Annotated in this window: 37 protein-coding genes (2 of these 37 cut by a window edge); 8 read left to right on the top strand and 29 right to left on the bottom strand. The window is 39.0% G+C overall.

The features are described 5' to 3' along the window. The 11 genes from ACTJKN_RS05935 to ACTJKN_RS05885 form a co-directional block, all read right to left on the bottom strand. Window positions 1-1157, bottom strand: partial view of a glycogen synthase gene (locus ACTJKN_RS05935; protein ID WP_440823441.1) — the 5' portion only. It extends 256 nt beyond the left edge of the window; only the first 1157 of its 1413 coding nucleotides appear in the window; it begins with the start codon at window positions 1155-1157; its stop codon lies off the left edge, out of view. 818 nt (window positions 1158-1975) lie between these two features. Continuing rightward, the gene (gene cobA, locus ACTJKN_RS05930) at window positions 1976-2770 is read right to left on the bottom strand and encodes a uroporphyrinogen-III C-methyltransferase (RefSeq protein ID WP_440823440.1); all 795 of its coding nucleotides are present in this window, start codon (window positions 2768-2770) and stop codon (window positions 1976-1978) included. A 574-nt stretch (window positions 2771-3344) separates the two neighbouring features. After that, complete coding sequence (locus ACTJKN_RS05925) at window positions 3345-3815, bottom strand: hypothetical protein (RefSeq protein ID WP_440823439.1); 471 nt, start codon at window positions 3813-3815, stop codon at window positions 3345-3347. A 75-nt stretch (window positions 3816-3890) separates the two neighbouring features. Continuing rightward, window positions 3891-4901: a bestrophin family protein gene (locus tag ACTJKN_RS05920; RefSeq protein WP_440823438.1), complete on the bottom strand. Its 1011-nt coding sequence runs from the start codon at window positions 4899-4901 to the stop codon at window positions 3891-3893. A gap of 381 nt (window positions 4902-5282) precedes the next feature. Then, on the bottom strand, window positions 5283-6533 hold the full coding sequence (locus tag ACTJKN_RS05915) for a sulfate adenylyltransferase subunit 1 (RefSeq protein WP_440823437.1): 1251 nt from the start codon (window positions 6531-6533) through the stop codon (window positions 5283-5285). A gap of 185 nt (window positions 6534-6718) precedes the next feature. Further along, complete coding sequence (cysD, locus tag ACTJKN_RS05910; protein WP_440823436.1) at window positions 6719-7624, bottom strand: sulfate adenylyltransferase subunit CysD; 906 nt, start codon at window positions 7622-7624, stop codon at window positions 6719-6721. A gap of 239 nt (window positions 7625-7863) precedes the next feature. Further along, complete coding sequence (locus tag ACTJKN_RS05905) at window positions 7864-8565, bottom strand: phosphoadenylyl-sulfate reductase (protein ID WP_440823435.1); 702 nt, start codon at window positions 8563-8565, stop codon at window positions 7864-7866. A gap of 2 nt (window positions 8566-8567) precedes the next feature. Further along, entirely contained in the window at window positions 8568-10079 is a 1512-nt protein-coding gene (locus ACTJKN_RS05900; RefSeq protein WP_440823434.1) for a TSUP family transporter, read from the bottom strand. Further along, complete coding sequence (cobA, locus tag ACTJKN_RS05895) at window positions 10063-10833, bottom strand: uroporphyrinogen-III C-methyltransferase (protein WP_440823433.1); 771 nt, start codon at window positions 10831-10833, stop codon at window positions 10063-10065. The genes ACTJKN_RS05900 and cobA (ACTJKN_RS05895) overlap by 17 nt, the downstream gene beginning before the upstream one ends. Window positions 10834-10937: 104 nt before the next feature. Beyond that, window positions 10938-13028, bottom strand: a complete 2091-nt coding sequence (locus ACTJKN_RS05890) for a HEPN domain-containing protein (RefSeq protein WP_440823432.1) — start codon at window positions 13026-13028, stop codon at window positions 10938-10940. 737 nt (window positions 13029-13765) lie between these two features. Continuing rightward, window positions 13766-14212 carry an RrF2 family transcriptional regulator gene (locus tag ACTJKN_RS05885; RefSeq protein WP_029275042.1) on the bottom strand — a complete coding sequence of 149 codons (447 nt, stop codon included), beginning with the start codon at window positions 14210-14212 and terminating at the stop codon, window positions 13766-13768. 214 nt (window positions 14213-14426) lie between these two features. Here ACTJKN_RS05885 and ACTJKN_RS05880 point away from each other — a divergent pair, with 214 nt between their 5' ends. Next, window positions 14427-15647: a metallophosphoesterase gene (locus ACTJKN_RS05880; RefSeq protein WP_440823431.1), complete on the top strand. Its 1221-nt coding sequence runs from the start codon at window positions 14427-14429 to the stop codon at window positions 15645-15647. A gap of 135 nt (window positions 15648-15782) precedes the next feature. Here ACTJKN_RS05880 and ACTJKN_RS05875 read toward each other — a convergent pair whose 3' ends face one another. Beyond that, window positions 15783-18218, bottom strand: coding sequence for a TonB-dependent receptor (locus ACTJKN_RS05875; protein WP_440823430.1), 2436 nt, complete (start codon window positions 18216-18218; stop codon window positions 15783-15785). Between the two features lie 402 nt (window positions 18219-18620). Between ACTJKN_RS05875 and ACTJKN_RS05870 the strand changes: the two genes are divergently transcribed. The 6 genes from ACTJKN_RS05870 to ACTJKN_RS05845 all read left to right on the top strand — a co-directional run bounded on the left by ACTJKN_RS05870 (window position 18621) and on the right by ACTJKN_RS05845 (window position 27684). Next, window positions 18621-20162 (top strand): pyridoxal phosphate-dependent decarboxylase family protein, encoded by a 1542-nt coding sequence (locus ACTJKN_RS05870; RefSeq protein ID WP_440823429.1) that lies wholly within the window; start codon window positions 18621-18623, stop codon window positions 20160-20162. Next, the gene (locus tag ACTJKN_RS05865) at window positions 20107-22566 is read left to right on the top strand and encodes a GNAT family N-acetyltransferase (protein WP_440823428.1); all 2460 of its coding nucleotides are present in this window, start codon (window positions 20107-20109) and stop codon (window positions 22564-22566) included. The genes ACTJKN_RS05870 and ACTJKN_RS05865 overlap by 56 nt, the downstream gene beginning before the upstream one ends. Then, the gene (locus tag ACTJKN_RS05860) at window positions 22567-23907 is read left to right on the top strand and encodes a lysine N(6)-hydroxylase/L-ornithine N(5)-oxygenase family protein (RefSeq protein ID WP_440823427.1); all 1341 of its coding nucleotides are present in this window, start codon (window positions 22567-22569) and stop codon (window positions 23905-23907) included. Between the two features lie 115 nt (window positions 23908-24022). Beyond that, a complete protein-coding gene (locus ACTJKN_RS05855) occupies window positions 24023-25834 on the top strand; it encodes an IucA/IucC family protein (RefSeq protein ID WP_440823426.1) in 1812 nt (603 codons plus the stop codon). Window positions 25835-25996: 162 nt separating this feature from the next. Further along, window positions 25997-26623 carry a M23 family metallopeptidase gene (locus ACTJKN_RS05850; RefSeq protein ID WP_440823425.1) on the top strand — a complete coding sequence of 209 codons (627 nt, stop codon included), beginning with the start codon at window positions 25997-25999 and terminating at the stop codon, window positions 26621-26623. Between the two features lie 194 nt (window positions 26624-26817). Continuing rightward, window positions 26818-27684 carry an NmrA family NAD(P)-binding protein gene (locus ACTJKN_RS05845; RefSeq protein ID WP_440823424.1) on the top strand — a complete coding sequence of 289 codons (867 nt, stop codon included), beginning with the start codon at window positions 26818-26820 and terminating at the stop codon, window positions 27682-27684. 61 nt (window positions 27685-27745) lie between these two features. Here the strand turns inward: ACTJKN_RS05845 and ACTJKN_RS05840 are convergent, their stop codons facing one another. The 16 genes from ACTJKN_RS05840 to ACTJKN_RS05765 all read right to left on the bottom strand — a co-directional run bounded on the left by ACTJKN_RS05840 (window position 27746) and on the right by ACTJKN_RS05765 (window position 55985). Next, window positions 27746-28138, bottom strand: a complete 393-nt coding sequence (locus ACTJKN_RS05840) for a hypothetical protein (RefSeq protein ID WP_440823423.1) — start codon at window positions 28136-28138, stop codon at window positions 27746-27748. A 116-nt stretch (window positions 28139-28254) separates the two neighbouring features. Further along, window positions 28255-29763: a M60 family metallopeptidase gene (locus ACTJKN_RS05835; protein ID WP_440823422.1), complete on the bottom strand. Its 1509-nt coding sequence runs from the start codon at window positions 29761-29763 to the stop codon at window positions 28255-28257. A gap of 28 nt (window positions 29764-29791) precedes the next feature. Then, on the bottom strand, window positions 29792-30994 hold the full coding sequence (locus ACTJKN_RS05830) for a glycoside hydrolase family 27 protein (RefSeq protein WP_440823421.1): 1203 nt from the start codon (window positions 30992-30994) through the stop codon (window positions 29792-29794). A 96-nt stretch (window positions 30995-31090) separates the two neighbouring features. After that, window positions 31091-34255, bottom strand: a complete 3165-nt coding sequence (locus ACTJKN_RS05825) for a glycoside hydrolase family 2 TIM barrel-domain containing protein (RefSeq protein WP_440823420.1) — start codon at window positions 34253-34255, stop codon at window positions 31091-31093. A 219-nt stretch (window positions 34256-34474) separates the two neighbouring features. Then, complete coding sequence (locus ACTJKN_RS05820) at window positions 34475-36178, bottom strand: LamG-like jellyroll fold domain-containing protein (RefSeq protein WP_440823419.1); 1704 nt, start codon at window positions 36176-36178, stop codon at window positions 34475-34477. Between the two features lie 11 nt (window positions 36179-36189). Then, window positions 36190-38148: a M60 family metallopeptidase gene (locus ACTJKN_RS05815; protein ID WP_440823418.1), complete on the bottom strand. Its 1959-nt coding sequence runs from the start codon at window positions 38146-38148 to the stop codon at window positions 36190-36192. Window positions 38149-38165: 17 nt separating this feature from the next. Next, the gene (locus ACTJKN_RS05810; RefSeq protein ID WP_440823417.1) at window positions 38166-39899 is read right to left on the bottom strand and encodes a DUF4983 domain-containing protein; all 1734 of its coding nucleotides are present in this window, start codon (window positions 39897-39899) and stop codon (window positions 38166-38168) included. Between the two features lie 26 nt (window positions 39900-39925). Further along, on the bottom strand, window positions 39926-41611 hold the full coding sequence (locus ACTJKN_RS05805; RefSeq protein WP_440823416.1) for a DUF5008 domain-containing protein: 1686 nt from the start codon (window positions 41609-41611) through the stop codon (window positions 39926-39928). A 30-nt stretch (window positions 41612-41641) separates the two neighbouring features. Further along, the gene (locus ACTJKN_RS05800; RefSeq protein ID WP_440823415.1) at window positions 41642-42385 is read right to left on the bottom strand and encodes a fasciclin domain-containing protein; all 744 of its coding nucleotides are present in this window, start codon (window positions 42383-42385) and stop codon (window positions 41642-41644) included. A 5-nt stretch (window positions 42386-42390) separates the two neighbouring features. Next, on the bottom strand, window positions 42391-43932 hold the full coding sequence (locus ACTJKN_RS05795) for a RagB/SusD family nutrient uptake outer membrane protein (RefSeq protein ID WP_440823414.1): 1542 nt from the start codon (window positions 43930-43932) through the stop codon (window positions 42391-42393). A gap of 11 nt (window positions 43933-43943) precedes the next feature. Then, window positions 43944-47102 (bottom strand): SusC/RagA family TonB-linked outer membrane protein, encoded by a 3159-nt coding sequence (locus ACTJKN_RS05790; protein ID WP_440823413.1) that lies wholly within the window; start codon window positions 47100-47102, stop codon window positions 43944-43946. Window positions 47103-47137: 35 nt separating this feature from the next. Further along, window positions 47138-48184 carry a DUF5007 domain-containing protein gene (locus tag ACTJKN_RS05785; protein ID WP_440823412.1) on the bottom strand — a complete coding sequence of 349 codons (1047 nt, stop codon included), beginning with the start codon at window positions 48182-48184 and terminating at the stop codon, window positions 47138-47140. Between the two features lie 4 nt (window positions 48185-48188). Beyond that, entirely contained in the window at window positions 48189-48863 is a 675-nt protein-coding gene (locus tag ACTJKN_RS05780; RefSeq protein ID WP_440823411.1) for a hypothetical protein, read from the bottom strand. Between the two features lie 14 nt (window positions 48864-48877). Continuing rightward, window positions 48878-50476 (bottom strand): RagB/SusD family nutrient uptake outer membrane protein, encoded by a 1599-nt coding sequence (locus tag ACTJKN_RS05775; RefSeq protein WP_440823410.1) that lies wholly within the window; start codon window positions 50474-50476, stop codon window positions 48878-48880. A gap of 17 nt (window positions 50477-50493) precedes the next feature. After that, complete coding sequence (locus ACTJKN_RS05770) at window positions 50494-53487, bottom strand: SusC/RagA family TonB-linked outer membrane protein (protein WP_440823409.1); 2994 nt, start codon at window positions 53485-53487, stop codon at window positions 50494-50496. Between the two features lie 779 nt (window positions 53488-54266). Continuing rightward, entirely contained in the window at window positions 54267-55985 is a 1719-nt protein-coding gene (locus ACTJKN_RS05765; RefSeq protein ID WP_440823408.1) for an FAD/NAD(P)-binding protein, read from the bottom strand. Between the two features lie 376 nt (window positions 55986-56361). Here ACTJKN_RS05765 and ACTJKN_RS05760 point away from each other — a divergent pair, with 376 nt between their 5' ends. Continuing rightward, complete coding sequence (locus ACTJKN_RS05760) at window positions 56362-56970, top strand: DUF1543 domain-containing protein (RefSeq protein ID WP_440823407.1); 609 nt, start codon at window positions 56362-56364, stop codon at window positions 56968-56970. 5 nt (window positions 56971-56975) lie between these two features. Here ACTJKN_RS05760 and ACTJKN_RS05755 read toward each other — a convergent pair whose 3' ends face one another. Continuing rightward, window positions 56976-57671, bottom strand: the 3' portion of a protein-coding gene (locus ACTJKN_RS05755; protein WP_440823406.1) for a lacto-N-biose phosphorylase central domain-containing protein. Its footprint extends 96 nt past the window's final position; the window shows 696 of its 792 coding nt (coding positions 97-792); its start codon lies beyond the right edge, outside the window — the gene reads right to left on this strand; the stop codon is at window positions 56976-56978.

The following is a 57671-nucleotide window of genomic DNA, read 5'->3' as shown; positions in this document are numbered from 1 at the left end:
AACGCATAAAGCTGATTTAAACCACAAGGTTCCACTTTCGATGGCATGATCAGAAAATCTGCACCAGCATACATTTCGTGCGAAACCTTCTCATTATAACCGATATAGACATTATACTTACCAGTAAAAATATCTTTCAGCTGATTTAACCGCCCTTCAACCCAGTTATCACCTGATCCTAAAACAAGGATATTGATGTTATCACCATGCTGTTGTAAAGCGGTGTAAAAAATATCGGGCAATAAATCTGCACCTTTTTCATCAACCAATCTACCGATAAAAGTAAATAGTGGTTTAGACGGATCTAATTGAAAAACATCACAGAGGGCTGTTTTGTTTGCCAGTTTACCAGTTTCAACTGTTTTTAAATTATAACATTTGCTCAGCATCGGGTCTGTTTCAGGATTCCAAACCTCACTATCGATTCCATTTAATATTCCTACCGATTTCCAACGCTCTTGTCTTAACAAACTTTCTAATCCACGGGCATTATTCATCATCTCGTCCAGGTAACTTGGCGAAACCGTAGTTACTTTCCAGGCACATTTAATGGCCGATGCTAAAGGGTTAATGGCATCTTCCCAACCGAGTAAACCACCTTTCCACAGATCGAATGCTGGTATATAATATAATTTATCCCACCCAAACTGACCTTGGTATTGCGCATTATGAATGGTTAAAACTGTTGGGACACCGCTAATTTCTTTATATTTTACGCAATTTGAAACCATAAAAGGAATTAAACCGGTATGGTGATCGTGGCAATGAAGTACATCCGGGCGGTGCTGCCATTGTACAATCCAATCAAGCGTAGCAATCTGGAAAGCCACAAATCTTTCTGTATCGTCGCTATAACCATATACATTTGGGCGGTCAGTTAAGCCCTGAATATGGATCACGTATAAATCAAAGCCTAACTTATTGGTTTTTTCTTTTAAAATGCGGTACTGAAAGTGGTGATTACCGTAGTTTGCCCATGCATCGTAAGTTACTTCAAATTCACTTTCGCGAATAAATTTAGTATCGTACGCAGGAACAACCACCTTGGCAATGTGGCCTAATTTATTTTGATATTTTGGTAAGGCCCCTACTACATCGGCTAAACCACCAACCTTTGCAACTGGGTAACACTCGGCGCTTATATGTATAATTTCCATCAAATATTTGGTGTAGATAACCTAAGTAAGTTACTAATTGTTTTGAGTTTTGCAAATAATGAAAATTATATTTTTAGTTGATTATTTTAAAGAAAAAATCGTCATCTCGACTAGAGCAAAGCGGAATGTTCCAAAGGAACTCCTTCGGAGGAGAGATCTAATTCATATAAATTTACTTAAGCTTTTTTATTAGAAAGTGAATGGTTTGGTACCTAGTGGCGGGCTATAACCTGCTTCCCGTTATAAATCCTCATTTCAGCGGTAATCATCTTTAAATCTGCGGAGAATTATGCCTATGGTTTCCCGCTGATTTCGCAGATACACGCAGAGGTTTTTATGAGAAAGTGAATGTTCAGTTCTTTGTGGCAGCCTGCAGTCCTGCTTTCCACTACAAGTCCTCACTACGTTCCGGGCTTTCGCTTCAATCAGGCTTAAAAACAAAGTTGGTTCCAATCAACATCTCAAATTCCATCAGCGGCAGTCATCTTAGATCTGCGGGAGAATTATGCCTATGTTTTTCCGCTGATTTCGCAGATATACGCAGCACTTTTTTTATATCACCTAATTCTATAGATACTTATTTGTAATGGCTCTTTTTAGCACAGTTTTCCAATGCGATCGTCATGCTGAATTTATTTTAAAAGGAGAAACAGTGTTTTCAATTGTCTTGAGCTACTTCGTGGTCAGCATCTTTCCTGCATTATAGACCCTGAAATAAATTCAGGGTGACGGCTCTAGGAACTTAAACGCAAAAAAACCGCTTAAATCCTTAAGCGGTTTTTAACAACAAAACAAATATATTTTTGGTTTAAAAATATCTAGTACTCTTCAGCGATAATTTCGTAAAAATCGCGGATCGGCTGAAACTGTGGATGTAATGAAACCACATCTCCAAAAACCAATAAGGCAGGGGCAGCTATTCTTTTATCTTCAACAATTTCAGCAATCGTATCAACAATACCCACCGCAATTTTTTCTTCTGGTGTAGAACCATTTTGAATGACCGCTACTGGCAAAAGGTTTTTATTTTCTGCCTGGAAAATAGCAGCAATTTCTTTTACTTTTTCAATTCCGTTTAAAACAACAATAGTTGCTTTCGTTTTTGCGGCGATATATAAATCTTCAGAAATTTCGCCCTTTGAGTTTGTTCCTGTTACTGCCCAAAAACTTTCACTCAAATCTTTATAAATCATTGGGATCTTTTGCAAACTTGGCGCACCGGTTGCACTCGAAATACCCGGAATAATTTCGGTAGGGATACTGTACGATTCTGCAGCATCTATTTCTTCGTATCCTTTTGCAAAGAAAAACGGATCGCCACTCTTTAAACGTACCACGTGCCCGTAGTTTAAAGCGTAATCAACAATCAGCTTGTTTACCGCATCCTGAGAAAACGATTCATCATCTGAACGTTTGCCCACGTAAACTTTCGGAATACCATCTGGCGCATGACACAATAAAGCCTCGTTCACATTTGCATCATATAAAACAACATCAGCCGTTTTTAATGCTTTAACACCTTTTAAACTAAATAAATCCGGATCGCCAGGACCTGCACCTATTAAAGTAATTCTTGGTTCAATGTTCGCTTTTTCTACTTTATTCAAAATCATAACAGATAATTTAAGCTCGTTATACGTTTGTTAATAATACAAATATATAAAGTCTATGGGAATTGTAGTAATTTATTTTAAAATATTTTTATTTAGCTTTTTGGCGGGTGTTGATTTAGGGATTTTAACTGTTAATGAGAGACTTATCTTGGAGGAAATGCACATGTTTTTGGATACCGAAATGGAATTGGCTGTCATTCTGAACGCAGTGAAGAATCTTTACGGTGAAACGTATATCTATATTAAAAGATTCTTCAACTCCGCTACCATTGATAGACTCCAATAGAATGGTCGTCATCTCGACTGTAGCGTAGCGAAATGGAGAGATCTTTGTACCAAGTTATTGAGTCAAATTTAAAAGATTTCTCCACTACGGTCGAAATGACGATACTTCGAGAGGTTTATTCCTTAAAATCACCTGTTATTTATATTGATCTTTATGAAATAAATTATTCCTCAAGATGACCAACTGATTGGGAATCCTGTACTTTCTGTGCCCCCACTGCAAAAAACGAATAAGGGTCTTAGCGAGACGCTAAGGCTAGTAATTTTCATTTTATCACAGCATCAGGTTTTACTTACAATCCACCCCTTGAAAAACAAACTTCCCAGCCTCGAAATTAATGGGTTTATCTTTAACAAAATAAGATCTGCCAAGTGTGGTTTCTATTTGTCCCACTCCCATAATTAGTTTTCCATCTTTCTTTAAAAATGCCAATGGGTTGGTGTAAACTTTTACGGTGTCCTCGCCAGTTTTAAAGCGGTAATCTACCAGTAAGGTATCGCCGTTAAATTTTCCGTTTATGGTACCATTATTATGCGGCTTCTCGGCATAATTAACCAATAATGAACCTGTAACTTTACCAGAGGCCAGTATTTTCACGTTCATGGCTGCACTGTCTTTCTCAAAACCTGCTACATAACAGTTCTCATTAACCAAAGAATCGGTTTTAGTTTTAGCGCCAGTAGCTGTTTTATTGTTTTGGGTACAGGCATAAGCAAAAGGTATTGCTGCCAAAGCAAGGTACAGGATATTTCTTTTCATGGTAACTGTGATTTATTGTCTTCTAATCAATATACAAATACGATGATTATTTTCCATCATTTCCATAACGGAAATTTACATCAGTATACTATTTTCGGGTGTTAATACAGGTGGCAGATCAGTTTCATCAAGCATATCCCTCATGTCGATTTCTATTGTACGCGAGATATTGGTAATCGGCACATCATTGGCACTTCCTTCAAAAGGATTTGTAGAACTTTCGCCTACAATATCCAAAGAGTTAAAAACCCAGGTGAGTAAAATCGCAAATGGAACATTTAACCAAATGGAATAACCCTCAATCAAAGTGCCATTGCCCAATTTGTTAAATTCGTTTAAAAGGCCATAGGGCACCAAAAACACAAACAGGTTTAACATAATGGTGGCTATTGATGAAAAATGGCGTGGATAAGGAAAGTTTTTAATTCTTTCGGCTTTACCCTGATTATCGTAAAAACTGGTAATAGAATTTTGCAACGACTGTAATTGTAAATCGGACAAGTTTCCGGCAGTTGCCAATTTATTAATGTGACGCGATTGCAAAGCCATTAATTGGGTGGCCTTATTCTTCTTACTTAAAACGTAGCTCAATTCTTCTACTGAAAGATATTTTGATAAACTATCTTCTAACTTATCAGTTTTTTCAGAAACATGATACAATCTGGCGTACTCAATATTACGGGGATCGTTAGCGTTTTCCCAGGCTCTCGGCTCTCTTAACTGAAACCGTAATGCTGTTAACCAGGCAAAATGACGGTAAAAAATGATTTGAACATCTGCTTGTTTATCTTCTGATGCCAAGTAATCGCGCACCATCACACCAAAAGCACGGCTTGCATTGATAATCCCGCCGTAAATCTGCCTGGCTTCCCAAAGACGCGAATAACTGGCATTGTTTTTAAAACTGATGATAAAGGAAACAGCGGTACCTAAAAGTGCTACCGGAACCCATGAAATGGAGAGAAAGGTGAATTTACAAAAATGATAAAGTACGGTAGGGATAATGGCAAGAATGGTTAAACGGTAAATATCCCGTCGGGTCCATACAATAAATTCGAAAAAGGTATATTTCTTTCCAGCGTGCATAGTTTTTGGTTTATTCGGAAAATTATCTGAGTGATTTGAACTAAGGTATAAAAAATTTAAAGCGCCTATATTTAAAAACGTTTAAAAAAAATCGTCAAACGAAAAACGGGGCTCTCCTATCTGGCGCCCCGCTGAAATTGCTTTCACTCTAGATTAAAACCTAAAGTCTTCATTATTATATTTGGTTGTGGTTCTCTACTGTAAGATTTTCAGGATTGTATGATTTCAGGATCAATAAGCTAAAATAAAGATCTCATCGTTTCACAATTTTCATCATCCATTTTTCCTCCATTAAGGAATTAAGAAGATTAAGATTTTATCTATATTCCTTCAAGCTTTCGCTATTGGTCATTGATCAATTTCCATCCTCCATTATCCATTTTATTCTACTGCTGCCCTGAACATTAAAGCGCCTACGGTTAAATTCGTACGTGCATCGACCAAAATGGCTGAACCGTTTGCCCGGTTATCATCGTATAAATCGAATGCCAACGCATCAGCGGTTTTAATAATCACCCGACCGATATCGTTCAATTTAAATTCGTCAGCAGCATGTTTTTCAAGTGTATTGATGTCAACTTTGTGCAGAATCTCACTGATTTTACAACGCGTAATTTTACTATTGTGCTGAATATTGTACATGATGGAAGTATCTAACGCACGGCCATCCATCCAGCAAAGGTCCGCTTCAATCAGCTTCGATTCTTGTGGTAATGCCGAAGCATTTACAATGGTATCGCCACGGCTAATATCTACATCATCTTTCAAGTGAATAATAACTGACTGGCCAGCGTGAGCTGCATCGGGTGTTTGATCAAAAAATTCAATCTTCTCGACAGTAGAACTCGCACCACTAGGCAATACAGTAACTTTATCATTTAAATTAAAGGTGCCACTTAGTACCCTGCCGGCATAACCACGGTAATCGTGCAATTCTTCAGTTTGTGGACGTATTACCCACTGCACAGGCATACGGGCCAATTGCGATTTATCTAAATTGTCGGTATCAACCTTCTCTAAGAAATGTAACAAGCTCTCTCCTTCATACCAATCCATATTACCTGAATTTTGCACAATATTATCGCCTTTTAAGGCACTAACCGGAATATAGGTTACATCAGCAAGCTTTAATTGCTGAGCCAAAACCTTGTATTTTTCTATAATTGCACTATAAACGGTTTCGCTATAATCAACCATATCCATTTTATTGATGCAAACCACTACGTGTTTAATGCCCAATAAGGAAACGATATACGAGTGCCTAATGGTCTGTTCTACCACGCCGTTACGGGCATCGATTAAGATGATGGCCAGGTTGGCTGTAGAAGCGCCTGTTACCATGTTTCTTGTATATTGAATATGGCCAGGTGTATCGGCGATAATAAATTTGCGTTTTTCGGTCTGAAAGTATTTGTAGGCTACATCAATGGTAATACCTTGCTCGCGCTCTGCTCTTAAACCATCTGTTAAAATAGCTAAATCTATTGTTCCGTCATCATTTTTGCGGTTAGAGCTCTGTAAAGCTTCTAATTGATCGGCCAAAATAGAATCTGTATCGTATAACAAACGGCCGATTAGGGTACTTTTACCATCATCTACACTGCCTGCTGTGAAAAATTTTAATATGTTCATTTTTTTAGATATGAGATAATAGATTTGAGATATTAGACAGATGCAAGGTTCTTAAATCTTACATCCCAAAGCTCAAATCGCTCTTAAAATTTTAATATGTTTATTTTTTGATTTGAGATAATAAATTTGAGACGTTAGACGGTTGCAAAATTCTCAAATCTCACATCTCAATACTCAAATCTCCCTTAAAAATATCCTCCCTTTTTTCTGTCTTCCATTGCGGCTTCAGAAACTTTATCATCCATACGGGCACCACGCTCTGAAATTTTAGAAGCGCTGATTTCAGAAATAATATCATCAATCAAAGTCGCATCCGATTCTACAGCAGCAGTGCAAGACATATCGCCCACGGTACGGAAACGAACCTGTTTGCGTTCTACAATATCCTCACTATCCATATTTAAAAACGGGGAAGCTGCCATCAGCTGTCCATTTCTGGTGATGCAATCGCGTTCATGCGAGAAATAAATACTTGGCAGATCTATTTTCTCTCTGCGGATATAATTCCAAACATCTAATTCCGTCCAGTTACTGATTGGGAATACACGGATATTTTCTCCTTTGTGGATTTTACCGTTGTAAATGTTCCAAAGTTCAGGACGCTGGCGCTTTGGATCCCATTGGCCAAATTCATCACGAACAGAGAAAATACGTTCTTTAGCCCTTGCTTTTTCTTCATCTCTACGCGCACCACCGATGCAGGCATCAAACTGGTATTTTGCAATGGTATCAAGCAAGGTTACGGTCTGCAAAGCATTTCTACTGGCATTTTTACCTGTTTGCTCTACAACTTTGCCCTGATCTATTGATTCCTGCACAGAACCGATGATTAATTTCTCGCCAATCCGCTCTACCATCTGATCGCGGTAAGTGATGGTTTCTTCAAAATTATGGCCTGTATCAATATGGACTAAAGGAAAAGGAAATTTTCCCGGACGGAAAGCTTTTTCTGCCAAACGAACTAAAGTAATTGAATCTTTTCCACCCGAAAATAATAAGGCTGGTTTTTCAAACTGACCTGCTACTTCACGTAAAATGTGAATGGCCTCGGCCTCTAGTTCATCTAAATAATCAAAATTATATGTACTCATTATCAAATGTTGAATGATTGAATGTTGAATGATTGAATGTTAAATCGCTCAATTTATTCAACTTATTATATTTGTTGTTGTTACTGTTGTATATTTCACTGTAGTCATTGCGAGGGGGCTTTTTCAGCCGACGTGGCAATCTATCTTGCTACTCGAAATGACATTTGTTTTTATTCTATTTCTCTAAAAGATTGCTTCGGCTCGCGCTTATCCGGCCTCGGAATGACGATTTGTGCGCATCAAGATGCCGCGTGCAAACCGCATTCTTTTTTACTCTGATCTTCCCACCACCATCTTCCGGCCCTAAAATCTTCGCCTGGCTGTACTGCTCTGGTACATGGGGCGCAGCCTATACTCGGGAAACCCTTATCGTGCAAGGTATTGTAAACAATGTTGTTTTCTTTAATGTATGTTTTCACATCTTCTAAAGTCCAATCGAATATGGGATGAAATTTAATCAATTGGTTACCTTCGTCCCATTCTAAATCATGCATATCTTCACGGTTGGCACTTTGATCGGCCCTGATTCCTGTTACCCAGATTTCGTTTCCTTTTAATGCTCTTTTTAAAGGTTCGATTTTACGGATGTAACAACACTCTTTCCTATTCTCTACCGACTCGTAAAAGCTGCTAGGGCCTTTTGTATTCACCATATCCTGCAACAGCTCATTTTGTGGATAATAAGCATGAATGGGTTTGTTATAAATTTCTAAGGTGCGGTTCCAAACGTAATAGGTTTCGGGGAACAAACGCCCGGTTTCTAGAGTAAAAACCTTGATTGGAATATTATTTGAAAAAATTAAATGCGTAATCGCCTGATCTTCCCAGCCAAAACTGGTCGAAAATATAATACGGTCGGCATATTTATCTGCCAAAAATTTCAGTTTATCAATTGTACTTAAACCTGCCAGTGCTGCTTTTATCTCCTCTAGGTTCTCCATCACTATATTAATTTTAAAATAAACATAATTACACTGCGCAAACTCACAATCATTACAATAATCCCCACGGCAACCATAATGGTTTTTGCAGAAATTTTGTTCGATACTTTTGCGGCTATTGGTGATGCGATTGCACTACCAATAATCAAGCCTAAAACGGCTTCCCAGTGTTTGCCACCTAACATGGTAAAAAAGGTAAGCGAACTTAAGGTGGCGATAAAAAAGCGGCTGATTTTTACCGTACCCAAAGAGAACAATGGATGCCTGCCACCTGCAATTAAGCTTGATAATACGATTGAACCCCAGCCACCACCAAAGGCAGCATCGATAAAACCACCAACAAAGCCTAACAAGCCAATTTTTTTAATTTTTTGATCGGCTTTTTTTCTTTTCACATTGAAAGCTTTCATTAAAATGATTCCGCCTAAAAACAAGGTATAAACCGCCACAACAGGCTTCACATAAGCACTATAATGTTCTAATGAAGAAAGGATATAGGCACCTAAAACTGCTCCGATTATGGCCGGAAGGATTAAAATTCTGAATAATTTCCAGTTTACGTTACCCATACGGTAATGCATCCAGCCCGCAATTCCATTGCTCATTACCTCCGAAATGTGAATGGCCATACTTGCCGATGCAGGCGGTAAACCCATTGCCAATGAAAACGATGCAGTGGTAACCCCATACGACATGCCAATTGCACCATCAATTAATGCGAATAAAAATCCAGCCCCTAAAAACCAATAGAATAAAGGATCAATATTGATCAGGAAAGCCTGAAATTCTGGTTCGGTATTCCACAAAGAAAACCCGATAGCACCAATTAGTAAAACTGAGGCGGCCCAGATTAACCACTTGATATTTCGCTCAGCAAAACTTTTTTTAGGGTTAATTAAACTTTGGGTAACCTTATTCAGTTTTTTAACCTTTGCCGAAAAATCGCCATTTAAAGTTTGACGCAAAGCACTCATATTCTGTAGCGTTTCATCAAGCTCAGCAGGCAAGCCTTCATTTAAAATCTGTTTTAAACGTTTGGCAATAGTTGGCGATTTGCCGTTTGTAGAAATGGCAATCTTTAAATCGCCTTTTTGAACAATTGATCCCAGATAGAAATCGCACAGTTCAGGCTTATCTGCCACGTTGATCAACAGGCCACGCTCATGCGTCACCTTTCTGATCTCTTCATTTAAAATATTGTTATTGGTTGCCGCGAAAACGATGTCAATGTTATTCAGATCATCTACATCGAAACTTTTCTGTTTAACTTTTATCAGCGGATAATTTGCGATAAGCGCATAAACTTCTGGTGATATCAGCTCTGCAACAATCGTAATGGTAGCACTATGGCTATTATTTACGATCGCAGTTAATTTCTCGAGCCCAATATTTCCTGCACCAATTAATAATGTACGCAGCTTGTTCAGCTTTACAAAAACTGGAAAGAGCTGGTTACCTTTTTCTTCTTCAGAAAAAGATGCTGCATTATCAGGTTGGTTAGGCAATACTTGCATATTGTTTAATTAGTTTCTTAAATGATGGATGTAATGATACAACTTCTCCAAAAATTAATAAAGCAGGTGCTTTAATATTTTCTTGCTGTACTAAACCTTCTATGGTTTCAACCACGCCAACAACCAATCTTTCATCTTCTGCCGATCCGTTCTGAACCACTGCGGTTGGTAAATGGTGTTTACCTGCGGCTTTAAAAATCTCCAAAATTTTAGGTAATTTTTTAAGTCCCATAAGCACCACAACAGTCGCATTAGATTGTGCAGCCTGGTAAATATCTGCCGAAACTTCTCCAGAAGTGGTTGTTCCGGTAATTACCCAAAAGCTTTCGCTCATGCCACGGTGCGTAACCGGAATCTGCTGCAAGCCTGGTACACCGATAGAACTCGAAATACCTGGAATTACACTTACCGGAATGCTATAAGATGCGGCATAATCCAACTCTTCATATCCTCTGCCAAAAACAAATGGATCGCCACCTTTTAAACGCACTACGTGACCGTAGTTTAAAGCATAATCGATCATTAATTTATTAATGGTATCCTGAGGATAAGAATGCTCACCTGAACGTTTTCCTACATAAACTTTAATGGCTTCTGCCGGGGCATGCTCCAATAAAGCTTCGTTGGTTAAGGCATCGTACAAAACCACATCAGCAGTTTGCAACGCTTTAACCCCTTTCAATGTCAATAAATCAGGATCTCCAGGACCAGCGCCTAAAAGGGTTATTTTTGATTCTTTATTTTGATTAACCATGTTTCTTTTTAATTATTGAATTTTGAATGACTGGATGAAGAGTTGTTTGGCACATGGCGTTTAGTGTCTGCAGTGCTCAAATCTCGTATCTATCGTCTCAAATCTCATTTCGCTAATACCGCCCTTTTTTCCTTAATCTGATTTAAAAATTGATTTGCTTCTTCGAAATATTTTTGAGCAAACTCAGCAGTTGGTTCATTTTTATTAATCTGTAACACCAGATCTGAAAAATTGGTCGATAAATTAAATTCTCCAGTTTCTACATAGTGGTTATCAAATTCGCGGATCACACCGACCTGCGTGCTGCTATTTACGCCTTTATCTAACAGTAAAGATTTTGCAGCGCTTACAAAAGTGCTGTAAGTGTGGTAAATTGCATCGGCATAAGCACCTTTATCTAAGTTTTGCTTTGCCCAATCAAATTTTTCATCAGCTTCTAACAATAAAGTAGCCACTAAATCAATCACTACGCCGGCACACTCGCCTACACCAATTGCCGTAACAAACTCTTCTACGTGTCCCCAATCTACAAATTCTTCTGTTTTAAGGTTGGTTAAATCGGCCAATGGTTTTAACAACTGATAAAAATGATCTTTACCTTTTCTATCATAATATTGGTGAAAGTTCTCATCCTCCAGGTTATTGGCTTTAAAATCATTTAAAATGAAGTGTAAAACACTTGTAGCCCTTTTAGAAGGCACTTTAATTACGCGTTCTGCTACTCTACCTACTCCGTTTCCAACTGTACCACCACCCAACATCACTTGAACTGCCGGAACAACTTTTCCTTCAGCCTTTACCGAACTTCCGTGGAAACCGATCTCAGCTAAGCCATGCTGACCGCAAGAGTTCATACATCCACTGATTTTAATCTTGATGTTTTTCTCGTAGATAAACTCAGGGAAATCGGTATAAATTACCTCTTCTAAAACTTCGGCCAAGGTCATCGAGTTGGATATACCCAAATTACAGGTATCGGTACCAGGACAAGTGGTAATATCGGCTAAACTATCAAAACCTGCTGTTGTAAAACCAATTTTATTTAAAGCCGCATATAAAGAAGGTAATGCTTCTTTGCGTACAAACTTTAACAGCAAGCCCTGGTTTTGGGTAATCCTGATTTCATCAGCCACATATAACCTGATGGCATCAACAAAAGCTCTTGCTTTATCTGTTTTGATATCGCCTACCTGAACTTTTACATAAACGCCATAAAATCCGGCTTGTTTCTGCTCAATTACGTTAGTGGCTAACCAATGCTTGTAATGGGCTTCGTTTAATATTTCTACCGCAGGATATTCTTGCGCTAAAGGCAAAGTTGGCTGAGGTACAGTATTGATATCTATTTTAAAGGTTTTTACTTTGTTGGCAATACGCTCTTCGGCAACCAAACGTAAAACTTCTTCTAAACCTAATTTTTGAACCAGGTATTTTAAACGGGCTTTGTTGCGGTTGGTACGTTCGCCATAACGGTCGAACACACGGAGAACAGATTCTGTAAACGGAATCAATTGATCTTCAGGTAAAAATTCGTGTACCGCATTGGCCAAAAATGGCTGTGCACCTAAACCACCTGCAAACAAAACTTTAAATCCGCGCTCGCCATTTTCGTTAATTTTAGGAATAAAACCTAAATCGTGAATGTAGCTAAAGGCAGTATCTCTATCGCTCGACGAAAATGAAATTTTAATCTTTCTTCCCATTTCCTGACAGATCGGGTTACGCAAAAAGTAAGCAAATACCGCTTGCGCATAAGGCGAAACATCAAAAGGTTCTTCAGCATCTATTCCAGAATTTGGAGATGCCGTTACATTACGTACCGTATTTCCACAGGCCTCGCGAAGCGTAATATCATCCTGCTCTAATTTAGCCCAAAGCTCTGGAGTACGGTCTAAACTCACATAGTGAATCTGAATATCCTGACGGGTGGTTAAGTGTAAATTTCCACTTCCATACTCATCAGCAATATCTGCAATACGCAACAACTGCTTAAAAGTTACCTTACCAAAAGGCAATTTAATACGCACCATTTGTACGCCAGGTTGTCTTTGACCGTAAACACCGCGTGCTAAACGGAGGCTTCTAAACTTTTCGTCATGGATCGTTCCATCTCTAAAAGCTTTAATCTTATTCTCTAAATCGATAATGTCCTGCTCGACAATCGGATTTTCGAGTTCTGTTCTGAAACTTTGCATATGTGTTGTTAGCTTTATTCAAAAAATGCTTCCCTATTACCGAGAAGCATTCCATATTTTATACTTAAAATTATCTGTAGGCTCCTATTACTGCGTTTTACAACAACACATTATTTGCATAGCGATTAATTTGTTAGGTATAAAATTGAAATTCATATGCCAAATATATAAAGTATATAGGAATAGTCGTAATTTATTATGAAAAAATTTACATAAATAAAACGTCATTTCGACTGGAGCATAGTCCCGATGTTAAATCGGGAGAGAAATCTATAAGTTAAATTCTTTAATTATTAGCTGAAAACTGCTAACTGAAAATTGAAAACTGCTAACTACTAACTGATTCGGGCGTTCCCCAAGCTACGCAAGGGTCGGGCTTTGCCGGGCTGCGCTTCGCTCCGGTACCGATGAAGGATCGGTACTGAACCCTTACAATCCCTAACGCGGAAGCAAGACCTCGTAGGTTTCGAAAACCTGCGAGGTCTGCCCCCCGATTGTGCTACTCTCTCTGTTAAATAAACTCGATTGAAGTGAACATTCCGATCCTTTATCGGAATAAAAACGGAGCGGGACTGAAAACCACTATGAAAAACTAAACTTTCATTTCCAAAAAAAAATCCCAAACTCAATAAATGAATTTTGGGATTAATATTTTAAAATCTGCCACATCTAAGACATATCGTAATAGATGCTGAAACAAGCTCAGCATGACGGATTGGGCCGTGCGAAAATGAGTATTATAAATTAACGATACCGATTTTCAGATTATCCTCTCTCCCGATTACGTCAGCAATGCTGGTTTCGGTTAAAACCTTAAGGGTAGCATCTCTAACATCGATAAAGGCGCTTCTGATTCCGCATGTTTTTTCGTCTACACATTCATCACACTTGTGGTAAAAGTTTAAACTTGCACAGGGAACCATAGCAATCGGTCCATCCGTTACACGCATTACGTGTACCAATAAAATCTCTTCAGGTTTTTTGTTTAAGCTATAGCCACCACCTGCTCCTTTTTTACTGTATAAAAAGCCAGCGTTACGCAGATCGAGCAGAATTTGCTCCAGGAATTTTTTCGGGATATGCTCCTCCTCTGCAATTTTCGAAATCTGCATTGGTGGTTTATCTAAATTTTTACCAAGCGCAACAAGCGCTTTTATGGCATACTTTGTTTTTTTGGACAGCATATTCGCACAAAGCTAATAAAAGAAAGTAAATTATAAAATACGCAACAGGAAGTTGATTTTAATTCAACATACTATGATATTTATAAATATAATGCATAATAACGATAATCCTTTAATCAAACCAGCGTAAAAATAACCGCGACACAAAACAGAACAACATTTATCGGCGTTTAAAATCTATTTTTACCCACATTCTGAATTACAGATTTCAATAATGAAAAGAAAACTCAATCTATTGCCGCTCATCATAGTTGCAATCATATTTTTTGCCCTTAACGCTTATGTTTTATCGGGCCTGGGCACCATTAATCAATCTACCTGGCTCAGTCCTATTTTCTGGGTTTTTATTGTGGGGCTAACTTTTGCTTTGCTATATGCCATACAGCAGATGCGGATCCAGGGAATGAACAGGTTCTTCCAGATTATCAGTCATGCTTTTTTAATCATCTTTACCGCAGAAGTCGTATTCGCTTTTTTCCTCCTGCTCGGTGATGTTTACCGCTTGCTGTTAGGTCTATCAACTAATTTTCAGCCCGAAGGTTTTCATATTTTAGGCCGCAGCAATTACTGGGTCGATTTCGCATTTGTGATGTTCTGTTTAACCATTGCCCTATTTGCTTATGGCATTACCCAAGGAAAATATGCCTACCGCGTAATTAAACATACTTTGTATTTTGATGATCTGCCTGCAAGTTTTGATGGTTTTACCCTAACGCAGATCTCGGATGTACATGCCGGAAGTTTTACCAACCCTAAGGCGGTACAAAAAGGCATCGATATGATTAATGCCCAAAAGAGCGATCTGTTTGTTTTTACCGGAGATTTGGTGAACAATGCTTCTTCGGAGATTGTGCCTTATATCGGCCATTTCTCACAGATTAAAGCCCCTTTCGGACAATTTTCTGTTCTGGGTAACCATGATTATGGCGATTATATTAAATGGCCAAGCGAAGCCGATAAAATACAGAATCTGAATCAGTTAAAAGCTTACCATAAAGAACTTGGTTTTAAACTTCTGCTGGATGAACATGTTGAATTGCATAAAAACGGCGAGAAAATTATACTCGCCGGAATAGAAAACTGGGGAATTGGTTTTGGAGAACGTGGAGACTTGAACAAAGCGCTTCAGCATACTTCAGCTAACGACTTTAAAATACTGTTATCGCACGATCCTTCGCACTGGGATGCGCAGGTAAAAAATTATCCTTCAAAAATCCAACTTTCATTGGCCGGACATACACACGGTATGCAGTTTGGTATCGAAGCTTTTGGCATTAAATGGAGTCCCGTGAAATACCGTTATAAACATTGGGCGGGTATTAAAACCGAAAATGGAAGATACCTGAATGTAAACAGAGGCTTCGGGTTTCTTGGTTTTTCGGGCAGGATTGGGATCTGGCCGGAGATTACGGTGATTGAATTGAAGAGGAAATAAAGGAAATCATCATTACTAATAATTTCCTTAAAAAGGTCGTCATTTCGAGCGAAGTGCAACGAAGCCGAGAAATCTATTAAGATAGATCTCTCCATTCCGCTACGCTCCAGTCGAGATGACGATCAATAAATAGTTTTAATAATTAAGCGTATACGTTAAATTATACGTACGGCCGCGGCCTGCATAATAAAAAGTTTCTGGTTTTGCCAAAGCTTGATACAACAATACCGAACGCTGACTCCAAATTGTCTGGTAATTTTTGTTCAACAGGTTTTGTACGCCAAATGATAAACTTCCGGTAAATAATTTCACCGAACCCAATAAATCAACAGTGGTGAAGCCTTTTAACTCATTTTGCACCACAACATTTCCCACTGTAGCATAACCTTTCGAATCAAATGAGTGGAAAGCCTGTGCCTTTATTCCAAAAACTTTTCCGTTATAACCCAGATAACCCGCAATTTTTGATGGACTTGCAACTGTTACATCCTGTAATGACCAGGTACCATCAGCATTTTGTTTCTGTGTTTTAATGTACAAACCATTTACACCAGCTTCGAAACCATTTTTCAGATTTAGAGATAATGAACCTTCAACACCTAAATTCCTAACATTTTCATCAAAAACTTCAATATTGAATGTACTATTGGTTTTTACATTTTTATCAGATAAGGCATAAAAACCAGCAACCTGTGCATTAAAAACACCTGTGCGGTAACGGTAACCGGCTTCGTACTGTTCTGTTTTGATACCTGTTAAAGGAGAACTTCCAACATTGATCGAGTTGCCTAAATTATAGTTGGTACCTACCAGGGTATAAGTACCCTGTCCGTAATATTTTGCCGGATCAGCCAGGTTAAACCCTTGCGAGAAATTAAGCCAGGCTTGTTGAGCTGCGTTGATTTTAAATACCAAACCACCGTTTAATAGGTTAACATCATAATGGTTTTCACCGCCAGCAATAGCCGTAGCGGTTCTGCCTACACCATAAGCCAGAGGTACAGAAGCAGCGGTTCCTACAAAATCGCCAACTTTAACAAACATACGTTGCTGACGCACACCTCCCGACAGGCTTAAAAAGTCGGTTACTTTAACCTGTGCCTGTAAAAAGCCTGATAAACCATTTACCCTGAAATTGGGATAACGGGCAATTGTGGCTATGGTGCTATTGTTTAAACCGCCAGATGCAAATGCTTTTGTTCTATCAAACAGAGCTTGCTGTGCGTTAAAATTCTCGTTGTCGGCATCAATACCATAAGTGAGGTTCAATCTGTTCCAGTCTTTGTTCAATACCAGTTTTAATGCGCTGTAGTTTGTATTTTGAATGGATGAGCCACTGTAAAGTCGCTGCGGTATTGCCGCTTGCCCCGGGAATGGATGAAAGCTAAATTGCTCGTTTCTTGCTGCTGCCTGTACATAAAGTGTTTGTCCGCCCAAGATGTCGCTAGCCTGATAATTGACATTTATATTGGCTCTGCTTGTTTTTGGATCAACATCGGACGAGTAGCCGTTTCTCATTTCTAAAAGCGTTGGATTTGATAATAATCCGCCATAATTTGCACCTAAGAAAAGGTCTTTATCGCCACGGTAACCCGAATTGTAATATTGACCATTCACCGATAGTTTTTGATACTCAGTCAATTTAAATTCGGTACTTCCGAAAAAATCGAACGATTGGTTATACTGTAAATCGGTTTGTGTGATATCGGTAAAAATCTGTTTTCCATCTGCGCCATAAGCTGCATTGTTTTTTTGGAAAGCCATACCAATGCGTCCGTTCCAATCTTTGCTGCCACCAGAAATGGCCTGTGCCACACGTACATCATGATCACTTTTTTCTTTTAAACCGCTACGTACACCAACTTGTGTAGTAAAACTTGGTTGACTATCCTGTCCTTTTTTAGTAATAATGTTGATAATACCGCCTGTTGCACCACCGCCATAAACAGCACTTGCACCAGATAAAACCTCGATACGCTCGATGTTGAAAGGATCTATCGATTCGAACTGACGGCTTACGCCACGTGTACTGTTTAACGATACACCATCAATCATTACCAATGCATCTCTGCCACGTTGGTTCTGTCCGTAGTTGGTACGTCCTTCCGGCCCGGCATCTAAACTCGGAATCAATTGTGCTAGGGTTTGTTTAAGTGGGATTCCTGCCCTGGCCTGTTCCTGAATTTTCGCGCCATCTACTACCCAAACGGTGCCCGGTATCTCGCTAATTTTGGTCGGTTTACGTGATGAAACCACCACAACCTCCTGCATATTCGACGTTGGGCTTAAATAGAGGGTCAAATTAACGGTCTGATCTTTAGCCAAGCTCACTTTTTGCAGTATGGTAGTATACCCTACATAACTCACCTGTAATTTATAAGAACCTTCTGTTAACTTTAATTCAAAGCTACCATCGGCAGCTGTTGTCGCCGAAGCATTTTTGCCTTCAACTTTAATATTTGCCCCACCAAGCGGTGCGGTTTCTCCTATTACTTTTCCGGTAACGGTTTGAGCTTTGCCTGTTAAAATAAATCCGCAGACAAGGATTGCAATTAAGTATAGATTTTTCATCCGTATAAATTTGGTTTTAATGGTAATGAAGCTACCGTGATTTAGTCATACCGTTGTGATATTGAAAATCATGATGGTTTCATCAATGATTATTTTTTTTGCGCAAAGCAATCATTTATTTAGATTAAATCCAAATAAAATATTTTATTTTTTTCTTCACTACTATACTAAAACGGTTAAGCATCAACTATTAAACAACTTATTAACAATGTGTTAAAAAAATTTAAAATATTATTTTTAATCAATCTAAATAAAAATATACCTTAGCAGCGAGAATTATAATCGAAACCGCTCAATTTTTAGGTTGCTCAGAACCAAGTATTATTTGAAAAATGCCGGCATTGATATGCCCAGTAATTTTATTGCCATTTAACCTTAATCTTTTGAAAAATTGAAAAACTAATGTTTACATCAGACCTCGAAAAACATGAACTTATTGATTTCCTTACGGAAAGTCCAACGAAGGAAATCTTTCACCACGAAAATGAAGCAGAGTACCTGCATGCAATAGGAAAAGTTACCCAGGCGGTAAAAAAATTCCTCAATAACAATCAACAGCCTTTTAGTGGTGTATCGCCATCGAAATTAAGGCCGCTGTTTGAGTCGATCGAATTTGAAAAAACGCACGACAATTACGATGCTTTGCTTAAAGAAGTTGAACAGCTTTACACCAGCCATGCTGTTGCCTTCCACCACCCTGCCTACATTGCACACTTAAACTGCCCCATTGTGATTCCCGCGGTAGCTGCCGAGGTCATGATTTCGGCCATTAATTCTTCAATCGATACCTGGGACCAAAGTGCGGGAGGTACATTAATTGAACAAAAGCTGATCGAATGGACCTGCGACCAGATCGGTTACAGCAAAAAAGCGGATGGTATTTTTACGAGCGGGGGCACCCAGAGCAATTTGATGGGGCTTTTGTTGGCCCGTGATCATTATTCCATCACGGTACTAAACCACAACATTAAAGTAGAGGGTTTGCCCCAGGAAGCAGCTCGTTTCAGGATTTTTGTTTCCGAAAAAGCGCATTTCAGTATTCAAAAAAATGCTTCCCTTTTAGGTTTAGGTGAAAAATCGGTGATCAAGATCAAAACCGACCGCAGCTTTAGAATGAATACCGTTTTATTGGAAGACGCCATTAAACGGGAAATTAATCAGGGCAACATCCCTATTGCCATTGTAGGCACAGCAGGAACTACCGATTTCGGGAATGTTGATCCGCTGAAAGAGCTTGCTTCTATCAGCAAAAAATACAACACCTGGTTCCACATCGATGCGGCTTATGGCTGTGGCTTACTGCTAACGGATAAGTACCGCAGCTTGCTGAACGGGATCGAACTGGCCCATTCGGTTACGGTTGATTACCACAAATCTTTCTTCCAGCCAGTAAGCAGCAGTGGTTTTCTGGTTCGTGATAAAATTTTTTTCAACCTGATTACACATCATGCCGATTATTTAAATCCAAAAGATCATGATGAGGATGGTTTACCCAACCAGGTAAACAAATCGATACAAACTACCCGCCGCTTTGATGCTTTAAAGCTCTGGTTCACGCTAAGGATGATGGGCAGGAAAAAATTAGGAGGTTATTTTGATACTATTATTGAAACCGCAGCCAAAATTGCCGGTCTATTACATTCAGACAGTGATTTTGAGCTGATGAACGAATCAGACATCAGCGCCTTAGTGTTCCGCTATCGCCCAAAAAATGTACAATTAGATGTCTGTGCCATGAACCAGTACATCAAAAAAGCCATGTTTAATCAAGGGAAGGCTCTAGTTGCCGGCACCAAGATTAACCATCAATTCTACCTCAAATTTACCCTACTTAACCCGCTTACTACCATCAGCGATATTGAAAACATAATTAAAATCATTAAAAAACATGGAAACGAATACGTTAGACTCAACCAGGCTTCAGCAGATTTCAGAAGAAACTAACTTTAATGCACTTCTAAACAGTTATTGCAGAGAATTTAACAACTGGAGCCGTTATATAGGCATACCTAGATATGATGAGGCTTTAGCAAACTATTTGGTTACCACTACCGATCACTTACATATCCGGTTCGATTTTACGTCCATTGGTTTCGAAGTATATGCGCCTTTAAGATTTTATGCTGATAGTGGCCGGCATGTATTTAATTTCCCGATAATCGAACGTAATGTTGCTACAGATGTCATCAGTCCGATCAGTATTTACAGGTTTATGGAACTGGTCATCGAGTTCAGTGCTGGAGAATTTCCTGATGTTGATGCTAATCTGGTAAAACAACGCTTAGCTAACAGTGTAGAAAATCTTGAAGCATTTTTATCGTTCTTCAAACAGCATGGAAGGCCTGCAAATTTTGCCAAAATGAATTTTATTGAGGCTGAGCAATCCTTGTTTTTAGGCCACAATGCACATCCACTTCCTAAAGGGAGATCTGGCTTTAACAGTAAAGAAGAACTTTTTAAATATTCACCGGAAACCCAGGGTCGTTTCCAGCTGGCCTATTTCCTAATCTCAGCCGAAAATATTGTGGAGAAAAATGCAGAAGGTTTTGACATGACTGATCTTTTCAGAATTGAATTGTTAGATAGTAACAATACCGAAATCATTCATTTACTCGATCAACACCCAGGCCATAAAGTGGTACCTATGCACCCATGGGAGGCCGAATACCTGCTTACCCTCCCTGCAGTAAAAGCGATGCAGGAAGAAAAACTCCTGTTCTATCTTGGGCATTTTGGAGAATTCTATACACCAACATCTTCAGTAAGGACGGTTTACAATGCATCGAGCGATTGGATGCTTAAATTTTCGTTACACGTAAAAATAACCAACTCGCAAAGGGTTAACCTGGTTAGAGAGCTTCACCGTGGTTATGATGTAAGTAAACTTTTAAAAACCGAATACGGCAAAGCGGCCAAAGCCGAGTTCCCTGAAATAGAATTCATTACCGACCCCGCATTTATAACCGTAAATTATAAAGGCGAAACCATTGATGGTTTTAACATCAGTATCAGGCACAATCCTTTTAAAGGAGAAGGTACAGAAAAAAATGTAACGCTTTTGGCAGCGCTTTGTCAGGATTCTTTGTTAGGCCAAAAACCAAGAATTGTAAACATCATTGAAGAAGCAGCGATTAGCAAAAATAAAACAGTTGCCTACACTGCAGTAAACTGGTTTAAACAATACCTGCACCTTTGTGTTGCACCGATTGTCGGGCTTTACAACAATTTTGGGATGGCTTTTGAGTTCCATCAGCAAAATGTGATGGTAGAACTGGATAAAGATTATTATCCTGCCAAACTTTATTTCAGGGATAATCAGGGCTTTTTCTTTAGTGATGCTAAAGCCGAGGTATTAGAAAAAGCATCTCCTGGTATTGCTGCAGAAAGCGGTTCGATTGTGCCGAACCAATACATTATCCCTAAGCTTACCTATTACCTGCTCATCAACAATATTTTAGGTGTGGTAAATGCCATTGCGAGCAACAATCTCGCCGATGAAAAAACCTTGATCGATCTCGTTTATCTGGAGTTTAAACAATTCGAAAACAGCGATACTACAGGTTTGGTTGATTATATCATCAACCGTCGCAGCTGGGAGGTAAAAGGTAACCTGCTAACCAACCTCTGCAATATCGACGAGGCCAGTGCCCCTATTGATAATCCGGCTATTTACCGCGAGTTTCCGAATCCTTTATCTAAATATTTCTTCTCAGAAAATCTGATCAAGCCGCAAACCAAAGATGTGTTGTACAGCAGGTTTTTCCCTAAAGAAAATGTAACGATCAATATCCGTCCTTTTGATATCGACCGGGATCTTGAAACCGTTCATGATTGGTTTAACCAGGAACATGCCAAACCCATCTGGAAGATGAATGGACCAATTAGAGGTTTGGAACTATTCTATAGAACTTTATTGCCAAACGATTCATCGCACAGCTTTATTGGCGAGATAAATGGCCAACCTACGTTTACTATAGAGCCTTATTGGCCGATGCGCGATGGCGTAGGTGCTTGCTACGAGGCTTTAACGACCGATTATGGTGCACATTTGTTGATTGCTCCAACAGATAAAGACAAAAAATTCAGTTTCGAAACCGGCCAGGCATTAATGGATTTCATTTTTGAACAGCCAGAAGTAGGTAAATGCATCGGCGAAGCCGCTGTGGAGAGCCGTGCGATGCACATTTTTGTAACCAGACTAGGCTTTAAATTAGAAAAAGTGATCCAGATGCCTTACAAAATGGCGAATCTTACCTTTTGTCACCGCAATTGGTACTGGGAAAAATTCCCTGAGGCAAAGGCATACGCCATGGCTAAATCATCAGAATTTGAAACGGAGGAAATTTAAATGCAGAATCAAAAAATATACGACATTGTAGGGATCGGTATTGGCCCGTTCAATTTGGGTTTAGCTGCGTTATGTGCCCCTATCAGTAGCTTATCTACTTTATTTTTAGACCAGGCGAGCGAATTTAACTGGCACCCCGGTATGATGTTGAGCGATGCCACTTTACAGGTTCCTTTTATGGCCGATCTGGTTACCATGGCCGATCCAACCAGTCCATACAGCTTTTTAAACTATCTTAAACAAACAGATCGCCTGTATAAATTCTATATCAGAGAAGATTTTTTTGTATTACGAAAGGAATATAATGCTTATTGTAAATGGGCGATTAATCACCTGCAAAACTGCCATTTCGGACAGAAAGTAATCAGTATAAATTACGTTGATGGTGTTTATCAGATAGAAAAAGTAGATCAATCAAGCGGAACCAATGAAACCATTTTCACTAAAAAAATAGTACTCGGTACGGGAACGGCACCAAAAGTGCCTGATTTTATTAGGCCGGCTGAGCATAAAAATGCCATACATTCTTCAGCATATTTAAAGTTTAGATCTAGGCTGTTGAAGCAAAAAACGGTAACGATAATTGGCTCAGGACAAAGTGCTGCCGAGATTTTTTACGATTTATTGCCTGAAACCGAAAATGGAATGAAATTAAAATGGTTTACGCGGCCTGATCGCTTTTTCCCGATGGAGTATTCGAAATTAACATTGGAGCTCACTTCTCCAGAATATGTAGACCACTTTTATAACCTGAGGGATGCCAAACGCAAACAGCTTTTAGGAAAGCAAAATTCGCTGTTTAAAGGCATAAACTTCGAACTGATTAACCAGATTTTTGATAAACTGTACGAATTGAGTGTTGATGGCGAAAAAGTAAATGCTGAATTGATGCCGAACTGTCAACTAAATAATTTAACGGTAAAAACAGATGGTAAATATCAGCTCGATTTTTATCATACCGAATGTGAAAAGGATTTTGCTGTTGATACTGATTTTGTGGTATTGGCAACTGGTTACAAGTATAATGAGCCTGGTTTCTTATCAGGGATAAACGACCGCGTCGCGCGTAATGCCGATGGGCTTTTCCAGGTAAGCCGCAAATATGCTATTGATGTAAACGGAAACGAAATCTTTGTTCAAAATGTTGAATTGCATACCCACGGTTTCGTAACACCTGACCTGGGCATGGGCGCTTATCGCAATGCATCCATTATCAATGCCATTTTAGGCTTCGAAATCTACAAGGTAGAAAAACGGATTGCTTTCCAGCAGTTTAGCGTAACAGATGAAATACAGGAAAATGAATTCTCTAATGCAGCGCTGCAATTATCTGAAGACTAAACCTATTGTTGGTCGGGATTTGCAATCCCGATCATAGAGAAGCGGATTTGTAATCCGGATACAAAAAGTCCAGATTACAAATCCGGACTAACCCAACATTTAAATATTAAATACCATGAATTACAACAACTTCAATCACATAAAACCCCTAAATAAAGAAATCTGGGATAAAGTAAACCGCAATTATATTGCAAAATCGATCGTAGAGTTGATGCACGAAAAATTAGCTGAACCAACGCTGATCAATACAGATGAACAAGGAAATTCTAATTTCCGTCTCAATACAGATGCTGAAGACATCTATTATACCTTTTCAGGGCAGCAACGTGCTTTAGATTACCTACATATAGATAAACAGAGCATCAAAAAATTTGTAAATGGCGAAAATTTAGCTGTAAACAACGCTCCTGCTTTTTATACCGAACTACAGCAAACTTTTGGCATTAAACCATTTACTTTGGCTCATTTTGTTGAAGAAACCCTGAATACCTTATATGCCGATGCTTACATTCATCAGAAAGGCAGATTAACCGCTGATGAACTGGCCAATGCTGATTACCAAACCATCGAACATCAAATGGATGGACATCCCTGGGCCACCATCAACAAAGGACGGATCGGCTTTAACCACAGCGATCAAGGTAAATACGCGCCAGAAGCTGATCAAAGAACCCAATTGGCCTGGTTAGCGGTACATAAAACAAGAGCAGAATTTAAAAGTGTCGAAAGTATTTCTTCATTTTCTTTTTATAATGAAGAACTCAGCTTAAAGCAGGTCCATAATTTTAATCAGGTATTAGTCCAACAGCAATTGCAACCTGAAGATTATTTTTTTATCCCTGTTCACGAATGGCAATGGAACAATAAAATCGTATTGCAGCTTGCACATGATATTGCCTATAATTTAATTGTACCTGTTGGCTTAGGCAATGATGAATACATGTGCCAAAACAGCATCCGTACCTTCTTTAATGTCAGTGAACCTAAAAAACATTATGTAAAAACGGCCATTTCTATTTTAAACACCTCCATTTTCAGGGGACTTTCACCTAAAAAGCTGGCTATTGCACCAAAAGTAACCCAGTGGGCAAAAGACATGCTTCAGGGCGATGAGTATTTAAAACAGACCCGTGTGGTGCTTTTGGGCGAAGTGGCTACTGTAGCCTATACCCACCCACAATACAGTGAAATACCCGATTCTCCATATCAGTATCAGGAATTTTTAGGGGCGATTTGGCGTGAGAGTGCCGAAAATTATTTGTTAGAAGGCGAAAACATTATGACCATGGCGAGTCTGCTTTATGTAGATGACAATGGAAAAAGCATGGTTGAGGCCCTGATAGAAAAATCGGGCCTGGATGCAGAAAGCTGGTTAAATGCCTATCTGTGTGCGTATTTAAAACCAGTATTAAGGATTTTTTACAAACATGCTTTTTTCTTTAGTCCGCATGGCGAAAACACCATTTTGGTAATGAAAAACGGCGTACCAGAGCGCATTATTATTAAAGATTTTGTTGAAGAAATTGTATTAACAGAAGAATCGAAAGCGAAATTACCGAATGACCTGGTAGATGTTTTAAGGGAGATTAATGATGAATTAGCCCCTTTATTTATTCTCTCAGGGATATTTGATGCCGTTTTCAGATACCTCAGCAATATTTTTCACAGTTACGTAGGCTTGGATGAAAAACAGTTCTGGCGTCAGGTGGCTGATGTGATTTTAGAATTTCAACAGGAAAACCAAGAATTGGCTCCAAAATTCGAAAAATTCGACCTGTTTGTACCCGAATTTATCAGGGTATGCATTAACCGGGTAAGGTTGTTAACCCACGGTTATAGCGAAAGTACTGATGTTCCGGTTCCGGAATTTATTGGTACCTTGGTTAATCCAGCAGCAGAGGCTTTGAAGGAAGATATTCTGGCGTAATGTGAAGTCAGATTTTTCCATCTGACACTACCTAAATAAATCATCGTTTGCAATCAGAGTTGTCAACTTTCTAGCGAAAGCCTATAAAAGTTGACAACTCTTTTAAACTATAAAAATAGTTTATATCGATAAAATCATTATCTTGCTTTATAAATCTTTAGCATGAAAACATTAGTATTGATCCTTTTATCCACACTTTTATTCGAAACCCCTACGATTGAAAAAGATCGCGATCGCTGGAAACCATATTATACCGATACTGCTCCAGCCAAAATAGCCGATAACTGGTTTCTTCCTTTTGATGTAGCTAACCGTAAAAAAATAAACAACATTAAAATCATCAGCATTTTTGGCGATCATAGAGATAGTTATGTTAAAGGCCACATCCACACGGCTATTGATATTAATCCTACCCAGCCTAAAGCGAAACTGGTTCATGTTTACGCCATGGCTAATGGAATAGTCTGCTCTGTGCATTTGGGCGAAAACCAACGTACAGTTGTGGTAAAACATAAACTCCCTAGTGGACTAACCATGTTTACCACTTACAAACACCTGAAAGAAGTTTATGTAAGCAATGGCCAAAATGTTGATCAAAATACCAAACTGGCCCGGTTATTTACGCCTCAGGAAAGTAAAAAGTATGGGGGCGATTACCATCACCTTCATTTAGAGATCAGAAAAAAATTTGATGATTATGGCTGTGCAAGCTGGCTGACTTTTAATAATAAACAACTGAACGAACGGTTTTATAACCCTCAGTTGTTTATTAAAGAACATATTAAATAGGATAGGTTTTTCCTCAGAGAAGTCAAGTTTGAATAGCTACACTGCCAGTAAACTTGACTTCTCTTTGATATCTAAAATAAATAAAGTTTCGGTTGGTGAGCCAGTGACACATAATAACAAATTCATAAAAATATAAACCAAGCTCCTTTTTTCTTGTTGATTAAGAAAACGCTCGTAACTTAAATATTTATGTTATGTACGTTATTCTAGGTGCATCCGGGCAGGTTGGTTCAGCCATTGCAGACCATTTATTGGCTAAAAAATTAAGCGTTAAAGCAGTTGTTCATCATCCCGATAAAGCTTCAGTAATTAAAGAAAAAGGTGCCGAAGTAGCCATTGCAGATGCTATGGATTTAAATTCATTAATCGAAGCTTTTAAAGGCGGCGATACCCTTTTTGCTTTAACACCTGAAACTGGAAAAACAGAAGATGTGTTAGGTGAAACAAAAACTATCCTCGAAAATTACAATAAAGCCATCAAGCAGTCTTCAATTAAAAAAATTGTCGGATTGTCATCAATTGGTGCACAATACAATAAAGGAACAGGTAATTTATTAATGTCGTACATGCTAGAGCATGCTTTTACAGATCTGATCATTCCCCAGATTTTTATTCGTCCTGCATATTATTACAGCAATTGGTTAGCTCAGCTGCCCGAAGTTAAAAAGAACGGAATACTACCCACCTTTTACCCTACCGATTTAACTTTGCCTATGGCCTCACCAATGGATGTAGCTTCATTTGTAGCTGATGTTTTAATGAAAGATAGTCAATCTAAAATTTATGAAATTGTTGGACCCGAAAAACTAAGTTCTGACAATGTAGCTGCAGCCTTTGAAAAAGTATTAAATAGAGCCGTTAAAGCAAAACAGATTCCACCCAAAGAGTGGGATGCTACTTTACAGAAAATGGGTTTCACTCCAGATGCCAGCAAGAATTTTATTGACATGACACAAACTGTAGTGGATGGCAAAACTGATCCTGAAAACAAGGGAACTACTGTTGTTACATTAAAAATGCGCATTTCCGAGTACTTCGAAAATGCGCTACGAGACAATTAAAATAAGTGGTTATAATATTTGTTAGTGTCAGAACAGAAATATCTGACATAGCATTTAAATCTTAATACGTAAATTTAGGTTTGCCATTATCACAGGTTACCCCTTTTGGCTGTATCACCAATGCACAATCAGAATATACACCGTATTTTTGATTATAATCAGCTTGTAGTTTGGTAAATTGTTCCACCTTTTTCAGAAAAGTGCTTTCATCTATTTTTACAGAATAAGCAATATAACCTGATGCGCCTCCGCAGGCTTTGGATCCGATTGCAGTGAATTTCCATTCGCCGGCATTTTCACAGGTAAATTGCTGAGCTGATTTTTCAATGTCTTTATAAAGCTTTTCTAATTCTATCTGATCAACATTCGGCATGGGTTCGTGGCGATCAGTACAAGCCCATACCAAACTCATTACCAGCACAATTGAAGTTAAAATAAATAGCGTCCGTTTCATTTGTTGTTATTTTTAACCTAAAACGGGAATTAAAATAAAAACGCTACATCTCTTAAGACCTATGAGATTTATTGGCAACATGCTTGAGAAACCTCATAGGTCAGGGAAGCTTTAAGTTAGTTTACCGGAGGAAAATTATAAGGTTTCCATGCACGAAGCACGCTCAGTTCTTTCTGTGTTTCTTCACTTATGCCTACCCCCCAGGTATTAAAAAATGGCGCTAGGTTTCTTTTTACCACATTAGAATATGTTTTTACCCATAAATCTCGTTTTTGCTGATCGTTTAACCTGCCTATGCTTGGCCCGATTTTTTGGTATTCTTTAAAAAACGCTTTAAAACTTTCCCATCCAAAACCTTCCTGCATCTGGCGGAACATGATCAGGCCTAAAAAGGCATCACCTTTCCATTTTTCATAACCCGCGCCTTCGGCAAAATATTTTTTCATCATCTTTTGCGTATTTGCACTTGATACACCCGTATGTGAATCGTCCCGTCCGCCCATTAACCTATCGAACATATAAATTGAAAAGAAGTTATTGCTCACTTCGGTAGTACCACCAAAAACCCAGTTCAAATTCTGCATGTTGTGACCAATTTCGTGGAAAAAGCCCCAATTTGCACCTCCCTTACTTGGTTTCATCAATAATTCAGGGTTGGCCATAATTTCGTTCGAGAGCATCTTTCTGGATGGCGAATGGTGGATCATAATCGGATAACCGCTATGCATGTATCCCCCTCCAATATGTTCATCGGGCACCATCCGTTGCGCCCTGTAAAACGGCGCGGGCATATTGGCCAGATCTAATTCTCCAAGTACAACTAAATCCCATAATTTTAATACTTCTTCGGGATTTTTGATGGTTTGCAATACACTATCAGGCAATGTTAAAATCACATTTTCAGTGGCCATTTCTCCCCAAGGTGCTTTATTGTTTTTTAATTGATTCTCCCAATCACTTTGCGTGCTTTTGCCCAATACAAAAAGCGGAGCTGTAACAGCATGGCTAATTTTAAAATCAATTTTTCTACTTTCAGCCTTAGGTTTAATATTGATGTAAATCAATCCGCCGAAAGGCGATGCTAATCTGTTTTTACCAATTACCAATTGCTGTTTTTTAGTTATAATTGGCATTCTGCGCCAATCTTCCTTGCCTGCTACCCAATAATTTAACCGGTCGCTATGTGCACCGATCTGCACTTCAAGCTCGTTTACATTGGTGTTTTTAGGTACATCAATTTCTATATACTCGCCAGCTTTTGCATATAAACCTGTACTGTACATGGTCGCATTATCGTAACCGGAATACCCTAAGGTTGACACGATAGACACTAAGCTATCAGCCATTTTTTTATGCTCGATGCTTACCGTTTTATTTATAAACTGAAAACCCGTCTTTACTGTACCTGGAAAAACCTCGGCTGATGGTTGGGCTTTGATACGCTTATAATCGGTACTTTTTAAAGTTTCATCACTCCATTTGGCAATGACTTTTCTAAATGCCGTATCGTTTTTTGAAAGGGTGTGTTGTGGCGTAATGACAATTGTTGCCGGATCTTTAGCGGCATCCTGAGCAAAGGTGTTTAAGCCTGTTGCCACTAATGCAAGAGATAATAGTGATTTCATTTGTGTTTGGTTTGTTGTTATTTAAGTGTTATGCTTTTTTTAAACGGAAAACTTTGGTTTCGTGAGCAGTTACTTCACCATTCCACTTATTATTTTTGCCAATTGCTTTATGTTGCCATAAATCCCTGATCTCATATTTACCAGTCAGCCCTAACTCGGCAAAATTTATTTTTGCATTTTGGACAGATGCCGATTTATTTAATATCGCTATCGCGAAATCTCCATTGGCTAAAGGACGAACAAAAACATCCCAGATATCGGTTTTGATTTTTCTTTCGGCCTGTTTGCCCAAAACATCCTGGTTTAATGCAATTACTTCTTCGTTTGTGAAAATGGTTTTTGCTTCATTATCCATTTTACGGATATCGCAACTCGCATATAATGGCGAATTAAGCATACTGTATAAACTCATTTGGCTTTGATATTCAGCTTGGGTACAACCTTTGCCATTAAAAGCGGATGAAGGACCTTTTGTGCCGTGTAAACCTGCAACCAGCATATCTCCATCGTTCCATTTACCTGGCCCTGAAAAGCTTGTTAATCCGGCTGTTTTATCTACCACATTGTAAATACCTACTCCACCCTTGCCCTCTACATCAACCCATTTATCTCTGATATCATAAGTGGTACGCCAGCTTTGTCCGCCAACCTGCGCACCCCAGTTCCAGGGTTCGCGTGGACCCCATTCGCAGATTCCCAATACAATATCTCTACCCGATTTGCGTAGCGCCTGGGCTATTTTACCATAGCGGGTCTTAGCGGTTTCAACATCCTCAGGGGCATTACAATAATCGTATTTTAAATAATCGATCCCCCAAGAAGCAAAAGTTTTGGCATCCTGATCTTCGAAATTTAAACTTGCGGTATAACCGCCACAGGTTAACGAAGCCGCATCAGAATAGATACCCAATTTCATCCCTTTGTTATGCAGGTAATCGGCCAGCGCTTTAATGCCTGAAGGAAATTTCTTTGGATCAGCAATGATTTTGTTTTTATTATCGCGGCCTCCCTGCCAGCAATCATCTAAAAAAATATACTGATAGCCTGCTTTCACCATTCCACTGGCAACCATTGCATCAGCCATTTCTTTAATATCTTTTTCGTTCGGATTTTCGGACATGATGTTCCAGCTCATCCAGCCCATCGGTGGTGTAGCAGCTAGTTTTGCCTCTTGCGCAAAGCTGATTTGAGCAAATAAAAATAGGTTTAAACAGATTTTGATAAATTTCATATTATTCTTTGAATAGAAGTGCTTCAATTCTTTAGGAAAATGGTCGTCATTCCCGCGAAGGCGGGAATCTCCATAGGGAATGACGAACCATCTACATTATTTGATCGGTTTGATATAATAGCTGTACTGGTAATCTTTAAATGGGATCTGGTATTGGATTAATGGCATAGAACCCCAACTATCGATCCCCTGTACGCCCAATTGCTGCATATCCATATGCACATAAATCTGGTTACGTTTTATCAGTTCGCCAGAGTGATATTGTTTTTTCTCGGCCTCAGGATCTAAATCTTCTACCGAGTATGGCAATGCATTAAAACTCAATAACTGATCGGCAAATTCGAAACGTAAGCCCTTACCTGCTTTATTGGTAAAAGTTACCCAACGTACCTCGGTTTTATTACCACTTTCCTGTGGACGTGCATAAGGGAAATACTGATCTGCAACCGTTGATTTATAAGTACCTATTAATGAAGCTGTTTTTCTATCTACATAATTTTCGCCCGGCCCACGACCATACCATTGGATATTGCTGTAATCATTTTTCAGCTGCAGATCGTTACCGATACGCATTAAACTTTTGTAGTTGCCCGTTACGGCTTTAAATTGATTATTTACTTTTACAGTACCATCAGCAGATACATTAAATTCTTGCATAGTTTCTGCATCACCTTTAAGTAGAGACGATTTAATGGTTAGGGTAAAGCCATCAGCCTTTGAATTTACAGTTGATTTAATATTGCCTGCACTGTTATCCTGATATACATTACGCCACATACGTAATTTGGTATTTAAGCCCGCACCGATATCGTTGTCGGTTGGTGCACGATAAAATCCTGGTTGTAAACCTGAAGCCAAAAGTTCTTGTCCTTTAGAAACATAGCTTGTTAACATTCCTTTAATTAAATCGAAAGTGATGGTAAAATCGTTTCCTTTAACCACTGCTTTTTCTGCTGTTTGCTCAACCTTCAAAGATTTCTTGTTGCCGGTATAAACATTGGCTCTAGGCGCTCCGGCTAATGCAATCTGCTCATAAGCAATCTCATAGCCCTTTTCTAAAAACGGCTCAGCTGTTTTTAAGCGATAGCGAACGTTCAAAAAATATTCTTTACCCATGGCATAATTCGTTCTGAATGGCAAGCTTAACAGCTGTGTTTGGCGCGGACCAATATTCAAGTTACTTACCACACCACTTTGAATCACTTTTCCATCTTCTACCAGTTCCCAGTTTAATTGTACGTTGCTAATATCTTTAAAGAAATAGCTGTTGTTTACATTGATCTGGTTGGTACCGTTAAAGGTAGTTTTGATATATTGATGAACTTTTTTCAATTCTACTGCCATTGGGGTCATACCACGGTAGGCTGTAACCACTCCTTTTACGCAGAAATCGTTATCACTAAAGTTTTCATCAACCGGGCCACTTAGCGGAAAATCACCACCATAAGCCATAATGCGTTTACCGTTTTTAACGGTATCGATCGCCTGATCTATCCACTCCCAAACAAAACCACCCTGTAGTTTAGGGTTGTTCTCTATAGCATCCCAATATTCTTTAAAATTACCCAAACTGTTACCCATAATGTGGGCATACTCGCTCATAATAAACGGACGGGTTTCTTTATCCTGTTTCGAATAACGTGGCAGATAATTTGGCGAAGGGTATTGTGGAACAATCATATCGGTATTGAAATCGCTCTCAGCCCTTTCGTACTGTACCGGGCGGAAATCTTTTCCTTTAAGCCATTGGTAAGCCTCGTAAAAATTAACCCCGTTACCTGCCTCATTACCTAAGGACCAGGTAATTACCGATGCATGGTTTTTGTCACGCTCGTACATTCTGGTAATGCGCTCAAGATGAGGAATACGCCATTGCTTATCATTGGCAAAAGTAGTTTCCAAACTGTAATAACGGCCATGTGATTCGATATTGGCTTCATCAATTACGTACAAACCATATTCATCACAAAGCTCCATCCAATAAGGATCTGGCGGATAATGAGAATGACGAACTGCATTTACATTCAGTTTTTTCATCATTTCCATATCTTTTTCCATATCTGCATGGGTTAAAGTATGGCCTTGAGTGGCATTGTGCTCGTGCCTGTTTACTCCTTTCAAAAATACACGTTTACCATTAACCAATAAATCACTTCCTTTAATTTCTACTGAACGGAAACCCACGCGTTGTGGAATTACCTCAATTATTTTATTGTTTTTATCTTTTAAAGTAATGTAAAGCGTATATAAATAAGGAATTTCTGCCGACCAGTTTTTCACATTACTGATCTGTGTTTTAAAAGAAAGATCGGTTTTATAATTTCCCAGCACTTTTTGAATTGTGGTAGCATTTTTCCAAACATTGTTTCCTTTGGCATCAACTAAATCGAGCGCTACATAAAAACTATCTGGGCGGCTATGGTTGGTGCGCTGATCGATTTTATAATTTTCTACCGCTAAATCTACATTTAGCAATCCGTTTGTATAAGTGGCATCTAAATTACCCATAACTTTAAAATCGCGGATAGCTAATTTTGGTGTAGAATATAAATAAACCTCACGCTCTATTCCCGATATGCGCCACATATCCTGGCATTCTAAATAGCTGCCATCGCTCCATCTGTAAACTTGTAGTGCGATGGTATTTTCTCCTGGCATAACATATTTGGTAATATCAAATTCTGCAGCTAGTTTACTATCTTCGCTATAACCTACTTTTTTACCATTTACCCAGATATAAAAAGCAGATTTAACAGCGCCAAGGCTGATAAATACCTGCCTACCGCTCCAATTAGCAGGGATATTGATTTTCTTCCTGTACGAACCTACCGGATTATTATCAGCAGGAATATCAAATGGAGGGTTCATTCTGGCTCCGGTTAATTGCCGGCCAGCAAATTCGTATGGTTGGTTTACATAAATTGGAAGTCCGTAACCATTCACTTCCCAGTTGGCAGGTACTTTAAAATTATCCCAGCCTTTATCATCAAAATCTGCCTTATAAAAATCTGTAGGTCTTTTACGTGGATCTTTTACCCAGTTAAACTTCCAGGTACCATTTAACGATAAAAAATATGCTGATTTTTCTTTAGCTCTTTTAGTAGCTAAATCTTGATTTTCGAAAGCAAAAGCCGATGCCCGCATAGGCAAACGGTTTAGCGAAACCACTTCGGGGGTTTGCAGTTCGGAGGGCAGATCTTGTGCGCTGATTTGCCCGGCAATAAATAGTGATGTAAATAAAATAGTTAATTTTCGCTTCATTCTGTGTGTATAATTTTGGTTTGCTGCTCCAAATTACTGATGATTAACTGATAATGATGAAAATGTTTTAGCGCAAACGTTTGAGTTTTAAATATGTTACGGAGGAGAGAAATTTATAAGGATAAATGATGTACTGCATTGTATCGTAAATAGCTTAAAAACAGAAAAAACCCTTTGCCACCCACAAGGTGGCAAGGGTCTCACTAACTAAACTAACTACTATTTTAAAAATTCTAACTCAAAGTTTTTAAGGTAAGGTTTACCGTCAAAACCGAAATCAGGGAGGATATTAATTTTCATCCAATATAATGCTAAAGCAGATACATCACTTACCGTTGATGGGATTGATAAAGATGATGTAACTGGCTCAGGTGTTGTACCTGGAGGATATGAGTTACCCAGGTTAGCCCAACTGTATACACCAGAAAGCGACATGTTATAACCAACAGGTGCTTTATTGAAAAACGTACCTTCAGTACCTTCATCCATAGGCCAAAAGCCAATTAAATTAGCGTAATTAGGGTGTTTGGTTATATCTTTAAGGCCAACATTTGCCTTTATCACGGCATCGCTAAGCGCTACATTAAAAAATGCTAAGTTTGCCCCGTAAAATGGTGTTGGCGTATCAGTGTCTCCTGCTCTATGGCCTACCCGGAGCAGCTCACTGGTAGTTAAACTTTTTCTGGCTAATATATCGTTTGTAGCTTCCAAATTCCCATCAACATACAACTTAAGCGTTCTGGCTGTCGCAACTCCCTGTGTATTAACGGTAGTATTAATACTCATGGTTAAAGTGTGCCAACTGGTTCCTGGTGGAGTGGTAGAATTTACCTGTAATTTTCCTGAACCGCCATTCGTTGTTCCCCCAACGGTAACCGACCATTGATCGCCATAATGACCCCATTGCCATCCCGTAATACTTGAACCATTCAAATTGGTACTTTTCCCAAAAAATGTAGGATAATTTACATTGGTTGAATTGAACTTGGTTTCCATTTGAACGGTAATACTCTTGGTATCTCCAACATCATAAAGGCCATTATCATTTGGCGTAACCGCCCTTGAGGTATTGGTGGCAAAAAGCACAGGATTGAAACCCGATTTTTTTAACTCAAACGGCTTAAAATCAGGGTGATAAACTAAAGTAAAACCATTTGTTGGATTTGCACTACTACCACCATGATTACTGGTTAATATCACCAGCCAATCTTCGTTTGCATAATTTTTTCTTGCTTTTAAAGCTATTAAAATATTGCCAACATATTCATCGGCCTTTACAATGGCATTTTTATAGTTGGGATTGGCAGCCACATAGCCTCCGTTGGCGCCAGCCGCTTCAACGTCTCTAAGGTTAACAAATATGGTCCCCAAACCTGTTTGGCTATTTAGAATGCTTACGGTACTGTCTTTAACTGCTATATCAGTTGATACAACAGGTGCAAAATCTGCATTTTTCATATAATTCCGCAGATTAGTCCAGGGGGTAACTAAAGCAGTTTTTACCGATTTGTACTGTGTAATGTAATCAAATACGTTCCGGTAGGATACAATAGTAGCATGTTCATCAACACCCGAACCTGCTGCACGTTCGAAATTATCAGTGCTGATCTGGTGTTTCACAAAGCTGGTACCGGTTAACATGGATACCCATCCGGCTGCATCAGAAGCCGTTTTTAAAGTATTATAAGAATATTTAGCATTCTTTTGCAGGGTTGTAATATTGGTTGGTGCAACAGTCTGCAATTCTGAACCTGTTAGTCCATCGATGCTGATGACCAAAATTTTGCGCTGCCCCGTAGAGAGTGGCTTTAGGTCTTCGTAAATTGCTGGTGGATTGGCATATTTTTTACAGCCAGAATATGTTAATAGGCCTATTGCGCAAATACAAAGCAGTATATTGTATATTTTATGGTTTGTTTTCATAATAGTGAGAGTTAAGGTTTAATAAGGTTACACTCTGATAAGTTGGCATAAGTAGCATTAGCACCGCTTTTAATCACCACTTTTACAAACTTGGCACTCACGTTACCTCCAGGAAAGTTAAAATTATAAACTGAAGTATTTTGTGGTAAAGTGGTGGTGCCCACACTTACATAATTCACATTATCGGTACTGGTAAATATCTCTACATCTTTTACATAACCACCGCTATTATTTTGTCTTTGGGCAAAAGTTACCCCTTTAACTGCTATAGGAACAGGTGATCCGGTACCTAAAACAATATTGATTGGATAGCCCAATGTATTTGTAGAGGTAGCTGTTCCATAGTTCGAATGCCAGAATGATGCGGCAGAAACAACCCCATCAACCAGCGCAGCAGTTGTTCCGTCACCAGACTGAACTGAACTTACCGATACCACAGTGGTGTTGTAGGTAATTGTACCCGTACCCCCTGTTTTGTTTAGTGGATTGTAAGTCCATATAGCCGTTTTTAGCAACGGATATTTGGCATTTACTTTTGCTACCACTGCATCACTGATCAAAATTCCCCATGCACCGAAAAAAGGTGATAAATCGGTTTTGGTATAATCAGATAGTTTTTCGTACACAAAGTTATGTTTGGTAATGTCGTTTGTATTTAAACGCTGCGCATGGCGGGCCTCAGTGTATAAATAAGTCATCGCACCGTAACCATACTTCTCAAAAATCTGTACAAAAGGTGTCATTTTCATAAAAGGCGCTTCATCCACGGTATTCATTGCAGCATCTGTATCAAAGTTTTTGGTTCCTGTACCACTTGCATAAGCAATCGCTTTAGGAAAACCGCTGGAAACTGCCGGGTGTAGAATATTGTAGTTGGCGCCAATCCTATTGGCTACTTTAAAGCTGAAGAGGTTGTTGGTGGTTTCGCCCAAGGTGCTCCAGCTCCACACATTTGCCTGTTGACAATTGTGTCCAAACTCATGATAGGTACCCCATTGGCCCGAACTGGTAGAGATTGAATTTAAGCTGGTAAAACTGGCAAACCAATAAGAATCGTTTAAGCCCACAAAAGGAAAACCCGAGTGGCCATAACCTAAACTAAGCTGAATATCGAGTACCCCACGCCACTGACTTTGAGGGCTACGGTCTCTAATATCGGGTGCATTTTCTGATAAACCCATCCAGGCATTATAATCCAAGTCAAAAACGTCGTTCCACTTGGTAAATACTGCTGTAGGATTGGTAAAAGGCTCGCTTGAATTAAAAGTTGCGATTACTTTATCCCTGGGAATGGTGAAAATAACACTTTTAGCCCTTAGCTCTAACCAAGGTACTTGCGAGGCTTTAACTTTAGCTACCCAATCGACATCGCTGGTTTGTCCCAAAATAAAATCAGGCGATACCACAGCACCTGTAATGGTAAAAGTAACCGGGTTAGCATAAGCGAAAGTAGCCAAAATGTAAATATGACCACCGTAAAGGTTACGGATATAATTTACACCAGCAACCAGTTTTTTCCTGTTATATATCACCGGATCGCGAAGCAAGGGAGATTTACCAGCCAGGTTATCGGTATGTGCACCAATCTGTACGGTTAAACCATCAACCCCTGCCGGAACCACAAGTTTGATCAGCTCACCCGGGGCAGCATAATAACCCGTACTGTATTGTGGTGACGGTGCCTCAGCAATCCTTAAATTTTGTGCGGTTTGATCGGTAAAATTAAGGTCAAGTGTAAACTGAGTATCTTTTACTCTAGGCTCTGTTTGATCTACCAAGCCAGGGAATACCCTTGCCTTGGCGTACATCGACTTATCGATCAGTTTCATATTGGTATCGATGGTTCCTTCAGATACATTCTGCGAATCATCGGGATAACCATCCGGAACTTCATAGCCATACTTTTTACAAGCAGTAAATGCTACTAAAAGAGACAGGCCAAATATTTTAGTTAATTGATTAAATTTCATTTTATCAATATTTAATGTTAATTAGTCGGTAATGATACAGTTGGGATATATAATCTGCCTGTTAAACCCCATTGAGGTGAAACAGCAATATTTAACCAATTGTATATAAGTAGTGGAATATCGACACCATTAGGTACAGAAAGGTATGCCGCAGGAGAAATATCGGGCGAGATGTTTGGCGAAATTTCTTCAAAACCGGCAAATGTTACGTTACTGCTGTAAGTAAAATTGTTTCCTTTACCTGATTGATCTAACATCGTGGTACCGCTTGTTTCATTCCCTGGCCAGAAACCTAGCAAATTGTTATAAAACGGCGTGCTCGGTTTAATCTGCGTTCTCATGATGGCGGCTACATCAGCTGCAGACATGTTTACGTTAAACAGGGCTACATCCCTGATTAAAAGATTGGTTTGCGTATCGCCATTCGTACCTACGTCACCACCTAACCTAAGTGGAATGTTGTTATCTATATTTCTTCCGTTTATAGATCCTGAATACCTGGTTAGCCCATCAACATACAAAGTAAGTGTTCTTACACCGTTTAACAGGCCAATGGTAAAGGCTACAGTGTGCCAGCGTCCGTCACGGATATCAATCCCAAAACCCGGACGTGGGGTACCGCCCCAATCTAACTGTGCAGAGTTTGCACCGAACAAAAAGCCCCATCCGGTAGATGAAACAGAGTTAAAAGCATTTCTTTTTGCCAGGAACATCGGATAATAATTGGCCTGCCCGTAATCATCCCTAAATTTGAACATAAAGGTAAAATCGCCTGTGGTACCAAAATTACCAATCGCGGTATTATTTTGAATAGCGGTAACATTAGAATTGGTTGTTGCGATAAAACGTGGGCCCGTGCCTACGAATGGATAGCTATTGGGATCTGGCTGTGAAATCAATACCGACGAAAAGCGGGGATTATAAAAAGCGATATAGGCATTTCGTGAAGCATCGTTAAAAATATTAGAACCAGGGGCACCTCCAGATGGGCCTCCACCCTTATTTGAGGCGATTACCACCAACCAGTTTTCTCCGGAATATCCCTTTCTTGCTTTTAGCGCAGTTAGCATTTCACCGATGTAACCATCTATGCTTCTTATAGCGGCCGCATAAGCAGGCGTAGCAGCGGTATAACCATTAACTGCTCCGGCCGTTTCAGCACTGTGAAACTGTGCTACTACCATTGATGGATTGTTAGTGGTTAACTCGGTTACTACTGCAGTTTTTACAGCAGCATCGTCTGCCACATTCTGTTTTATCGTTGCATCGCCTGCCAGTTTATCATTAAAAACTGTTGTTGAGGCGATTGAAACTGTTCTGGCATTATTGAGCGAACTTTTAATCCTCGTGAAAACCGTAGGAGTAGTTTGTAGGTTTAAACCCGAAAAATCTTCGCTGGTTACATTGTGCTTGGTATATTCGTAACCGGTTAGCATGGTTGTCCAGGCCGAGGCATTGGTAATTACGTTATATTTATTATCAGCCAAACCTTCGTAAGTGTAGGTGGCTTTGGCATTAATCTGAGCCAGATTGGTGGGCGCCAGTGCTTTTATTGCTACACCAGTTACACCATCCAAAACGATATAAAGTACCTTTTTACCGGCCCCCAAACCTAGGGTATCATTTCTGAAATTTTGTGGCAATGTATTTTCAAAATCCTTATTACACCCAGTGGCCATAAGGAATAGCCCAAATACCAGGCAAAAGCCCAGGTATTTTAAGGTTGCTGTTAATGTAAATCCTTTTTTCATCTCTTTTATATTTGAAACTATATTGATCAATTGGCAAAATTTAGGCGTATGATATTGTGTGGTAAGGTGCCATTAAAGCGAAGGATATCACCTACTAAAATGACCTGCGAACCCGTAGCAATTGTAGTTTCTACCATATCGTAAATTGCGCCCTGAAAACCACCTGTATTATTATACCCTACAGCTAGCTGCCCGTTGGCTTCCAAAACCATAAAACCCTGACGGAGGTAATCGCCATATTTATTAAAAGAACCACTTACAATAATTTTCCCATTGTTAAGTTGCCCAACAAAATTGGTAATTCCACCTGTAATGGGCTGACCTGTAAATGTTGTTACATTAGAGCCATCGGCATTTAACAGGTTAATACCTGATACTGCTTTACCATTAAAACTGGTGAAAGTACCTCCTACCACAATTTTATTCGTGTTAGCGTTATACCTGATGGAAATAATGTCGCTATTGGCACCAGCACCTGCATTAAAACTGTTATCTACACTGCCATCAAGGTTTAACCTTACAATTCTGTTGGCCTGTGTTCCATTAAACGTACTAAATGTACCCACCAGGATCAGCTTTCCATCGTTCTGCATCATAGCATCTAAAATCACACCGTTAGCGCCAATTGCACTTTGACGGGTTGATTTCTTATAGTGGAAAGTAGAATCCATCGAACCATCCATATTTACCCTTACCACCTGGCGCATACGTGTATAATCGTACACTTTTTCATCATAACTGGAGTTTGGTAAATACATACGCTTGTAGTTATTAAAGTTACCTACAAGGTAAACCTGCTCATTAAATACAAAGGTTTTTCTAACAAAGCCATCAACACCTGCATTAAAGGCTGTAACGGTATCGCCATTTTTATACGTCTCCTGAGGCTTAGGATTAATTACGTCCCTGAGGATCAAACTATCTAGCGTACCATTGGTATTTAGGCGGGCGACATTGTTTAAAGTTTGACGGTTGATACGCGTAGAGTTAAAACTGGTAAAACTACCACCAATAATATATTTACCAGCCTGTGATCCGGTTGCGATACGGGTAATAGAATAGATCGATTTATCGGCACCACCTGCTCCCTTTCCAAAGTTAACACCACTTGTAGAGTAAGCTCCATTGCCTAAAATCTGTGCAATGCCTCCAATGGGTAATTTTTCCGTTCCATTTAGTTCAAAGTCGTTGAAAGCACCACCCAGAAAGTAGTTACCCCCAGGTAAAGCCTCGATATCATATATGGTACTAAGGCTAAAGCCATTGTTGTTGTTATTTGTTGCACCATTAATCACTTTCCAGCTGGCATCAACACTTACTTTACCACCAACTTTAACAACCGGTCCGAAAAAACTTTGTCCCTGTGAAGTAATCCACATACTGCCTGTACTGGCTGTTAAAGGAACTTTGAACGTTAAAGTGGTATCGTTGGTAGATCCAGTAACCACTTCTGCTTCTATTTCGTTTACATATACTTTAAAATCGTTGATGTATTTACTAAGGCCTTTTACCCTTACGGTTAAAACATCTCCGGCATTGACCACATCTGGTTCGATTGTTTTGGAAACAAAAGTGAGATCCAATGGTTTCTTACCTCCGGCATAAGGATCTTCACCGAGTCCTTTTTCCTTTTGGCAAGAAACTAAAGCCGTTGTTAAGCACATTGCCCAGAACAAAAACAGCTTAAATTTATATTGTATGTTAGTTAACATTTTATTCAATTTATGGATGAGATAATAGGGCTATTTTGTTGGTGGATTAATACCCGCTGATATGGCCTGCTCGATAAAAATATTGGTATTAAAACCAAAATTATGTATGATTTTAGTCAGCACATGTAATACACCATTGGTGGGCTGAATATCAGACGTAGCAACCGGAATATTGACCAATGATACCTGAGGGTTGGACAGATCGGGAATATAAGCAAGGTATAACTGACGGTAACCCGCATAAGCTACTCTTGAAAGTTCTTCTCCTTTGTCGCTTAATATTACGGCATCGTTAAAAATTACTCCGACGTTCATAATCCTGCCGCTATAAGACGTATAACCCTGCCCCGGAAAAGCGAGGTAAGATAAAGTATCACGCTGAGGATAATCTTTTAAGCGGTTGCTGCCTTTGAATATATATTGCGATAATATATTTTTCCAAACTTCGGGTTTGATCTGCGATAATTGAGAAACAGTATCTTTACCTGTCGACCTCAATCTGATATTTAAAGCCTTAACCGATTTAAAAATCGAACCGCTTGGCGGCGCAAAAAATGTAATGTTCTCTTTGCTTACCACGTCGGCTAAACCAGCCAATTTGATCACCGTTAGGGTCGAATCGAAAAATGGTTTCTTTTCTTCCATGTACTGCATCATGTTTCCATTATATTTTGCTTCATGTAACCCCGTTTCCATATAGTATTTTTTACAGCTGGTTAAAACTGACAATACACAGATTACTGAAAATAGCAGTGTTTTATAATTGATCTTCATATCTATTAGTTCCAATAATTATTACCGATTAAATTTGGGTTTGCGCTACGCTCGGCAGCGGTAATGGTAAGCGGCCATGTCCAGGCACCTGCATTTAGGTTAGCTACCGACATTGGAGCATTGGTAAAATCAGAATTTAATACCCGCTTTGTTCTTACCAGATCGAAAAAGAACTGTCCTTCGCCAATTAGCTCCCTACACCTTTCTCTATAAATTTCGTCTTTTAAATCCTGTCCGTTCTGCGTAATTAATGGCGCATTGGCTGCTACAGTTACCCTATTTGCAAAATCTCTTGCTCCGCTTTCGTCGCCAAGTTCTGCAAGCGCTTCAGCAGTTAATAAATAGCAATCAGGCAACCTGAAAATAATGGCACTATCATCACTTGTGATGGATATTGCACTGCCCGATCCGGTTGAATAAATATTTGCAAATTTTTTAAACTGGAATGCTCCGCCTTGAGCATCATAGTTTTCAAACCAGGTGGTTATCCTTGCGTCCGCAGATCCCGGAGGGTAAAGTTTACGGATATAATCGGTTGAATAAGCTATAGAACTTTGCGTTTTCGTTACATTGCCCTGATATGGGTAATGTGATAAATAATAGGATAAACCTGCGGGCAAAGAAAATCCTTCGCCATAGTTAAAGTCTTGTAAAATGCCGAACAGGTTCTCAGAACTTCTTCCTTTAAAAACTTTGAGGGTATTGGCAGGGGTAATTGGCAGTATCTTATAATTACTATAAGTATCCAGTTCGGTAGCCAATGTTTTTACCGCATCATAATATTTGGTTTTAACCCCGGTATCCCATGCTGCAGCCCACATATTTAAATGCATTAACAGTGCCACTGCCGATGCTCTTGTAGGCCTGAAACCGTTAGATGTGGCATCATTATAGAAAGTAGGCAGATCATTTTTTGCCGCAGTCATATCTTCAATACACCTGTTCAATACCGTTACCTGCGGCGTTCTGCCCTGTGGAGTACTGTGGTAAGCATCTGTATAATAAATGGCATCGCCAAATAATTTACAGATAAACATGTAACTCAGGTTGCGCAAAAACACAGCCTCAGCCTTATAGCGTTTTTTATCGGCATCTGGCAAACTTGACGAAGGCACTTTATCAACTTCGAAGTATAAGATGTTGGCCGCAGCAACTACATCATACCATTCTTTCCAGCTCATGATGTTTTTCATCATGCTATTGAATCTTCCAGAACTGGCAACAAGAAATTTCATGTTGTTGCCAGTAAGTGCAATAAAGGTATTTGCACCATCGTTACTTAAGCTCCCTATGGCAACCTTATTCCCCCTCATTTCTAATGCGGGGAAGAATGCGCGGTCATCCTCATTAAAAAAGGTTGGTGTTCCTGCCACTTTTGATTTTAACCTTGAGTAAATCCCGTTTGTAAATCCCTCTACATCTTCACGTGTTTTCCAAAAATTGTTCCCACTCTGCGCTTCAATTGGTGTTACGTTTAGAAATTTTTTGCAGCCAAAGGCAGTAAAAACCAGTGCAGCAATCAGAATTATGTATTTTGTATTTTTCATCTGTCTAATTTTTAAAACTCAATGTTTAAACCTAATGTAAACTGCTTTGGTGAAGGGTAACCTCCTGAGTCATCTCTACCTAAACTGGTCACATTTTCAGGGTTTGGACCGGAGTAGCGTGTAATAAAGCCAAGGTTTGCTGCAGTAGCGTTGATACTTACCCTGTTCATTCCGAACCTGCTGGTAAATTTTTTATCAAAGATGTAATACACTTTAATCGAGTTTAACTTAAAGTAAGAGCCATCTTCCTGAAAAGCCGTTTGATTTAACCTAAAAGGGTCGATAATACCAGCACGCACAAAGTCAAGTGGGTTGGCATAAGTGGCATTCTGACCTGGTGCACTCCAATAGTTCAGCTGATCCAATGGTACCAAACTGCCTAACTGTTTGAAATTGGCATAGTTCTGTAATTGTTTACCTAAAGGGTTATTAATGATATCGCGAACCAGGGTAAAGGAAGTATTGACCTCTATACTCCAGTTTTTCCATTGCAGGTAGGAATAAAAACCTCCTGTTATCTGCGGCTGCGAATTACCCGCAATTACCCTATCGTTACCATCAAGTACATAATTTCCATCGAGATCGGTAAAAATAGGATCACCTGCTCTAAAATAATTCAAACGCCCGGTGCCGCCTACGCGGTAAGGCAAACCTGTATTTGGATCAACCGGAACCTGGGCATTGGTAGAGTAAACACCTTTTGTATTATATAGGTAATTAGATAATGAGTTGGTACCTAAGCGGTAATAAGTGTCTTGTTGTAAGGCTTTATCATAATAAATAAAATCTCTCAAATTATCAGGCAATTGTGCCAAAATTTCTCTGTTGATGGCCAAATTTGCTGATACTGTCCACTTAAACGGGCTTGTAGGACTTAGTGGGCGGGCAGTAGTTTGGAATTCCCATCCGTAGTTTACGTTACTGATTTCGTTAGAGGCAACTGTTTCAAATGAATTGGCACTTGAAATATCTTTGTATCTGAAAATATTATCATTTTGTTTATAATAGGTATCAAAAACAAATGAAAAACGGTTTTGGAACAAGCTAAAATCAACACCAGCATTGTAAGTGGTTGCTCTTGTAGGTTGTAAATCTAAATTTGGCAGCCTTTTTAGATCCAATATGATAGAATTGGCATTATTATAACGGTTTCCTCCTACATATTTACCATAGGCATCAAAAACTCCGCCTACCGGTTGAATGTTAGAACCATAACTTAAACGGATATCGGCATAATCGACCCATTTAATGTTCTGTAAAAACTTTTCTTTGTTAAAGTTCCATTTTAAGGCAAAAGATGGATTGGCAACATAGCGGGCATTTTCACCATTGGCCGAGTTGGCATCTAAACGGTAATTAATATCCAATACATATTTTTGTTTGTAGTTATAAGAAAATGCACCTGCAAAAGCCACGCTCCTGGCATCATTATAATCGATAGTTCCGCCCAAAGAGGTCAGGTAATCGGTCATGTTGGTTAAAGGCCCCCTTAATTGATCGTTAACTCCTTTTTCGTTCAAAATGGCATCGGCTTTAAAAAAGCTCGAGTTAATCTCCGTAAAAGCAAATAAGTTAAATGTATGCGAATCCTCACCTGAAGCATCTTTTAAACCATATACATAAGAGAACTGGTTACGGTTATACAACTTGGTGGCACGATCGTCATAAGTATAATATTTAGATTGATTTCCGTTTAATGCCGCTGGAGAAAAATTATCTTTAGTACCGGTACTATTTGTATAATTTAAGAAAGTGGCAATCCTGAAGTTCTTAAAAAGCTCGTATTCGGCATTAATGGTGGCAAAGGTTTGTAATGATTTATTGTCGTTATCCGTTTGCAGTTGTGCCAATACACCGCTTTGAGACGAAAATAAGGATGGTGAAGGCAATAAACTTGAGGCTTGACCTGTAGTTGACAAACCACTGTTTAACAAGCCATTACCACTACCTGTTTGTTGTTTTTGGATGGAGTTTTGCAACTGCCCGACCAATTTAAATTTAGGACTGGGATTATACTGCATGTTCATATTGAGGTTATACCTCGAGTAGCCCGTATTCTCCTGAATCCCGGTTTCATCATAAGCTCCTAAACCTACTTTATAGTTAAAAGCCACATCACCGCCCGAAATGTTTACATTATGGGTTTGGTTAAAGGTGTTTCTGTAAAAATAGGATTGCCAGTCGGTCGAGTTATTATAATATGCATTTAAACTATCAGCTAAAATGGGATTATAATTGATCATATCTATGGCATGATTGTAACTGGTATCATTCTGCAAAATCTGATCGATCCGCAACAAACGCTCACCTTTACCTCCAATAACGCTTCGTAATTGAGGAACCATTGAAAAGAAAGATGCACCCGTATAGCGGACTACCGGCACTTTAGAATTACCACGTTTAGTGGTTACTAAAATAACCCCATAAGCACCTCTGGATCCATATAATGAGGTAGCAGCGGCATCTTTTAATGTGGTAATGTCTTCAATATCCTCTGGTGGGATCTGCGAGATAGGTGATACACCCGGCCCTGCTTGCTGAAAACCGTACGAATAATTGGTATTGTCATCAACAGGTACACCATCAATTACAAACAATGGTGAAGTTGGGGTTAAGAAACTCGAACTTCCTGAACCTGATACGTTGATATTCGAAATACCACGTAAGGTAATAGACCCCCTGAAACCCGGTGCACCAGTATTATTTTGAATGTTAAGACCGGCAACTTTACCTTGTAAAAGCGACATAACATCACTCGCAGGCTGTCCTTGAATATCCTTACCCGAAATGCTTACAGTAGAACCTGTAGATAAAGTTCTGGTTTTAGTTTGATAACCTGCAGTAACCGTAACTTCTTTAAGGGTGGCGTTATCGCCCTGTAAAGTAAGGTTAATGGTGGTTCTTCCGTTTACCTTGATGGTTTGTGTTACGTAACTTAAATATTTAAAGGTAATTTCTGCATTTGATGCTACGGTAACCCTATAACGGCCATCGCCATCGGTTTGGCCCAAAACCCTGCCAGCGCTTAAAATGCTTACGCCTGGCATGGTTTCTTTCTTTTTTGATTCGCCGTCGTACACTGTACCTGTAACCGCAATTTGCTGTTGTGCCAGGGCGAGATTTTGCAAACCAAAAATCAATAAAATTACTATGCTGTAAAAATACTTCATTGGAAATATGTTTTGTTTGGATTTAGTTTGTTTCATCAGTCGTTATCAAATTTTGGTTTGTCGTTCTTGAACTGAAAGATAATTTCCCAATCTCCCTCCTCGTAGATCTTGAAATTTAGGGCGAGATAACAGTGGAGTAAAACCGCACCAAATGCCTGCCTGTCGAACCTGAATACCACCCTTGCCGCACCACCGTCTGTAGTGGTATATTTTGTAGGATATGCGGTTAAAGGAATCGGATAAGCTACATCAAACTTTACTTTAGTGGCATCTTTTACCATATTGAAACCATGTACCAAATTGCCCCAATCGGTTAAAGCGAACTTATTTGGATCGATAACCTGAGCGAGCGTATCTATAAATTTGAAACTGATGCTATGTCCGGAATAGCCAGGCAACCCTTTTGGCAGTTTATTAAACACCACGGCCACATCACTTGATGATAAGAACTGATTGGTTCTTGTACCGGTAATAAATAAGCCTGCAGGACTAACAGAGGTTGATGTTCCCTGCCCTGTTATCGGATCTAATGGCGATGGCTCATAAGGGCGTTCGCGCAGTGGACTCAGACGGAAATTCTGAAAATATTTCCTTCCACCGGTATTCGACATTTCTACATCAAAAACATAACCCGAATCTGGTTGTGCTTTAATCATGTTGGAATTGGCCTCTGCCCACATTAAAAACTCACCGGAATGCGGACGTACTTCAAACAAAGGGTGGTTTTCGATTACACGTTTAGCCTCAATTTCGGCCAGCGATTTTTCCGTGCCATCATAAGCCGTTTTCCATACTTTAACCGGATAAAGTTTGGTTAGTTCAGGAGCAGGCTCGCCACCAAAGGTGCGCATATTCACAATTTTAAAATCCAGAGGTCTGCTCGAGTTGCCGTAGGTAAAATTGTTGGTAAATAAGGTATTTCTACCCAATGTAGGCTGATAGAGATATTGTGTGTACTGACTATCATTAGCGATAGACAGTCTATTATCAGGTAAATTTTTCTTGCAGGATACCAATACGAGCATCAAGCCTGTTAGCATTATCGCTACACTAAGAAAGTATTTTTTAGTTTTCATCTTCATAAGGCTATTGGTTTAATCTGTATGTAAATTCATCAAACCCAAAGTTGTGAAGCGGGGTTAAAATGTTTATGGTCGCATTATTGGTTTTGATATTAATGGCGTTGGTATTGGTGGTTATCCAGTTAAGCCTAATGGTTGAGCCATACATGTCGCTATATTCGAGTGTAGTGGCACCACCACCTACAAAACCTGATGCATTTGCCTGTAGCGCTTTTACATGCATAGGATAATTGGAGGCTACTGTTGTAACCGAAATACCATCAACCGTACTGGCATAAGTAGCAGATGTTAAGTTTCCCCTTATAATATATTTTGAAAGCATAAATGCCAGTTCCAACGGATCTGCGGTGCCCAAATAAACAGGCGCTTTCCCTTCCGCTTTTCTGGTTTGGTTCAAATACTTAACCGATGCCGCGAAATTTTCATTTACCGGTGCAAACAGGGTTACTTTCTGATTGGTTAAAGAATCCTTCAAAAAAGGAAAACGGTCCAATACCAAAAGCAGCGAATCAAAAGTGTTCGGTTTCGATTTTAAATAATCTACTGCGGTTCCTTTATAGGTTTGTACCGTATTGGTATAATCGTAATAAGGAGAATCGTTTTTTTTGCAGGCACTTAAATAAATACCCATTACGGCTATTAGCAACAATAGGCTATGCTTATATAATTTCTTTTTCATGATCTTCTGATTGATTATTGCCAGTATGGATTTTGGGTAACCGATGGATTTGCATTGATTACATCTTGAGATACCGGCCAGTAAACACCTCCTGCGCGCTCAAACTGCGTGAATGTAAGTGACACACCGTTTTTCTTGATGAAGGTGCCGGTAGCATTTTTGAGCCTGTTGTAACGTACAATGTCGTACCATCTCCAGCCTTCGCCCATTAACTCTCTTCTGCGTTCTTCAAAAATGGCATCAACCAAATCTTTGCCAGATGCAGCGTTATAAGTAACCGTTCCTCTTAAATTGGCTGCTTTATTCAGTGCCGAAATAGCTTCGTCACGCTGCCCCAATACGGCACAGGCTTCGGCCCTAAGCAAGGTAATTTCCTCAATGCGGCTAAACAGCATGGTAGAACTGAACAGGGTTAAGTTACCAGAAGTTTGAGCCGTGTAAATCACTTTGATTTTGTTAAAAATAGGCTGCTCTGAAGGGAAATTGTAAAAATAATTTGTACGGTATAAGCCTGTAACAGGGTTAATGCTAAACCTTAAATCTCCCGGATCGCTAAATATTTTAAGGATACTATCCTTTGGCACAAACATTTCAGGCTGTGTTTTAGGAATAAACGGCGATGCCAGGGTTAACTGCTCAATGTGGCCGTTAGCAGTTGATAAACCATTACCTGCCTCAAATGGAAAACCAACCAGTACCGTTGCGCGTTTAAACGCAAATGGGCTATAGTAGTTTACGTTCTCAGTAAGGGCGTCCATATCCAGATAAACAATCCCGTTAGAACCACTTCCGTTAGATTTAGTATAGTTATCCAATACAAATTTTGAATAGGTAGCTGCATCCAGGTAATTGCCCTGCCAGGCCGCAATGTGGGCCAAAATAATATAGGCTGATAACCGGGTAAAAATATTGCCGTTCCAGCTTGCCCAGCCTGCACCATAATAAAGGCCAGGTAAAATAGGGTCATCGCCGCCATATTTAAAAGGTACCACCTGTGCTGCAGCCAATAGCTCGGTTGTTGCAAACTGTAAAACTTTCTCTTTAGCTGTTCTTGGTAACTGTACAAAATCACCATCGTGCGATGAGGTTAACAAAGGCACATCGCCCCAGATCCTTACCATATAGAAATAGGCAAATGCCCTTAATATTCTGGCTTGTGCTACATCTACATTATTGTTTATCTGCGTATAACGCGAATCTAATGGTATAATCTGTTTAGAGCGCTCAATAAATAAACTCGCAGCATTAACTACGGCATAAAACCTGCGCCAGTTGGTAATCCTGTTAATTACAGGGTACTGCGCATTTAACTGCCCCGTAACAATAGATTTAAGATCTGCCCTGTTGGTGATCTGAAAATCGCCCTGACGTAAATCGCCCATTAACCAATGGGTATTATCTGATACCGTAGCCGAACGCATCAGGCCATATACCGAAAGTAAGTTTGCGCGGGCGTCTTCCAGCGTTTTCCAGTTACTTTCTTCGGTAGCTAATCTTGTTGATTGTACATCATCAATTTTCTTACAGGAGAAATTACCCATACCAACCATGGTTAGTATTAACACTAGGGTAACCGACCTGTAGATACTAATTTTATAATTAGAATATTTCATATCAATAATGGTATATTTTATAAATCGAGTTTGAAGCCTAAAACAAATGTTCGTGGGATGGTGATATTTGCACCGTCGTATATTCCGTTGTAATTGATCAGTTCTGGATCAACACCTGAAAAATTGGTCAGTGTAAATACGTTTAAGGCTGTAGCATATAAATAAGCTCTCCTGATTTTCCCACCGGCTTTTTTGAATAAACCTGTTTGACCAAAATCATAACCCAGGGTAACCGATCTTAATTTCACATAAGAAGCACTTTCTAAAAACAGATCCTGATCGGTACGGTAAGCATCTACAGGGCTCCATGGATTGTATATCGGATAATTTTTCTCGTTATCGAACGATTGCCATGAAGAAACTTCTTTAACCGAGTTGATATCGTTTCCAGCCTCGCGGTTTACAAAACCGTAACGGGTTGCCTCGTATTGGTTAATGGCTTTTTGTCCCGCAGCAAAAATGAAATTGAAGTTTAAATCAAAGTTTTTGTAAGCAATGGTATTATTCCAGCCGCCCACAAATTTTGGTAATCTATCGCCGGTTAGTACTTTGTCTTTACTGTCGATGCGGTTATCATTATTGTAATCAACCCATTTCGGATCACCGGCTTTTAAAGGAATACCGTTAAAAGTTCTTCCGGCAGGTACTTCAGCATCCCTGTTATAAATACCCTGGTTGGTGTATAACCAATAACTGCCTACCGATTTTCCGACCTGTAACTTATTGTCATTCTGGTAAATTAATTCGTTTAAGCCCTCTGGCAATGCAGAAAGTTTATTTTTGTTATAGCTTAAATTTAGACCAGTATTCCAGGTTAAGCCATTGCTTTGTTGTAACACCGCAGCATTAACCAAAAATTCTACCCCTTTGTTATTGATATCCATACCCGATTTATATTGGGTTGAATAACCTGTTTCAACGGCTACGGGCAATCCAATTACGCTGTTTTTATCTTCACGGTTATATACCGTTATGGCAGCATTGATGCGGCTGTTTAAAAAAGATGCATCCAAAGTTACACTCGTACGATCTGCATAAGGTAAACTGATGTTATAACCAATAAAACCACTATTGTATGGGCGGTTAATGCCCAATAGGCCACCATAACCGGGTATAGTTGGCTCTTCTTCCCATCCATTTTCTGAACGATACTGTGGTCCTGCAGCAAAACGGTCATCCTGGAAAACCCTTAAAGTTCTGCCCCAGCCTGCGCTTAAATGTAATGCATCAATTATGCTACTGCCTTTTAGAAACTGTTCTTTTAAATTCCAGTTGGCATTAAATGCCGGGGTAGTTACCCAACGGCTATCTGGCTGACCATTAGAGGTACCATCTCTTCTCAATAAAGCACTAAAGGTAAACAGGCTTTTATAAGCGTATTTTGCCGATCCATAAAACGACATTAAATTATTACGCTCCTTATCTATGTACCTGAATACATAAAAATTGCCATTAGATAGTACGTTGAGGTAATCTGGGTTATCAGATCCATCTTTGGTAGGGTTACCATCTACAAAAGTCAGTTTTACATAATCATTCGGGCCATTGTAGGCTCTTGCATAATTATATTTGTAGGTATCGCCCTGTAAACTCTGTCCAAGTTCCAAATCAATAACATGGTTTTTATTGATATCATATTTATAGCTGATACTGTTGTTGAGTGAAACCCTTTGGCTATAACCAAAATAGTTAGAAATATAACTGATACCCGCCAGCAAGGTTGAGGGTATAAAATAATCCCTGATCCCTTCATTGTAATTGAACAAGCCTGTGGTAGAGATTACAAATTTATTTACCTTTGCACTTAAGGTCAGGTTTCCGTTTAATACTGTAGAGCGGTTGTTATCTACATTTCTATCATTTTGAGTGAGGTATGTAGCATAAGACTCTGCATTTGGAGAAAGTGGGCTGCTTAAATCGGGGATGTAGCGTGTTTCGGCAAAACGATCCCGCAAACTTTTGTTCCTGTTACGGTCTAAACGGGCCGTATTAACCGTACTTGATACAGTAAGCCATTTAAAAGGTGCCATATTTATCCCGAAAAACAAATTATACCGGTTTAATCCTGTCTCATCAGCATTACCTGCATTCTTAGTCCCTGAACCAAAAAACCTGAAATTTGCCCTTTCCGTTCCACCTGTAATCCCTAAATCGGCAGAAAATGTCGGTGTATTCTGGTAATATAAATCTGTCCAGTTTGAAGGGCCAAAATAAGCCACATTTGTAGAATCTCTTAAATAAGAAGCAGGGTTGCCTGTTGGATTGTATTTTTGATAAAACTGGTTCCTGAAATTGTTCTCATAAACCCCATTAATGGTATTTACCTTTGGCGCGGCTACATAACCAAAATAAGAATTTAGGCTGATGTCTCTCAGACCCGCCTTTGCATTTTTAGTAGTAATATATATAGCTCCATTAGCCGCATTTGGTCCAAGTTTGGCCAGTTCGAAAGGATCTTTAATTACAGTAATAGACTGAATATTATTGATATCTACCTGTGATAAAAGATTGGTTGCTGGCCCTATTCTGTTGTAGTCATATTTCTGAACATCAAATGCAAAAGGATTATCGGCTACCAAAGGTACGCCGTTTAAATAAATGGCGGGCTGTAAAGCATAAATGTCTTTCTTGTTAAACAACAGGCCCGATGTTCCCTGAACAATAATGCTCTGCTCAGTTCCAGGCTCGCCGTTTGGTTCTTGTACATAAACCCCAGCTAAATTGCCTTTGATAATTTGTTGTAACGATAAATTCGGAACGGGTGTTGAGGAACGGATATTAACCGTATCGCGAACAGTTTTAAATTTCTGTAGTGCCTTAATCATTTGACCGATGGTATCGGTCTTTATCGAATAGGCGGATGAATCTTTTTTAGCTTTAGTCGTATCTTGTTGAAATACAAAGGTGTTTTTAATACCTGTACCGAGCCATGCCTTGTGGGCATATAAAGATTGTAATCCAAAAACAGATAAAAACAAGGCGATACAAACGCTTGTATAAATTTTAACCATTTTATTAGTTTAATTAAGTTTAAGTGTTTAAAAAAGTAATCTCGATTGTTAAGATGTAAGAAAGAAGCGATCTCGATTTGAGATTTTTGGGCAAAGCAATGCCTCAAGACAAAAAGTAAAATTTTTGATCATGGAATGTGGTTTAAGATTGATTAATATTAATTCTTAATGCAACCTATCTTGCATCAGAATGATTAGTTTTTGTTTGCTTGTTTGTTATATCCCTTGGTTAGAGGTTCTTTGGTTATTTTAATTACTATTTGTTTTCTTGTTGGTTGACAAGATTCTTTTTGCTCGTAATACTAAAATAAAATATCGGCTAGTTATGATTTGTTAATGCAAGGTATATATTAAGAAAGTTGTTTTTTATTTTTTCTTAACGCAAACGTTTGCTTAAAAAAAGCCTGATAAGCAAAGCCATAAATGGCTATACGCATTGAACAGCGGTATTAATCAACTAATTTTTATACTTTTTATAAACGATATTCTAATAACGAATAACTGTTACGGAAAAAGCTTTAAATGATAGTTTGATTGGATACTAAAATTAGGTTTAAAGAATCATATCCAAGCTCGCTTATACCCAGAAATGCTATACCGTTTTTATAAATTTTGTAATCCTAAAGAGACATTACGCAAATTAAGCGCAAACGTTTGTTTTTTCACACAAAACAAGCCATAACACCTCATCAGGCAATTTTTTATTTAAAAGCAATTAAATAAAATGTACTATTTTTAAGTAATTTCTGTTCTTAATTATCAAATAGTAGAAAATTTTATTAAGTAAGCCTATTCTCGCCTAAAACACGCTTCAATACCGCTTCAGATGCGGCTTCACAGAAATCGATCCCAGAATAATCGGGGTTGTAACCACCAATGTATGGAACGGCCATAATGTAAATTCTTTCATTCACCTGCCCCGCCTCATTAACCACCTGAAAATGATCGTTGATGGTAATACCAGGCACAGTTAAAAAGTAAGTATTGCCTTTCCTTATCACTAAATTATTATGCTTCATTTCTGCTTTTCCGTTCTGAGCAGACTGGAACTGCAACGTGGCCGGACTAACCGTTCCATTCTTGATTAAACTTTTAAATGGAAAATCATCGAAAGAAAGACGCGGCTGACCAACACAATCGATAAAGGTATCGAAATGAACGGTTATCTCTCGATCATCTACCTTATAATGATAATCTGCACCGCCTGTTTTTAACGGTTCAACTTCAGCATCGTCTCCAACAGCAACAATACTTAAAACACCTGCATCATGTAGTGCCAGTAATTCTCTGCACGAACTTTGGGGTACAAATGCAATTACAATAGAAATAAGTGGCATTAACACCTTTTGGAGCCGCTCCATATCTTCGGCAGAAAGGTATTTTGCAGGGTAGTTCATGGCAAAACTTAAAACGGCTAGGGCTTCTTTCCAATAAATAGATTTCCGTTTTTCTATAGATTTTTCTGCCTCCTCATATTCTTTCTTAAAAAGATCGAAGGGTTCCATTTTTTCTCTGAAACCCATCATCGCCTCCACAAACCCTTCCAGATTCATTGCTTTGATCTGTTCGTAAAAAGCCGGATCTTTTTCAATAAACATTTCCTTGAAATTCTTTTCAAATACAAAATCCAAAGGTAAAAACCCTCCGTTCTTAGCTATACTCGCCTGAATTTCGACTTTGCTGAGCGTTCCTTCCTTTCCTAAATGCGAATCTTCCAGATGAAAGCGAATGGCAGGCAATAAACCACTACGAGAATGCATTACAATTTTAAATCCCTCGCTTTCTAAATGATAGGCGTAGGTTCCATCTTCATTGTCTGTAAACTTTCCATTTTGCCTGGCCAGCGTTCTTAAGGCATCAATCGCCGTTAATGATGAACCCATAATGCCAACAGCGTGGTTAAGTTTTAACGCTATTTTTTTAGGTGGGTATGGAGAATCGAAATAATTGGGAATCCTGCCCTCATATTTTTTAGGCCAATTGTGCCCGGTACAGATAATAACCTGATCGAAATAAAGTTTATCATGGTTTTGAACACATACGGCCACTGTATTGTCATCAGGAACATCAATAATATCTTCTACTATGCAATTTAGGTGGACATTGGTTTTGATTCCTTTTTTAGCCGCAGCTTTTTTCAGGAGATTAAACTGGGCCGATAGGTATTCGCCGAAAAACAGCCTGGGCAATACTTTGTATTCGTTAAATTTCTCGTCGCTGATATTAAACTTTTTTAAAATACTTTTTGGAGCAATTTTCACCCAATCTTCAATGGAGTTGAATATGACCGGAATTTCATTATCTGATACATTGGTTATATGTTCTACATTAGCTCCTTCGGCACTATAAGGCATACCTGCTCCCAAATAATTTTTGCGTTCGAAGATATCTATTTCAAAGTTGGCGGCTTTAGCTTCTGTTAATCTTTTATACATGAAAAGGCCACTTGGCCCGCCGCCTATAATAGCGATTCTTTTGTTTGCAGTAGCTGTATTCATTTATTCTTGACGCGTTTTATTTAGTTGGTGAAAATAGCAGGTGATAACCTGTAGGTGATATAATCCTAAAAAAGCGAAATTGTTTTACCTTTTTCCCACAGAAACACGGAATAATTGTCATGGTTGTCTTCCTGAGGGTTAATTTATCGTATAAGAATTAATATAAGCGATGAGGAATCGTCATTGCGAAGCCAATTTTTCATTGGATGAAGCAATCTTAATGCGGTCGCTATAACACATATATGTCTATAAATTAAAGATTCTTCACTGCGTTCAGAATGACAGCAGAAAGAACTTCGGCATTTAGCTTTGTGTTCTCTGCGTCCTCTCTTTGTGTTCTCTGCGGTTAAAAGAAGATAGAAATCACAAACCAATTATGATTGTAGCTGTTAAGAGAAAAGGCAATCAATTAAATATGGGCGAACAGCAACCTAAACTATACATGCTTTTATTGGGATCGAAAGCACCGAAAAGAAATGTAGAACAGCACGATTATTTCTTTGGCATTGCCCATTCGCTGAAAGCGCTTGTTCCCGAAATTAAAGCGTTTTGGCCCGAAGCAGGAGCCAGTATCCATATTGATGGCTGGCGGGAAGTGACTAAGGTAGATAATTATGAAGTTAACATTAAATTAAGAGAGAACCATACTCCCCTTTCTGCTAATAAACTATTTTTTATCAACCTTGGTGGCTACCAATCGAACCAACTGTACGAACAACATTATATTGTTTTATCAGTACATGACGAAAGGGCCAAAGCTATACAGGAGGCAAAGAAAACGGTATTCTTTAAAACCAATTCGATAAAAGGCGCCAATGCACACATTGATGAAAAGTATGGCATTGATGTAGACGATATTTATAAAATTGAAGATATTTTAAGCGAAGAATCGAAACAAAAATACCATATCGAAATAAAAACATCTTCAGGCGATTTACCTGAAGATGAAATTCATTTAGGTTATCTTAAACTAGATAAACTTTAACAGCATTATTTTTTCGAAAGTTTTTTTAACCACGCCACTACGTCAGCAGCCGCTTTATCATTTTCGAACCCCATTTCTTTTGGTAAACGTCCGTTAACATATTCGTCATACAACCATGGGTCGGCAATGGCAACTACTGTTCCTTTACCATATTTAGCCGAAGCAATAACAGTTGCATTAGCCGCATTTTTCAAAACTGGTTTTGCACCATTCTTGGTTTCAATAGCGCAAACATCTTTCATAAATATTTTTTGCGCCGTTTTAAATACCGGATTGTTTTTGGTTAAAATGGCACCATCTTCAAAATGTTTATCATCAATAACATGGTTTTGCATCTCATTGCTAAAGTGCATACCAAATACATTGGCTAGTTTATTAAAGTGTAGCAACTCCACGTTTGCACTATCGTTAGCAAACATTACCAATATGCCTCCTTGTTTTACCCATGCAGAAATTTCAGTGATATCTGCCGCCTGTATATAATTTGGTTTTGGGTTTTCTTTTGGTCGATCAGGATCTACAATTAGATATACATCAGTTCCTTTTAACTTGGCCGCAGTAGGAGCAGTTTCTAAAGAATCTAACTTAAAGCCTTGTTTCTTAAAGATGTTTCCTAAAATAAAGAAATTCCCATAATCGCTTTTGCCCCATAAATAATGAAAACGCTCTACCTCCCCCGCTTTATTTTTTCGGGTTTCGCG

It is taken from the genome of Pedobacter sp. 22163, assembly GCF_052045595.1.
Lineage (GTDB): Bacteria > Bacteroidota > Bacteroidia > Sphingobacteriales > Sphingobacteriaceae > Pedobacter.
The sequence above is the reverse complement of the archived record's forward strand: the minus strand, read 5'-3'. Positions and strand labels throughout refer to the sequence as shown.

Bases quoted from the DNA above. Each gene is read 5' to 3' on its own strand.
- cobA (WP_440823440.1), bottom strand. From the start codon at position 2,770: ATGATTTTGAATAAAGTAGAAAAAGCGAACATTGAACCAAGAATTACT.
- ACTJKN_RS05925 (WP_440823439.1), bottom strand. From the start codon at position 3,815: ATGAAAAGAAATATCCTGTACCTTGCTTTGGCAGCAATACCTTTTGCT.
- ACTJKN_RS05920 (WP_440823438.1), bottom strand. From the start codon at position 4,901: ATGCACGCTGGAAAGAAATATACCTTTTTCGAATTTATTGTATGGACC.
- ACTJKN_RS05915 (WP_440823437.1), bottom strand. From the start codon at position 6,533: ATGAACATATTAAAATTTTTCACAGCAGGCAGTGTAGATGATGGTAAA.
- cysD (WP_440823436.1), bottom strand. From the start codon at position 7,624: ATGAGTACATATAATTTTGATTATTTAGATGAACTAGAGGCCGAGGCC.
- ACTJKN_RS05905 (WP_440823435.1), bottom strand. From the start codon at position 8,565: ATGGAGAACCTAGAGGAGATAAAAGCAGCACTGGCAGGTTTAAGTACA.
- ACTJKN_RS05900 (WP_440823434.1), bottom strand. From the start codon at position 10,079: ATGCAAGTATTGCCTAACCAACCTGATAATGCAGCATCTTTTTCTGAA.
- cobA (WP_440823433.1), bottom strand. From the start codon at position 10,833: ATGGTTAATCAAAATAAAGAATCAAAAATAACCCTTTTAGGCGCTGGT.
- ACTJKN_RS05890 (WP_440823432.1), bottom strand. From the start codon at position 13,028: ATGCAAAGTTTCAGAACAGAACTCGAAAATCCGATTGTCGAGCAGGAC.
- ACTJKN_RS05885 (WP_029275042.1), bottom strand. From the start codon at position 14,212: ATGCTGTCCAAAAAAACAAAGTATGCCATAAAAGCGCTTGTTGCGCTT.
- ACTJKN_RS05880 (WP_440823431.1), top strand. From the start codon at position 14,427: ATGAAAAGAAAACTCAATCTATTGCCGCTCATCATAGTTGCAATCATA.
- ACTJKN_RS05875 (WP_440823430.1), bottom strand. From the start codon at position 18,218: ATGAAAAATCTATACTTAATTGCAATCCTTGTCTGCGGATTTATTTTA.
- ACTJKN_RS05870 (WP_440823429.1), top strand. From the start codon at position 18,621: ATGTTTACATCAGACCTCGAAAAACATGAACTTATTGATTTCCTTACG.
- ACTJKN_RS05865 (WP_440823428.1), top strand. From the start codon at position 20,107: ATGGAAACGAATACGTTAGACTCAACCAGGCTTCAGCAGATTTCAGAA.
- ACTJKN_RS05860 (WP_440823427.1), top strand. From the start codon at position 22,567: ATGCAGAATCAAAAAATATACGACATTGTAGGGATCGGTATTGGCCCG.
- ACTJKN_RS05855 (WP_440823426.1), top strand. From the start codon at position 24,023: ATGAATTACAACAACTTCAATCACATAAAACCCCTAAATAAAGAAATC.
- ACTJKN_RS05850 (WP_440823425.1), top strand. From the start codon at position 25,997: ATGAAAACATTAGTATTGATCCTTTTATCCACACTTTTATTCGAAACC.
- ACTJKN_RS05845 (WP_440823424.1), top strand. From the start codon at position 26,818: ATGTACGTTATTCTAGGTGCATCCGGGCAGGTTGGTTCAGCCATTGCA.
- ACTJKN_RS05840 (WP_440823423.1), bottom strand. From the start codon at position 28,138: ATGAAACGGACGCTATTTATTTTAACTTCAATTGTGCTGGTAATGAGT.
- ACTJKN_RS05835 (WP_440823422.1), bottom strand. From the start codon at position 29,763: ATGAAATCACTATTATCTCTTGCATTAGTGGCAACAGGCTTAAACACC.
- ACTJKN_RS05830 (WP_440823421.1), bottom strand. From the start codon at position 30,994: ATGAAATTTATCAAAATCTGTTTAAACCTATTTTTATTTGCTCAAATC.
- ACTJKN_RS05825 (WP_440823420.1), bottom strand. From the start codon at position 34,255: ATGAAGCGAAAATTAACTATTTTATTTACATCACTATTTATTGCCGGG.
- ACTJKN_RS05820 (WP_440823419.1), bottom strand. From the start codon at position 36,178: ATGAAAACAAACCATAAAATATACAATATACTGCTTTGTATTTGCGCA.
- ACTJKN_RS05815 (WP_440823418.1), bottom strand. From the start codon at position 38,148: ATGAAATTTAATCAATTAACTAAAATATTTGGCCTGTCTCTTTTAGTA.
- ACTJKN_RS05810 (WP_440823417.1), bottom strand. From the start codon at position 39,899: ATGAAAAAAGGATTTACATTAACAGCAACCTTAAAATACCTGGGCTTT.
- ACTJKN_RS05805 (WP_440823416.1), bottom strand. From the start codon at position 41,611: ATGTTAACTAACATACAATATAAATTTAAGCTGTTTTTGTTCTGGGCA.
- ACTJKN_RS05800 (WP_440823415.1), bottom strand. From the start codon at position 42,385: ATGAAGATCAATTATAAAACACTGCTATTTTCAGTAATCTGTGTATTG.
- ACTJKN_RS05795 (WP_440823414.1), bottom strand. From the start codon at position 43,932: ATGAAAAATACAAAATACATAATTCTGATTGCTGCACTGGTTTTTACT.
- ACTJKN_RS05790 (WP_440823413.1), bottom strand. From the start codon at position 47,102: ATGAAGTATTTTTACAGCATAGTAATTTTATTGATTTTTGGTTTGCAA.
- ACTJKN_RS05785 (WP_440823412.1), bottom strand. From the start codon at position 48,184: ATGAAGATGAAAACTAAAAAATACTTTCTTAGTGTAGCGATAATGCTA.
- ACTJKN_RS05780 (WP_440823411.1), bottom strand. From the start codon at position 48,863: ATGAAAAAGAAATTATATAAGCATAGCCTATTGTTGCTAATAGCCGTA.
- ACTJKN_RS05775 (WP_440823410.1), bottom strand. From the start codon at position 50,476: ATGAAATATTCTAATTATAAAATTAGTATCTACAGGTCGGTTACCCTA.
- ACTJKN_RS05770 (WP_440823409.1), bottom strand. From the start codon at position 53,487: ATGGTTAAAATTTATACAAGCGTTTGTATCGCCTTGTTTTTATCTGTT.
- ACTJKN_RS05765 (WP_440823408.1), bottom strand. From the start codon at position 55,985: ATGAATACAGCTACTGCAAACAAAAGAATCGCTATTATAGGCGGCGGG.
- ACTJKN_RS05760 (WP_440823407.1), top strand. From the start codon at position 56,362: ATGATTGTAGCTGTTAAGAGAAAAGGCAATCAATTAAATATGGGCGAA.